We start from the raw sequence: 56,093 nt of genomic DNA on the forward strand, positions 1-56,093 counted from the left end.
CCTACTTCCAAGCGAAGATCGACGAGCTCGACGGACGGCTGCGACGGATCGCCGAGGATGCCGGCGCCGAATTCTTCGACACGCGCGCACTGTCGGTGGGCCATGACATCTGCGCCGCGCCGGAGGATCGCTACATCGAGGGCTTCGCCCCGGTTCGGCCCGCCGCGCCCCTACATCCCAATGGCGCGGGCACCCAGGCCGTCGGCTCCGCGCTCGCCGACTACGTCTTTGCGGTGCCTGCCAGGCGCTGAGCGATCAGCGGTCGGGCGACCAGTAGTCCAACATCTCCGCGAACGTGTCGAAGGCCGGCCGGGACACCCCGTAGGTGGCCTCGAAGTGGATGCTCAGCGGGAAGCCGAGGGCTCCCACACCGTCGATGACGCGCTTGTAGAGATCGAGCATCTGCTTGCGCTTGTCCGCGGGGTCTGCGGCCGCCAACTCCTTGACGAAGGCTTGCTCGGCCGCGACGGCGGCGTTGCCGGGATCTTGGATCAGCCAGTCGATCAGCCCGACGTTGGACTCCATCTTCGGCACGAACCCGAACGACAGCAGGATCTCGGGGCGGTGCTCGGTGGTCCCGGCGAAGTCGGTGAGGAAGCCGACGATCGCGTCCGAATACAGCAGCTGCGTCATCCCGTAGGTGGCGCCCTGGTCGCATTTGAAGTTGAACCGACCGTGTTCCCCGTCGCGGGTCGGAATGAGGATGGCTCCGCGGTTCGGCACGACTGCGTCGTACATCGACAGGGCGTCCGTCGGGGCGACGCCCGCGCCCTCGCCGTCGGCCATCGTGCGCGGTACGCCCACGAAGGCGATGCCGTCGAAACCGGCATCCCGCAGGTCGCCGAGACGTCGAGCCAGCGCGGGCTGGTCGAGGAACGAGGTCACCTGGGTGCAGAGTCCGTTCATCGCCGGCAGTTCCGGCTTGATGATCGACCAGTACTCGAGCACGTCGAGCTTCGGCTTCATCTCGATGGGACGGTCGTCGTCCTCCTCGATCATCCCGGGGATCATCACGTGCCGGATGCGGCCCTCGATGCCGGCGTCGGAGGCGAGCTGCAGCACCTTGTGGGCCTCGTCGACGGCGTACGCCGCGCCGCGGTCGACGTTGGGCGGGACGAGTTCCAGCGCGATGGTGTTGAGGGCCAAGAGACTGCTCCAATTTCACGTCATCGGGCGACACACGGCGTGCGTGGCGCTCCGTTGCGCATGACCCATGTTTGCGGGCCGCCGGGACGACACCCTACCGATCGGTGCCGGAGTGGGCGCTGCGGCGCCAAGTGCACTGTAGCGAACCTCGACTATGGACCGCTCCTGATGACAAGTTAGTAATGTTAGCCTAACCAAATGTGGTCATCTCGAATCTCCTCCCGGCCGCCTCGCGCGTGGGCCCTCCTGTCCGCGATCGTCCTCGGGTTCACGCTGCTGACCGGGTGCGGCAGTTCCAGTACGCCGGCGGCCGAGACGACCGCCGCGGCCGACACCGTCACCATCACCCACCGGTTCGGTGAGACGAAGATCCCCGCCAACCCGCAGCGGGTGGTCACGGCCGGGTGGATCGACCAGGACTTCGTCCTGTCGCTGGGTGTCATCCCCGTCGGCAGCCGTGGCGGGTACTTCGACAACTACGACGACTTTCCGTGGGTGCAGCGGGAGACCGCCGGCAAGGGCGTGCCGTCGATCGACGGGGACACCATCAACTTCGAGGGCATCGCGGCGGCCAAGCCCGACGTCATCTTCGCCATCAACGAGACCATCGACCAGAAGACCTATGACCGGCTCTCGCAGATCGCTCCCACCGTCGTGCAGTCCGCGGACTACCCCGACGAGGAGACGCCATGGAACGTCCAGCTCGTGACCACGGGCAAGGCGCTCGGCCGCGAGGACCGGGCTCAGCAGTTGGTGGATCGGGTCGACGCGAAGTTCGCCGAGGCGACGGCAGCGCATCCCGAGTTCGCCGGCAAGACGCTCATCTCCGACTTCACCTCGGAGGCCAACGCGCACTACGTGATCGGCAAGGGCGATCCGCGCAATGCGATCTTCGACCGGCTCGGGTTCGACACGAAGGACACGGTCGGCGACGTCTCCGAGGAGAAGCTGGATATCCTCGATGGTGACGTGCTCTTCGTCAACGGCCTGACCAAGGAGCAGATGGCGGCGGTGCCCTCCTTCCAGCGCCTGGCCGTCGTCCGCGACGACCGCACGCTCTACGCCGGCTCGGACTCCACGCTCAGCGGTGCGATCGCCTTCGGCGGACCCGACGCGATGCTCTACGCCCTCGACGTGCTCGTCCCCCAACTGAGCAATGCGCTGACCGGCAAGCCCGTCGCCGACCTGTCCGACGCCTGAACCCACCCTCCTCGCCGAGCAGTCGCAAAGGGCCCTTAAACTCCGCGATTCAGGGCCCTTTGCGTCTGCTCGCGAGGAACCGGCGCGACGCCCGCGGGATCACCAGCGGCGTCCCCGTCTCGGGGTCGTCGATGACCTGGCACGCCAGTCCGTAGACGGCCTCGACGAGGTCCGCGGTGATGACGTCGGACGGGTTGCCCTGCGCCACGACCGAACCCGCCTTCATGGCGATGATCTCGTCGGCGAAACGGCACGCGTGGTTGAGGTCGTGCAACACCGCCACGATGGTGCGGCCCTGCTCGGCGTTCAGTTCGGCGAACAGTTCGAGTAGTTCGATCTGATGGGCGATGTCCAGGAACGTGGTCGGCTCGTCGAGCAGGATCAGCGGCGTCTGCTGGGCGAGCACCATCGCGATCCACACGCGTTGGCGCTGGCCACCGGAGAGTTCGTCGACCGGTCGTCCGGAGATCGAGGTCACGCCCGTCGCGGCCATTGCGTCGGCGACCGACCGCTGATCGTCGCGGGAGTACTGGCGCAGCATGGTCTGATGCGGGAAGCGTCCGCGGGTGACCAGGTCGGCGACCGTGATGCCCTCGGGTGCGATCGACGTCTGCGGAAGCAGACCCAGCCGCCGGGCCACGTCTTTGGTGCGCAGGCGGGTGATGTCGCTGCCGTCGAGGATCACCTGTCCCCCCGAGGGACTCAGCAATCGCGCCAGACCCCGCAGAAGCGTGGACTTGCCGCAGGCGTTGGGGCCGACGATGGCGGTGACCGCACCGGGGTGGATCTCGACGGTGAGACCCTCGACGATCGGGGTGGCCCCGTAGCCGAGCGACAGGTCTCGAGCGCCGAGGCTCGCGTATTCGGACATCATCCCCTTCCGTCACCGACGCCGCGCCTGGACGACGAGCAGATAGACGAGGTAGAGCCCACCCAGCGTCACGGTCACCGCACCGACCGGCAGCTCGGCGGGTGCGAAGACCTTGACGGCGATCAGATCGCTTGCCAGCAGCAGGAACGCCCCCATCACCGCCGCCGACGTCAACCCGACGCCGGGGGCACCCGTCAACCGCCGCGCCAGTTGCGGTGCGGCCAGCGCCACGAAGGAGATCGGGCCCGCTGCCGCCGCCGCGACCGCGATCAGCAGCACTCCGATGCCGAAGTAGGCCAGTCGAATTCGCTCCGGCCGCAGGCCGACGGCGCCTGCGGCATCATCCCCCATCTGCAGGATGGGGAGCGCGGGCCCGACGACCAGCAGCATCGCGACGGCGATGACCAGGCCGCCCACGACGGGAAGGACCTGCGCCCACTCCAGTCCGCTGAGCGACCCCTGCTGCCAGATGGATGCCGTAATCGCCTGACGCAGGCGGCTCTTCAGGATGATCCACTGGCAGAGTGAACTCAGTACCGCGCTGACGGCGATCCCGACGATGATGAGGCGGAAGCCCGCGAGCCCATTGCGGTAGGACAGCACGTAGACGACCACGGCTGTGGCGAGGCCCCCGAGCACTGCGCTCACCGCAATCGTGTAGTAGCCGCCGCCGAGCAGTGCGATCGCGATCAGGGCCCCCGCGTAGGCGCCGAAGTCGAAGCCGATGACGTCCGGGCTTCCCAGCGGGTTGCGCGTCAGCGCCTGGAAGATCGCGCCGGAGATGCCGAGAGCGGCACCGATCAACAGCGCCAACAGGATTCGCGGCATCCGCCACTCGAGGACCAGGACACTCGCGAAGGAGTGGTCGCGACCCAGCAGGATCGACAGCACCTGGCCGGGCGCGACGTCGTACTGGCCGACACCCAGCGCAAGGACGGCCAGCCCCAGCGCCGCCGAGCCGAGGATCGACAGCACCGCGAGGCTGCGCCATGGCACCCGCAGCGACACCGTGGGCTCGCGGCGGAGGACCAATTGCCGGTGCCCGAAGTCAACCGTGTCGAGCGGGCTCACAGCGCGGCCGCGCCTCTGCGTCGGACCAGCCAGATCAGGACCGGGGCGCCGACGAGGGCCGTGACGATTCCGGCGGGGAGTTCCCCCGGGCGCGTGACGACGCGGCCGAGGACGTCGGCCGCCAGCAGCAGCGCCGGGGCGACGAAGACGCAGTACGCGCAGATCCACCGCCAGTCCGGGCCGGTGAACCACCGCACGGCGTGCGGGACCATCAGCCCTACGAAACCGATCGGTCCCGCCCCGGCGGTGGCCGCGCCGGCGAGCAGCGTGACAGCGAGGAGACCGATCACCCGGGTGCGAACGACGTTGCCGCCCATGGCGACCGCGAGATCATCGCCCAGCGCGACCGCGTTCAGCCCTCGGCTGACGTACAGGCACAGCGCCACACCGATCACGACGAAAGGCGCGATCACGCCGACGACCGCCAGGGAGTGGCCGTCGAGCGCACCGGCGTCCCAGTACCGCATCGAGTCGAAGGCGCGGGGATTGCGCAGCCGGATGCCGAAGGAGATACCCTCCATCACCGCACCTGCCGCGACACCGGCGAGCAACATGCGGACCGGGGTGGTGGCGGCTCGGCCCGTCATCCCGATCAGGTACACGAACACCATGGCCGCGAAGGCCCCGACGAACGCGAACCAGACGTAGGACCACATCGAGCGCAGTCCGAGGAAGGCGATCGCCGCGACGACGAAGAGCCCCGCACCCGAGTTGATACCGAGGATCTGGGCGTCGGCCAACGGGTTTCGCGTCACCCCTTGGATCAGCGCCCCGCTCAACCCGAGCGCGATGCCCACGACGATCCCGAGCAGCGTGCGGGGGATCCGCAGATCGTGCACGATCCACTGGTCCCCGATATCGCGGTAGTCGGTGACCGCCTGCCACACCGTCGACAGCCCGACGTTCTCGGTGCCGACCGCGAGGCTTAGCACGCAGGTTCCCGCGAGCACGGTCGCCGCCAGGCAGAGGCCGACGATGCGATGCCGGCTGGTGCTCGCGGAGATCGTCGCGGTGTCCAACGGTTAGAGCCCGACCCTCTCGAGCGCTTCGTCGTACTCCTCGGCGGCGACCTTGGCGCCCTTGCCCTCGGCCAGTGCCCGTTCGTAGACCGCCAGCATCTCCTCGCCGACCGCCTCGTACCTGCGGTCCCACGTCTCCGAATCGAACCGCCAGTACCCGACGACGTCGTATTGGTCGGCGTGCCAGCCGTGTTCGCGACGCAGCTGCTTGCGGACGCCGCGGGTCGCACCGGCCTCTCCGGCGAACCAGCAGTAACCGCGACCGTCGGGATGCGCGTGGCCGCGGACCAGCTCGCCGAGTTTGCTTGGGGCGTAGCCATTTCCGGTGCCCACCGTGACCACCATCGGGACGTCGGGCCTGGCGGGCAGGTAAGCGACATCCGAGTCATCGGCGACCTCGAGGATCACCGAGGCCTCGGCGCCGGCGGGAAGTTCGTCGAGGATCCGCGCCAGGGCGGGCAGGCCGGAGAGGTCGGCGACCAGCAGCTGCCAGCGGGTCGAGGGTGCGGGGCGGTACCAACTGCGGGCGTGATCAAGCCTCACCCGATCGCCGACTCGCGCCCGCCGGGCCCAGTCACTGGCGAGGCCGTGCTGATGTATCACGAAGTCACACGTGATCTGGTGCTCGCCGGGACCGCGGCGTCGCACGCTGTAGTTGCGGCCCTCGGTGCCGTCCGAGAAGTAGACGCCGAGGGCCTCGTCGCCCGCGCCGGGGAGGCGCAGTTCGGTGATCCGGGGGACGTCGAAGACGACGCGTCGCATTCGCGGCCCGACGTCCGAGACCTCGGCCACGAAGCCGTCCGCCGTCGTCATGCAGTGAAGGCTAACCTAAGCTTGCGGCGGGGAGACGGGCACCTGCGAGCGGACGATGGCGCGATAGCGTCTCCGAGAGTCCACGTTGTTCAGACCCATGACAGGAAATCCCGATGCCCAGCCTGGCCGATGCCCTCGGTGAAGAGCCTCCGGCCACGGTGAGCGCCCTGCCCGACGACGTGCTGGCCCGCCTCGCCGAACACATCGAGGATGCGCGCCGCCGCCAGGCCGCGACGATGGACTCCGCAGCGACGGCCGCACTCAAGGGCGTGCCGCTGCCGTTTCGCGGCATGGTCCGCAAGGCGCTGCTCGGATGACGGACACGCTGAGCCGGATTGCCGTACTCCTCGGAGTCGACACCAGCGATCTGGATGCTCTGGTGTCGGTGCCGGACGACGACCTGAAGACACTGCACGCACAGATCGCCAACCGGCTCGCGGCCGACAAGCGACACCGGTTCGCGCGCGTGGCGGGGTTGGCTCAGACGATTCCCGGGCCGATTGCCGGAAAGCTCGCCGAGAAGTTCCTGTCGCCGGCCGGCGCCGCCCTCGTCGCCGAAGTCCTCGAGCCAGCCAAGGCACGCGACCTCGTCGATCGGATCTCGGTCGGCTATCTGGCAAGTCTGGCGATCGCCCTCGACCCGATCCGCGCCCAGCACGTCGTGCGGGCGGTCCCGGCCGCGCGCGTGGGCGAGGTCGCTCAGGAGTTGTTCCACCGCAAGGAGTACGTGGCGATGGCGGGGTTCGTCGGCGCCGTGGAGGTGGACGGCCTGTTCGCGTCACTCGGCGTGGCGTCCCCACATGACCTCCTCGCCGTGGTGCCGCTGCTGACGTGGAATGCCGATCTCGACCGCGTCATCGCCGAACTACCCGAAGCGCAGATCGACCAGATCGTCAACGACCTCGACGTCGGCGAACTCGCCGACCTGGCGCTGGCAGTAGAACCGCACCGGTTCGGACCGATCGTGCAGGCGGTACCGGTCGACACCGTGGCAGACATCGCGGGCGTACTGCTGGAGCGCGACGAGCACACCGCCATGTTGAGATTCGCCGGGGTGATCACCCCCGAGATGGTCTCCGCCGCTCTGAAGCAGGCGTCCGAGCCGCAGCTCCGCCGCCTGATCGCCGAGGTCGGGGCAGGCCAAATGTGGGCGGAACTCGATCGGCTGGTCGACGGTCTCGATCCCGAGAGCCGGGACCGGCTGGTCATCGCCTTCCGGAATGTGCCCGCAGAATCGCTGTACCCCCTACGGGTGGCTCGCCGTGACGGCCTCCTCGGCCGCACCGCCGCCGAGCTCCTCGACGCCGCACTCGATCCGAGGCCTTGACCGGCGCCGTGACCTGCGATTGCCGAGGGACGGTTCTGGGTACGACTCGTTGATGGTCAAAGCATTCGGATACAGAAGCAACGGTGGCCCCGACGTCCAAGAATTCCTCGACCTGGACATGCCCACGCCGATGCCGGGCGAACTGTTGGTGGAGGTGCGCGCCGCGGGCGTGAATCCCGTCGACTGGAAGATCCGCTCGGGCATGCTCGGCGCGGCCAGCGAAAGCGACCTACCCGCCGTGCTCGGCAGCGAGGTCTCCGGTGTGGTGCGAGGTGTCGGCAAGGACGTCGACGGCTTCTCCGAGAACGACGAAGTATTCGGTTCCGTCGCCACTGGTTCCGGTGGGTACGCCGAATACACCCTCGTCACCGCGAATGCCGCTGCGCACAAGCCCGTTCACGTGTCCTTCACCGACGCCGCCACGCTGCCGGTGGCTGCGGCCACCGCATACGACGGCGTGACCCAATTGGGCCTCGAAGAAGGTCAGACACTTCTGATCAACGGCATCGGAGGCGGTGTCGGCGTCGCCGCCGCCCAGATCGCCAGAGACTTCGGCATCAACGTCATCGGCACCGCTAGCGAGGACAAGCGGGCGCTGGTCGAGTCGCTCGGTGCCACGTTGATCGCCTCCGGGGACGATGTCGACGACCGCGTCAGGCAGATCCTGCCCGATGGCGTCGACGCGATCCTCGACCTCGCGGGTGGCCAGGCCCTGCAGGCCGTGGCCGGCCTCATCGACGACCGGACCAAGCTGATCAGCGCCGGTGATTCCGCGGTCGCCGACCTGGGTGGCCACATGGTCGAGCGCGACCGGACCCACCGGGTCCTCGAGATCGTCGCCGCGCTGGTGGCCGACGGCAAGCTCGATCCCCACGTCGAGGACGTCCGTCCGCTTGACGAGGCTGCCGACGCGGTGGCAGCCGTCGAAATCGGCCATGCGAGAGGCAAAGTCGTCATTCAGGTCAGTTGAGTTCGATCGGGATTTCGGGTCGTAGTCCCTGAAAACTCTTCTGTCACTTCAGTTTCACTGGTCACATCGGCGGGGCGTTCTGTCGGTGGGTCGAACTAGTGTTCGAGTCATGATTTCGGATCGGGTCACCACCGCGGTCGCCGCCTACCGCGCGGCGGCCGCGGAGCTGGCCGAGCTGGACTGCGACGCGTTCACCCACACCGAACTCCTGGAGCTGCTCGGCGAGGTGGAGACCGTCCCGTGGGCGATGCCCACCCTCGAACACCGGGTCATCGCCCGCCTGCAACGCGAAGCCGCCCCGACCGCGCTGGGCGCGAAGTCCTTGAAGGACGTCCTCACCCAACGGTTGCGAATCTCGGGCCGCGACGCCGCCCGCCGCCTCGCCGAGGCCACCGAACTGGGCCCCCGCACCGCGTTCACCGGAGAACCGTTGGCGCCCATGTTCGAGCCGACCGCCGTCGCGCAGTCCGAGGGACGGATCGGGCCCGAACACGTCACCGTGATCAGCGACTTCTTCACCACACTGCCCCACTGGGTGGACCCCACCACCCGCGAACAGTGCGAGACCGACCTGCTGGGGGTGGCGACCAAGTTCGGACCCGACGACCTCCGGCGAGCCAGCGCACGGCTGGCGATCCTGATCGATCAGGACGGCCCCGAACCCGATGACCGCGACCGCGCCCGCAAACGTCAGGTGCACCTCGGTCCGCAGCAGCCCGACGGGATGAGCCGCATCACCGGCTGGCTCACTCCCGAGGCGCGCGCCACCTGGGAACCGATCCTCGCCAAACAGGGCGCCCCGGGCATGTGCAACCCCGATGACTGCACACCGTGCACCTCGGGCACCCCCAGTCAGGCCCAGATCGACGCCGACACCCGCACCCTCGGCCAGCGCCAGCACGACGCGTTCGTCGCGCTGGGACGCACCGCGTTGTCCTCGGGAGAACTCGGCCAGCACAACGGGTTACCGGTCACGGTGATCGTGTCCACCACGGTGCAAGACCTCGAGAAGGCGACCGGCAGCGGCGTGACCGCCGGTGGGTCGCTGCTGCCGATGGCGGATCTGATCCGGATGGCGTCGCACGCGATGCACTACCTGGTGGTGTTCGACCAGCACACCGCCGAGGTGCTGCACTGCGGGCGGTCCAAGCGGATCGCCCCCACAGCGCATCGCATCGTGCTGCACGCCCGCGACCGCGGCTGCACCAAACCCGGCTGCACCGTCCCCGGCTACGGCACCCAGGTCCACCACGTCAACGGCTGGGCCAAGAACCACGGACAAACCAACATCGACGAAGAAGTCCTCGCCTGCGGCGCGGACAACCGCCTCGCCGAACACGGCTGGACCGTCACCATCGGACCCAACGGCGTCGAATGGATCCCACCCCCCGAACTCGACACCGGCCAACCCCGCATCAACTACCACCACCACCCGCAGCGGTTGCTCGCACCCGACGACGACGGTGACGAAGGCGACGGGCACGCGGCGTAGCTGCGCGTCCGCGCGGGGCTACCCGCGCGGCAAGCCCAGGATCCGCTCGGCGATCACGTTCAACTGGATCTCCACCGTGCCCCCGCCGATGAGGAATGCCGGCACGAACATCTCGTTGGAGACCACGTCGGCGGGTGCGTGCCGGAGACTGGCCCCCGGACCGATGAGGTCCAGGGAGATGGCTGCGGTCGTGCGACCGAGTTCCGCCGACGCGGCCTTCACCACCGACGTTCCCGGGCTGAGGCGGTCGCCGTGGAGCTGACGTACCGATTCCCGATAGTTCAGCGCCGCAACGCCGGTCGTCTCGGCGACGATCTCCCCGAGCGCCTCGATGGCGTCGGCGCGATCTCCCCAGTACGAACCCTCGTCGATGATCCTGCGCACGCGGTCGTCGTCACCGAGTGTCATCATCGAGCTGATCGTCGTCCGCTCGCTCCCCAGCGTGGTCATGGTCAGCGCCCAGCCCTCGCCGCGCTGCCCGAGTAGTAGGTCATCGGGCACGAAGACCTCGTCGAGGAAGACCTCGTTGAAGTGCGCGTCACCGCTGGGCTGCCGCAGTGGTCGCACGGTCACGCCGGGCGCGTGCATGTCGACCAGGAAGTAGCTCAGCCCGCGGTGCTTCTTCGCGGCGTCCGGCTCGGTGCGCGCCAGACAGATCGCCCAGTGCGCGTGGTGCGCATCCGACGTCCACACCTTCTGCCCGTTCAGTGTCCAACCGCCATCGACCTTCTCGGCCTTGGTGTTCAGGCTCGCCAGGTCCGATCCCGCCTGCGGCTCGCTGAACAGCTGGCACCAGATGATGTCACCGCGCAGCGTGGGGCCGGCGAACCGTTCCTTCTGCGCCTCCGTACCGTGCGCGAGGATCGTTGGCACCGCCCAGTCGCCGACCAACACCTTCGCCGGGGCGAGGTCCCGCTTGGCGTACTCCTCGGCGATGATCACCTGCTGTGCGGCCGTCGCGCCGAGCCCCCACGGTGTGGGCCAGTGCGCCGCGACCAGCCCTGCCGCAGCGAGGAATTCGCGGCGGCGCCCCTTGGTGTAGACCTTCGTCGGATCGTCGGTACTCGGTTCGTCGGGCGGTAACGCGAGCGCCTCGTCGAGTACACCGCCCACCCATCCGCGGAACTCGGGGTCGTCGGTCTCACTGGTCGAGATCGTGAAGTCCCGCTTCGTGCCGAGCGCCACCTCGCCGAGCCGGCGGACGGCCGACCGCACCGAACCAGCCTGTGCCGCAACGCTGATCGCCCGTCGCCAGTACAGGTGGAGGTCGTGCTCCCAGGTGACGGCGATACCGCCGTGAATGGTGATCGCCTCCATCACCGCGTCGACCGCGCGGCCGAGGCCGATGACGATCGCCGTCTCCGCCGCGACCCGTTGCTGATCGGCATCCTGATCGAGGCTGCGGATGGCGTCGGCCGCGACGGCGGACGCCAACTCCTCGGCGATGAACAACCGCGCGGCCTTGTGCTTGACGGCCTGGAACATCCCGATGGGCTGCCCGAACTGTTCGCGCACCTTGGCGTAGTCGACCGACGCCGTGCGGCACCACCGCATCACGCCGGCCGCATCGGCCGCGAGCAGCCCCACCGTCATGGTCCTGGCCGCGGTCGCGTCCACACCGACGATCTCGTCGCCGGCCACCACCAGGACGTCGTCGAGTCGCAGTCCACCCACGTCGCGAGTCAGATCGGTACCCTCCAGCATTTCCCGGGTGACACCTGGCGCGGCGGGATCGAGGTGCAGCCAGACCTCACCGTCCGGGGAACCCGCGCCGACGACCAGATGTGCGGCCGACATCAGGCCGAGCACCGGCAGGCTCGCACCCGAGAGCGCCCAGCCATCACCGCGACGTATCGCCGAGATGCCGTGCGACGGTGGGACGACGGCGCCCGTCGCCCCCTCGGCGAAGGCCCGGAGCAGGACATCCCGCGCGGCTCCTTCCCCGCCGAGCGCCACCACCGAACTGGCCAGCACCGTCGGCAGCAGCGGCCCGGGAAGCATTGCGGCGCCGGCAGCTTCGATGACGACGGCCAGTTCCTCGAAGCCACCGCCCTGGCCGCCGAACTCCTCGGGAATGTGGACGGCGTGCAGCGCTTGGCGAACCAGTTCGGCCCAGAACGGCTGCTCGACTCCCGCCGCGAGGTGGTCGAGCGCGTCACGCGTCGTCGCGGTCGGGGTGTGCCGTGCCGCGAAGCCGGTCACGGACTCGGCGAGCGCCTGGTGGTCTTCGGTCAGAGCGATGGCCATCGCGCTAGCAAATCACAAGGAGAAATGATCCTCGATGATGCCCAGCCACACCTGCGCGGAGTCGATCGCGACCTTCTCGCTGATGAACGCATGCTGGGTGCCGGTGTACACGTCGCGGAACGCCCGCTCGAGCCGGCTGCCCTCGCGGATCGAGGTCGTGCCCGCAGCGAGATGGGCCCACTGTGCGCACTCGCGGGCCACGTCGGTGGCGTAGACCGCGGCCACCCGCATGTCGACCCGCAGCGTCGGGGTGAGGCCGTCCCCCGCCGCGACCTCGGCCTCGGCGGTGCCGAACGCCTCGAGCACCAGCAATCGCGCAGCCCGCCAGGCCGCGACGTGATGCGCCAGGTCCTTCTGGAAGGTGGGCCGGGTGGCCAGTGACTCCATGTCACTCATCCGGTACTTGGTGGCCGCCAGTTCCTGGACGTCGTCGAGCATGCTCTTCGCGACGCCCAGCGCCCATGCCGCGTGGCCTGCCGCGGTCACCGGCATCATGCCCATCCGCCCGGCCGGCGATCCGCCGCGCAACGGCTCGGTGGTGAACAACCGAAACGTGCGGTACGCCGGCACGAACACGTCGGCGACGTTGTAATCATAGGACCCGGTTCCCTTGAGTCCCTGCACGTTCCAGCCGTCGGTGAAGGTCACCTCTGCACGCGGCAGCAGCGCCACCATGAGTTCGGGGATGCCCTCGCTGATCCAGCGCATCTCACCGTCGTCCATCGGGATGAAGCCCGCGGCCACGTACTGCGCATGCCCGGTGCCGGATCCGAAACTCCACGACCCGGTCAGCCGGTAGCCGCCGTCGGTGACGACGCCTTGGCCGTTCGGGGCGAACTGGCCGCCCATGGTGACGTGGTTGTCGTGGGCGGTGAACACCTCGGCGAAACCCTCGTCGGGCAGATACGACGCCGCGGCGAACGACGATGGCAGATTCGCGATCCCGGTCCAGCCGAATGACCCATCCTGCCAGGCCATTTCGATCCACGTGTTGATCATCTCGGCGAAGGACGGCTCCACCCCACCCGCCTCGCCGGGATTGAACGCCGTCATAAGGCCGGTGGCCCACATCTCGTCGACGATCGCGGGCGACAGGGTCCGCAACCGCTCGGACTCCGTGGCCTCGGCGCGTACCAGGTCGCGCATCCCCGCGGCCGTCGCGATGACGTCATCGTGTTGGAGCGTTGTCAGGGTCATGGCCGAGACGCTACCGCCGTCGGCACCCTCAGTTGACAGCTTTCGGAAACTGTTCACTGACGTCACGGAACGTCCGCGACCATCCCGCGGTGCATGACGCGATCGCCGATCACTCCGTCGTGGTCGGCGCGGTGCAGCACGCACCGGTTGTCCCACATCACGACGTCGCCCGGCGACCACGCGTGTCGATGGACGTTGTCCTCGCTAGTGGAGAACTCGAACAAGAACGACACGGCAACCTTCGCCAGCCGCGGCGAGAGGCCGCTGACCGATGCGCAACGTGCAGGGGTCGACAGGTAGAGCGCCGTCCGTCCCGACCGCGGGTGGGCCTGGAAGACGGGGTGCTCAGCCGACGTCTCGTGTTCCTCGTCGAGGTCTAGTCCGGTGACGACGTGGGTGATCGTGCGGCCGTCCAGCCAGCTGCGGATCTGGGCGGGCAGCCTCTGGTACGCGGAGTACTGGTTGGTGAAGAGCGTCTGACCGCCCTGGGCCGGGACGGTTACCGCGCGTAATGCAGTGTAGGCGGGCGGCTTTCGCACGTAGCTGGTGTCGGTGTGGAAGGTCGACCGCGGTGGCGTGGTGCGCCCGACGTTGCTGATGACGTTGAGCTCGTCGTGACCGGGCACTGGGGTCTCACCGGCCGTGAACACCGTGTCGCCGAAGCTGCGCAGGAAGCGCAGGAACGCGTCGTCGTCCACGTCGTCCTGCCCGGGTAGGACGATCACCCCGTGCTCCGCGAGCACGTCACGCAGTTCGTCCGCGAGCCGCGCGCCGATCGCGTCGACCCTCAGACCGGTGACGGTGGCACCGACCGGGGTCAAGGGGTCGTAGTCAGGCACCGCGCCGCTCCCAGGTCGAGTTCGCGCACCGCGTCGGCGAACAGATCGCCCACGCTGGTGCCCGCTGCCGCGGCCATGACCGCGATGACGCTGCCCGGGGCGAACGAGCAGTACGGGCCCGCTTCGAGGAACCACGGCCTGCCGTCGGGATCGATCCGGAAGTCGAACAGACCGTAGTGCCTGCACCCCAGGGCCACGTGGCACCGGCGCGCCGCCTCCCAGACCGCCTCGGTGATCGGGTCGTCCTCCGGCACGATCCACGCCCAGCTGGGGTCCTTGGCCACCAGGTACAGGTCACCCCCGTCGGTCCGATTCAGCTTGTCGTCGCGTCCGCGAATCGGCTTGGTCACCGGGTCGACGGCATACTCCTCGAGCGGCAGGCAGACCAGCTCGCCGCCTCGAACGACGATGCCGCACCGCACTTCCCGGCCCAGCTCGACGTATGTCTCGACGAGTACCGCGGACCCGTGATCGAGCGCGTGTTCCACCGCGGCGTCGTAGTCCGCCGCATCGCGTATCAGGGTCACCCCCATCGAATTGTCGGCATCGACCGGCTTGACGACGACGGGTGGCGGGAGCTGCGATCGCTCACCGCGACGCACCACCTCACCCGCGGGCACCGCGACACCCGCCGCGGCCACGATCGCCCTGGCCTTGGCCTTGTCGGCCGCGATCGCCATCACGTCGGGCGGGTTTCCCACGTACGCGATCCCGAGGACGTCGAACAGCGCGCGATACGCCGTCATCCCGGGAAGGCAGAACATCTGCGGCACGACCACGTCGACGTTCAGGAGTTCCAGGTGCGCAACGGCTTCGGGCAGTGACATGGTCACCGCCGAGGCCAGAGACGTCGGCCGTAGGTCACCGGGAAAGCGCCAGGTGCCATCGGGGGACACGTAGGCCAGGTGCACGTCGTAGCGCTCGGAGTCCACGAGAGCGTCCAGGCACGCCCCGGCGTACAACCGGGACAGGTCGGCGTGAAACTCGTCCACCGCGGACCCGACGAGATGCAGGACCGAGAGCGCCACGTCAGTCACCCCCCGGCTCGACGAGCTTGCCGATGTTGAAGTCGATCCGCGTCCAGCCCCGACGGGCCCGCAGGTTGGCCCACAGCAGCGCCGGGATCTGCAGATGGTGAACCATCAGATAGGGCAATGGATCCCACCACGTGAAGATCGCGTCCTTACCGCGGAGGATCGTCCTGAGTCGACCCAGGCGGTCGGCCTGGGTCAGCAGACGCCACAGTTCGTGGTAGATCCAGTAGGTCGGACGGGACCCCGGGCGGGGGGTGATGACGGGGTGTCCGTCGTCGAGGTACGCCGAGGCCACCTGCGGGTGGTCGTAGAACATGGTGATCGCCGAGTGGGTGCGTGGGTTGCACTCGATGGCGTAGGCATGGCCGTCGGCCCCCTCGATGAAGTCGAAGGAGGCCTGACCGGTGAGGTCGAACGCGCCGACGAATTCTTCCACCCACGAACGAATCTCCGGCTTGTCGACGTTCTCGTAGTTGATCTGGAACGCCGACGACTCACAACACGCGTAGACCTGCAGCCAACCGTGTCGGACCGTGCCGTGGGTGCAGTACTCCTTGCCCTCGATGAACTCCTGCAGGATCCACGGATCGTCCTCGGAGATCGACAGCGAGCGCGCGAAGGCGGCGTTGCGCTCCGGCGTGTCACGGGTCAACCGGGTGAGGTCCATCCGCCCCACCGGGTTGTACGCGATTCGCTTGAGGATGTAGCTCCGCCCTTCGGGGAAGTCGAATTCCTCGACCTGACGGGCGTCGGTGATTCTGCGGAAGTCGGGTACGCGCAAGCCCAAATCCGCGGCGGCCCGGGAGAACTCGGCCTTGTCGTCGAGCATCGCAATGGCGTCCCCGCCGACGTGGATCACTTCGCAGACACCGTCGAGCAGGCGCCGTGCCGCCGCATCGTGAACGCTCGCGGCGGGGCTCGACACCGGCACGAAGAAGTCCACCCCTTCCTTCTCGACGACGTCGAGGAGCGCGTCGGCATAGTCGGGCGCGGTCGGCTCCGGCACGGAGTAGAACGCGTCGACCGCGCGGGAGAACCGGTGCCCCGTGAAGCGGTACTTGGGCGACTCGACGAGGATCACCCGATGGCCCGCCGAGTGGAACGACCGGGCCAGCTGCAGCGCCTTCGTCATCTTGCCACCGCTGATGAGGACGGTCCGTCGCGCGCCGATCGTCCGGTGGACCAGAGGATTTCGCCTCCGGACCGCCAGTGCGGCGGCCACCAGACCCAGGTCGACGGGCAACGTCAGGGCCAGCCCGGCGAGAGTGGCGACGGTGCGACCGGGGTTGAAGCCTCGGCGCTGGAGCAGGCTCGCGGTGGCCGGGGTGCCGGTTTCGAGCAGCGCTGTCACCGAGGCGTCCGCCGGATCAGCGTCAGCCCGTCGCGCAACGGGATCAGCACCTGCTCGACGCGTGGGTCGTAGGTGAGTGCCGCGTTGAAACCCGAGATCGCTGCACCGTTGCGCGAGATGTCCACGTCCGCATAGGTTTCGCCCTGCATCAGGGTGTTGTCGACGGCGATGACCGCCCGCGGTGCCAGCAGCGTGCTGCCGAGCAGGAACTCCACGTAGTCGAGATAGCCGGGCTTGTCGGCGTCGACGAAGACGAAGTCGAACTCTCGGCCCGCGGCCGCCAGCCGGCGCAGCGTATCGATGGCCGGTCCGACCTCGATCGCAATCTTGCGTCCCGCCGGTGACGTGTCGAAGCTCTCTTGGGCGAATGCTGCCACCGCCGAGTCGATCTCACAGGCGACCAGCGTCCCGTCGTCGGGCAACGCCTCGGCCATCGCCAACGCGGAGTACCCGGTGAACATGCCGATCTCCAGCACCCGGGTGGCCCCGGCGAGATGCACCAGGAACTTCAACACCTGGCCCTCGACGTGGCCGGACAGCATCTCCTGCTCAAGCCGAACCTCGCCCGGCGCCGACTCCCAGTCCGTCTCCCGCGTGCGGTGCGCCAATTCGGCCAACGCCGGCGACTCCGGGGTCGTGCACTGATCGAGGTACGGGTCCAGCCCCGCCGCCAGATCACGGGCTCGCCGGAACCGTTGTGCGAGAACCGGATCGACGCCGGGGACCGCATCGAGCTCGCGGCACAGGTCCGCGAGCTCGGCGGCCAGGATCGTCGATGGCGTCACCGGTCGAGCCTGCGCGGCCCGGCCGGTCGACAGCACCGCGACGTCGGTCACGACTCGACGTCCTGCTCGGGCACCGTGAAGACGTCGACGCCGTCACCGCCGCGGGGATGGTCCAGGCAGATCTTCTTGTGCAACGTCAGGGTGTCGGTCAACTCGCCGGTGGTGACGTCATTCAGGAAGCGGCAGTGCCCGATCGGATTGGGAATCGCCGCCCGCAGCAGACCGTCACGGGTCTTCAGGATCGACGACGTCGCGGAGTCGAGGAGCTCCGGGGTGAGGTACTCACTGTCCAGCGCAAGGCCCAGCGAACTCATCACGCCGTGTACCCGGTCCCGGTCGGCGACCGTGATGTGACCCCGCTTCTCGGCCAGCGTCGTCGACAGCGCCATGTCGATGTTGATGGCGTGCCCGTGGAAGAACGGTACGGACGGTGTGAGCTCCAATGTGGGGCTCCAGGTGTGGCCGAACGCGATCACGCGGTCCAGGTCGATCTCGTGCAGGTTGGGCGCTTCGAGTTCCAGCATCGTGGCAATGGCCTGATGCGTGACCCGCTCGCCGACGGCCCGCAACTCGGGTGTGCCGTCGAGGTGCCCGAACCGCGTCTGGAGCAACTGGGCGCCGTGCTCTTCGAGCAGTTCGAAGATGCCCGCGTTGCCGACCACGGCGATCTTGATGAGCTCCGCCATGCCGTTGCGCACCTGATCCTCGGGCAGGGTCTTGAGGAACGAGAAGTCCAGCAAAACCTTCTGTGACGCGTGGTAGGCCCCCAGCCGGTTCTTGTGCTTGCCGTAATTGACGGCGACCTTGATCGACACACTGGCGTCGATCAGGCCGATCAGCGTGGTGGGGATCCGGATGTAGGGGGTGTTGCGCCGATAGCTGGCACAGGCGAATCCGGCGACGTCGGTGGTCAGGCCTCCGCCGACCACGAGCACCGGTTCGGTCCGTACCAACCCGAAGGCGTCGAACTCACCGACGATCCGTTCGAAGGTATCCAACGACTTGGCCGTCTCCCGGATCTGCACCGGAATGACGGTCAGCGCGATGTCGTGGTAGTCGAAGTACGCACGGATCTGCTCGCCGTAGATTTCGTAGACCGTGTCGTCGACGACCATCAGGGCGCGGCCGTACGGACGGTAACTGTCCGCGAGATCGGTGTTGTCGATGGCGAATACGCCTTCGACGTACACCAGGCTGTACTCGATCTTCTCGTAACCCGTGACGTGGAACGTTCTGTCGCTCACGGTCACTCGGGCCTGAAGGTTGCTCATCGTGGTGCTCCTCGGTAAGGGTGTCGTGGCTCGGGGCTGGCGTCAGGACGTGGCGATGCCGACGACGCGACCGGCGTCGAGCGAGTCGACGGTCTCCGCGGCCGTGGAGAAGTCGCCGCCCGCGGTGTTCGCGTTCGGGAAGGCGATGCAGGTGATGCCTGCGGCCTTCGCGGCCTTGACCCCGCCGACGTTGTCCTCGATCGCCACCACGCTCGTGGTGTCCTCGCCCAGTCGTTCGAGCGCGAACTCGTACGCGGCCGGGTCGGGCTTCGGGCTGGACACCGAGTCGCTGGCCACGATCAGGTCGAACATCTCGGCGCTGATGTGCGGGCGCAGGGCCGAGAGCAGGGCGTCGATGTTGCCCTGCGACGTGGTGGTGACGAAGCCGACCTTGTGCTGGCCGCGCTTGGCCTCCTCGACCGTCTCAACCACCCCCGGCCGTGGCGAGACGTCGGCCGTGCGCAGCAGGTCCTGGAAGAGCTGCGACTTCTTGGCGTGGACGGCCGCGGCGTCGACGTCCTGTCCACGGGAAGCGGCGTACTCCTCGATCCGGTTGGCGCCACCGCTGGAGGTCAGCATCGAGCGGTAGTCCTCACGGGACCACTGCCAGTCGAGGGCGAAGGCCTCGAAGGCGTCGTTGAAGGCTTGACGTTGCAGTTCAGAGGTGTCGGCGAGGGTGCTGATCGAGCCGAAGAGAATTGCTGACATGGGGTTTCCTTCTGCCGGTTCGGTGGGTCGACGCCGCGCCGGGACTTGACACCCGCGTCGAGAAAACTGATTCCCAGTACACTATTGGTCTAAACGTCCAATAATGCAAGAGGCGACCAGTACTGGCTCAGAAGTGCATAAGTTAACTTCGCGTCCAGGTCTGCGAACACCGCGAGCAGACGAGAAGAAGGAAGTGACGACCAATGGCACCCGCCGACGCCAGCAGGGACACGGGCGAGGACGCCCGCGTGTCGCGCACGCGTGCCGACGTCGCGAGGGCCGCTCTCGAGGTGCTCACCACCGAGGGTTCCGACGCCGTGACGCATGCGCGGGTCGCGGAGATCGCCGGCTACTCCAAGACCACCCTCTACACCCACTGGCCCTCGCGGATCGACCTGATCGCGATGGCGATCGAGAGCCTCGGCGAGATGCCCCACCATCAACTCACCGGCGACCTGCGTACGGACCTCATCGAAGAGCTCAAGGTGTTCCGCAAGGGCATCGTCGACATGCGACTTGATCGCGTGTTGTCCGGAATGGCCGAGTGGGCGTCGGTCGAGCAGATGGCGCGGATCAGGCACAAGGTCAACACCGACGGACAGCATCAAATGTGGGAGATGCTCGGTCAGCGCTTCTCCAGCCCGGCGTTGGATGCCGCGGTCTCGATGCTCACCGGTGTCGTCGCCTGCCCGGCGATCATGTTCGGCACCGTGCCCGACGACGCCGTCATCGAGGCGGCCGTCGACGTCGTGCTGGCCAGCCCGCCGCGCTGACGGCCTACTCCGTGGGCGGCTCTTCGGGCGGGGCCTTGCCCAGCCACTCCTTGAGGCGGGCCAGCTGGCTGACGACGAGGCCCACGCCCACCAGTAGTGCCACGGCGATGATGATGGTGGCGGTCAACGGGCACCCCTCTCGGTCTCGTCCAGCCTAGGCATCGAGTGCGGCGATCAGAAGCCCGGCACGTCATCCCCGGCTCGAATGGGTTCGATGCCGTGGATGGCCGCCCTGATGGAACTCTCGACTGAGCTGTCGGAGACGAAGAGCATCTCGTCACCCGCCTCGAGCACCTCATCGGGCGTGGGCAGCAGGACGCGGCCGCTGCGGACCAGGGTGACCATGGCGGCGTTCGGGGGCAGGCCGAGGTCCCCGACGCGTTGACCGACGAGCGGATTGTCTTCTGGCAGAGTTAGTTTCGCCAGATCCGCCTGCCCCTGACGGAGGCCCATCAGCCGCACCAGGTGGCCCACGTCGATGGCCCCCTCAACCCCGGCGACCATCGCCCCCGGGGTCGAGACCGCCACGTCGATCCCCCACGCCTGGGTGAAGAGCCACTCGTTGCGGATCTCGTTGATCCTCGCGACGACTCGAGGCACGCCGAACTCCGACTTGGCCAGCAGGCCGACGACGAGGTTGGCCTTGTCGTCACCGGTCGCCGCGATCAGGACGTCACACGTCTCGGCGCCCGCCTCCTGCAACGTCGTCAACTCGCAGGCGTCGGCGAACAGCCAGTCCGCGTCCGGAACCGCGTCCGGTTCGAACTTGCGGCGTTCGCGTTCGATCAGCAGCACCTTGTGACCGTTGTCGAGGAGTTCCTGCGCGACGGATCTGCCGACGTTGCCTGCGCCGGCGATCCCGATCCGCGTCCGTCGCTCCGCCACTCCGCCATCTTCGTCCATCCGGGGCGGCGGTGTCGCCGCGACCCCATCCGGTTGCCCTCCTGAAATACTGACCGGACACTCCGGTTGGCGCCCCTGGCCGTTGGCCGCCACGACGATGCCCGAAACGGAACACCTTGAGCCTGCACGAGCTGTACCTGGCCTTGCTGATCGGCGGCTTCGTGCTGCTGGCCAGCATCGTCGGCACCCGCGTCGCGACCCGGGTGGGGTTCCCCAGCCTTCTGCTCTTCCTGCTCGTCGGCGTCGCCATCGGGGAGGACGGCCTCGGGCTCCAGTTCGACGACGTCGAGCTCGCCAGGAACGTCGGGACCGCCGCGCTGGCCGTCATCCTCGTCGAGGGCGGTCTGACGACGCGCTTCGCCGACATCCGCAAGGTGCTGGCGCCGGCGGGCGCGTTGGCCACCATCGGTGTGGTCATCAGCTTGCTGGTCACCGCGGCCGGTGCGCATCTGCTGCTCGGGATGGACTGGCAGCTCGCGTTGCTGCTCGGCGCCATCGTGTCGTCCACCGACGCGGCAGCGGTGTTCTCGGTGCTGCGCGTCCTGCCGCTGCCCCGGCGGGTGGCGGGGCTGCTCGAAGCCGAGTCCGGATTCAACGATGCGCCTGCCGTCATCTTCGTGCTCATGTTCAGCGCCGTCCCCTTCGTATTCGAGCCGGAGAGCGCCGTCGCGGACCTGGTGTACGAACTGCTGGCCGGCTCCGCCATCGGGCTGGCGTGCGGATTCCTCGGCGCGCTGATGCTGCGACGCGTCGCCCTGCCCGCATCCGGGCTGTATCCGATCGGAACGTTCGGGCTGGGCATCGTGGCCTTCGCGGCGGCGGGCGCCGTGCACGCCAGCGGCTTCATCGCCGCCTATCTGGCCGCGGTGGTGCTCGCGAACTCCGGGCTGCCGCACCGCTCGGCGACCAGGTCCTTCGCCGAGGGGCTGGGCTGGCTGGCGCAGATCGGCCTGTTCGTCCTGCTCGGGTTGCTGGTGGACCCCAGCGAGCTGGCTGCCGACGTGGTTCCCGCGATCGTCGTCGGGCTGGTCCTGCTCCTGGTCGCCCGACCGCTGTCGGTGGTCGGCTCACTGGCCGGTTTCAGCATTCCGCTGCGCGAGCAGATCTTCCTGTCGTGGGCGGGTCTTCGTGGTGCGGTGCCCATCGTCCTGGCGACCTTTCCGATCGTCGCGGGGGTGCCCGACAGCAACCGCCTGCTCAACGTCGTCTTCCTCCTGGTGGTGGTCTTCACCCTGGTGCAGGGGCCCAGCCTGCGGCCCATCGCACACGCCCTGCACCTGATCCCCCGCGATTCACCGCGAGAGATCCAGGTCGAGTCCGCACCGCTGGACGTGCTCGAGGCGGAGTTGCTGACGCTCACCGTGCGGCCGACGTCGCGCCTGCACGACGTGACGGTTCTGGAGCTCCGGCTCCCCGACCCCAGCGTCATCACGCTGATCATCCGCGACGGCCACACGTTCGTTCCGCTGCCGGACACCCGCATCGAGGCCGGTGACGAACTCCTGATCGTCACCACCTCCAAGACCAGGAACGCGGCCGAACGCAGACTCCGCGCGGTCAGCCGGCGGGGCAAGCTCGCGTACTGGTTCGACGAGTACGGCGAACCCGAATAGCCCGGCCGTCGACCATGCGCTCACTTGCCCGGCGCGACCGCCGCCAGCCGCGGACAGGAATCGTGATCCTGAAGTTCCTCGCCTTCGGCTAGGTCCCCGGCCGCCGGGTCGGCGCGGTCGGTGAGGATCACGAAGCCGGGTCGGCCGTCGGCAGCCACCGTCCCCACCACGACGAGCGTCCGCGCGGCCATGTCGTCACGGGCGCCCGGCACGCCGTCGGCCAGGAGGTCGAAGGGGTCGACGTCGAGATCCTCACCGCCGACCTGCACCGCGTCGTACCGGTGACCGGCGAGCGGCACCGGGAACGGCGCCCAGGCCGGACCGACCGCCGCGGCGTGGCCGGCCAGGGCGTCGTGTACGTCGGGACTCAGACAGTCGACGTGGATGTGGAGCTGATCCTGCGACCGGGCGAACGCCGAGTTGATCGCCAGGCTGACCCAGTCCCGCGGCAGCGTCACGCCGGCGCGTTCGTCGACGAACGAGCGTGCGCGCCACGCGGCCGCGAAGTAGTTCGGCGCGCCGGGTGCCAGGATGGCCGGATCCTCGATGCCCGAGCTCCGTTCGGTCGGGATGAGGAGGTACTGGGTGGCGCCGACGAGGTCCTTGAGCACCGCGCTCCCGGCGTCGAGGTCGACCTCCGCGCAGGGTGCGGGGTTGCCGTGGGCCACCTGGTTCGGCACGCATTGACCGTCGACGATTCGCCAGAGTGCGCTGGCGTCGGCAGCCGCGCGACCGATGCAGGGGCCGCCCAGCGCCACGACCACCGCCAGCCCGAGGGCTGCGACGCCACGCACCTCCGATCTACCCGGACGGCAACGCAGCTCGACGCCTGAGGTTCTCGCTGACTTCCTGCTGCCAGATCCCGTGCGCGTGCGTGGTGTCGACCTCGAGTTCGAAGCGCGCGACCATGTCATCGGTCACGTCGGCGACGTCGACGTAGAACTGTTCGTACCACCGACGATGCTGATAGACCGCACCGTCCTCCTCGGTCAGCAGCGGGTTGTCGATGCGCGTCTTGTGCTTCCACACTTCGACGTCGTCGAGGAAGCCCTCGCCGAAGCTCTTGCTGAGCGTCGCGGCCAGCCGCCCGGCCTTGTCTTCGGGCAGCCCCTCGATCTTCTGCACGGCGACACCCCACTGCAGCACGAACGAATTCTGCGAGACCGGGTAGTGGCAATTGATCAGCGCCACCTCGAGGGTGAAGTCCGGCGCGACGTCGTTGTGCAACCAGTTGATCATGTAGGCAGGTCCGAAATAGGTCGCCTCGGACCGGAGATTCGTTCCCTCCCAAAGGCTTTCGTAGTTCGGCGTGGTGTCCGGTCGCGCCTTGGACTCCATGAACTGACTGGCCGCCTGACCTTCGATGACGTTCTTGAAGTACGTCGGGTACGCGCGGTGGATGTAGAAGAAGTGGGCCATGTCGACGTTGTTGTCGACGATCTCACGGCAGTGCGAACCCTCGATCAGGATCGAGTTCCACGTCCACGGCGACCACCTGCCCTCGTTCATCCCCTCGATCGTCGGCGGAGTCAGCTCCGATGGCGGGGTCGAGCCCTCGGGGTCGTGCCACACCAGCAGTTGGCCGTTCACCTCCTGACACAGCCACTTTCGCGTACGCGCCAATCGCGGGGTGCGTCGGGCGTAGGGCACCTCGACGCAGCGACCGGTCGAGCCCTGCCATCGCCAGTCGTGAAACGGGCAGGCCAGGGTGTCGCCCTTGACCGTCCCCATCGACAGGTCACCGCCCATGTGCCTGCAGTAGCCGTCGAGGACGTGGATCTCGCCGTCGGGATCGGCGAACACCGCCAACCGGGTCCCGAAGGCATTGATTCCGTGCGGCTTTCGGTCACGGAACGATTCGGCCAGACCCAGGCAGTGCCAACCCCTCGCGAACCGGGTCATCGGGATGCCCGCGTCGATCTCGCGAACCTCTTCAGCAGCAGTCATGGCGGCATCCTTCCGGCGGGGCTGACCGATACCGAGTTAAGCACATTCGCTTAATTCGTGCCGGGAAACGCCTAACATGGGCCCGGTGGACCGTGGCTCCCGATCGAAGGACGCGCTACTCGACGCCGCCGAACGGCTCATCGCCGAACGGGGCTTCGAGGTGCCGCTGCGCGACATCGCCCAGGCGGCGGGTCAGCGGAACAACTCGGCGGTCAACTACCACTTCCACAGCAGGCAGGATCTCCTCGACGCCGTGGTGGCGCGCCGACTGCTGCCCATGGAGCGCGAGCGGGAGCGGATGCTCGGTGACCTCGACGCCGGGGAGGCCTTTGACGCCGGTGACGTCCACGCGCTGATGCGCGTCCTCGTCCTCCCGCTGCTACGCCTCGAGAGCACGCACTACGCCCGGTTCCTCCAGGTGGTCGGCCCGCGGCTGCGGACAGAACCGCACGATTCGGCGGAGACGGCCTGGCCACGGGTTCTGGAGGCCCTGTCGCACGCGGTGCCCGTCGCCGATCGCCGGGCTCGTCGGCGCCGCGTCGCCGCAGTCGCCACAGCGATGTTCGCCCTCGCCGCGGAGCACGAGCGGTCCGCCCAGGACGGGGATCCCGAGGAGATCGTGCACATGTTGGCCGCCATGTTGACCGCGACCGCGCCGCGCCTAGTGTGAACCGATGAGTCGAGAACCATTCGTGCCGGCCGACTTCGACGTCCCCCGCGCACTCGTCGGCGACCGCTTCCGGCTCGAACCGCTGGGCCCGGGGCACAACGCCGCCGATCTCGCCGCGTGGATGTCGAGCATCAGCCACATCCAATCCACTCCGGGCTTCGCGAACTACGGCTGGCCGCCGGACGAGGGCTTCACCGCCGAGGCCAACCTCGGCGACCTGGTGCGGCACGCCGACGAATTCGAGCGGCGAGTGGCCTTCGCCTACACCGTCTTGAGGCCCGACACCGATGACGTCATCGGCTGCGTCTACCTCGATCCCGGGCCGCGGCGCGGCAGCGTGGACGTCCGGTCGTGGGTCACGGCCGACGTCGCTGACCTCGATCCCGTTCTGCGTCAAGCGGTTCGGGCGTGGCTGGCCGAGGCGTGGCCATTCGACGAGGTCGTCTACGCCGGCTGAGGGTCACGACGACGGCACGTCGAGGATCACCTTGATGCATTCGGGGGTGCGGGCCGCGACCGCGGCATAGGCGTCGGCCGCCTCGGCCAGCGGGTAGCGGTGGGTGAAGATGCCGTCGGTGCGCAGCTTGCCTCCGGTCACCAGGGGAAGAAGGTCGGTCCACGTCTGCTGGATGGGCGCGGTGGTCATCCGCAGGGTGAGGTTGCGGATCAGCGCCATGAGGATCGGCAGGGGGTACGGGTCGAGGTCGTGCACTCCGAGGACGGACACCGTGCCGTCGGCGCGAACGCAGGCCAGCGCGTCGTTCAGGGTCGCGTCCAGGGCCACCGTGTCGATGACGCTGTCGGCACCCCGTCCCCCCGTGTGCTCGAGCACCGCAGCGACCGTCGGTCCCTCGAGTGCGGTCGCCCCCGAATCGACCGCGAGCGCGCGCCGGCCCGCCACGGGGTCGGCGGCCAGAACGGTGCCCGCGCCCTGCGCGAAGGCCGCCCGGACGGCACACAACCCCACCGCGCCGAGGCCGAGCACGACCACCGTGCCGCCCGGCGGGATGTCGGCCTTCTTCGCGCCGATCCAGCCGGTCGACAGGTTGTCGGTGAGCAACAGCGCGGCTTCGTCGTCCATGCCGTCGGGAATCCGCATGAGCTGAAAGTCGGCGCCAGGCACCGCGACTGCCGTCGCCTGACCCCCACCGAGTCCGCCGGAGCCGAAGATCTGCATCCCCTGCACACACGTGACCGGGTTGCCGGTGGCACAACCCGCACACCGCCCGCAGCCGGTGACCGAGGCGGCCAGGACGCGATCGCCGACCCGCACCCCTGTGACCTCGGGACCGACTTCGAGCACGGTCCCGATGAACTCGTGACCGACCGCGACACCGTCGCCCACCGGCAGATCGCCGTCGTAGAAGTGCAAGTCGGAGCCGCAGATCGCCGCGGACTCGACCCCGACCACGGCCCCGTCGGGTCCTGGCGGAACCGGATCGGGGGCGTCGCGAACCTCGACCGCGCCGGGACCGGTGATGACGACGTTGCGCATCTGGCAGACGCTACCTCCGAACCCCACGAACCCGTGGGCACTCCGTACGCTGGATGAGGTGAGTGAAGCACCGTCGACGACCGTCCTCCACCCCAGCCACTTCGCCCGCGACCTGCCGGAGATGGCCGTCTCCTGGCACGCCGCCGAGGCACCCGACCCGCGCCTGCTGGCACTCAACGAACCGCTCGCCGCGGAACTGGGGCTCGACGCGGCGTGGCTCAGGACTCCCGCCGGGCTACGCCTGCTGGTCGGCGCCGAGGTTCCCGAGGGCGTCACCCCCGTGGCGCAGGCCTACTCCGGGCACCAATTCGGTGGATACACACCACGTCTGGGTGACGGCCGCGCGCTACTCCTCGGCGAACTCGAGGACACCGACGGCCGGTCGCGCGATCTCCACCTCAAGGGTTCCGGGCGCACACCGTTCGCGCGCGGCGGTGACGGCCTCGCCGCCGTGGGCCCGATGCTGCGGGAGTACGTCGTCAGCGAGTCGATGCACGCCCTGGGCATCCCGACCACCAGGGCGCTCGCGGTCGTCGCCACGGGGCAACCCGTGCAGCGCGACACGCCGCTGCCCGGCGCCGTGCTCGCCCGCGTGGCGAGCAGTCACCTTCGGGTGGGGAGCTTCCAGTACGCGGCCGCCGCCGGTGACCTCGGCGTGTTGCGCCGGCTCGCCGACCACGCGATCACCAGGCACTATCCCGATGCCGCCTCGGCGGACAACCCGTACCTGGCGTTGTTCGACGCGGTCGTCTCGGCGCAGGCGTCGTTGGTGGCGCGGTGGATGCTCGTCGGCTTCATCCACGGCGTGATGAACACCGACAACATGACGATCTCGGGCGAGACGATCGACTACGGGCCGTGCGCGTTCCTCGACGCCTACGACCCGGCGACCGTGTACAGCTCGATCGACCACGCCGGGCGCTATGCCTACGCCAATCAGCCGGTCGTCGCGCAGTGGAACCTGGCGCGCTTCGCCGAGACCCTGCTGCCGCTGATCGCCGAGGACCAGCAGCAGGCCGTGGACCAAGCGGTGGAGTCACTCGGTCGCTTCGGCGCCTCGTACGACGCGGCCTGGTCGGCAGGCATGCGCGCGAAGCTGGGGTTGTCCGCCACGGTCGACGACGCGACCGTCGGCTCCCTTGCGGCGGATCTGCTGGCGCAGCTCGAGCAGAGCCACGTCGACTACTCATCGCTCTTCCGACTCCTCGGCCTGGCCGCCCGCGGCGACACCGAGCCGGCCCGCGGATTGTTCGTCGACCTCGCGACCTTCGACGGCTGGCTCGCGCGATGGCGGGCGCTGGACCCCGACGCCGAGGCCATGAACCGGGTGAATCCCGTCTACATCCCGAGGAACCACCTCGTGGAGGAAGCCCTCGCGGCGGCGACGTCGGGTGATCTCGACCCCGTGGCGCGGTTGCTCGACGCGGTGAGCTCCCCGTTCGACGAGCGGGCGGACCTCGAGCGGTACGCCGCGCCGGCGCCCGACGATTTCGGGCCCTACCAAACGTTCTGCGGCACGTAGGAGTTCGACCGAGGCGCGTGGTGCGCGAGGTCGCGAAGATCGTTGCGAAGATCGTTGCGAAGATCGTTGCGAAGATCGTTGCGAAGATCGTCGCGAAGATCGTCGCGAAGATCACTGAATTCGGAAGGTTTGCACCTCCGGAATCGAGGCAACCTAGCGGCATGAACTCGCGCCTGCTCACGCAAGTACTCGGTGCTGCGCTGGTGTCGACGTGGGCGACGGTGATCGCACCAGCCCCCGGCGCCATCGCCGAACCCCTCTCCGACGCCGCCGCTCCGCCGGCCTGCCCCGACGTGGATCTCGTCTTCGCCCGCGGCACGGGTGAGCCCGTTGGCCTCGGCTACATGGGTGAGGCGTTCGAGAACTCGTTGCGCTCCAAGCTCGGAACCAAGTCCCTCGGGGTGTACGCGGTGCAGTACCCCGCGACGATCGACTTCCCGCGGGCCGTGGACGGCATCAACGACGCGGCGGCGCACATCCAGGCCACCGCGGCCAACTGCCCGAAGACCAAGATCGTGCTCAGCGGCTACTCCCAGGGGGCGGCGGTGGCGGGGTTCACCACGGCCGACGTCGTGCCCCCCGGCGCGGCCGACTCCGGTGTGACGGGTCCGATGCCCGCGTCGGTGGCGGACCACGTCGCCGCGGTGGCGCTCTTCGGCAAGCCGGATGCCGCTTTCATGGACTTCATCAATCAGCCGGCGGTGACCATCGGCCCGCTGTACGCGGGCAAGACCCTGGAGTCGTGCGTGCCCGGCGACCCGATCTGCTCCGGCGGTGGCGACTACGGCCTGCACAACCAGTACGTCGCCGACGGCCGGGTGGACCAGGCGGCCGACTTCGTCGTTGGCAGGCTCGGACTGCCTGCGCCCGTGGCACCCGCACCCCCGGCACCCGGCGCGGCCTGACCTCGTCGTCAGCGGCGAAGGATCGCCAGCGCCGACAGCATTTGCCAGCCGATGATCGTGTACACGCTGGTCCGCTCCCACACCGCACCGGGTAGGAGCACCGTCGCCGACGTCGTCGCTCCGATGGCCAACGCCGTGAAACTCAGCAGCCCCAGCGCGGCGAGTGCCACCGACGCGATCCGGTAGGCCCGGTTGGCACTGACGAACCGAGTACCGGCGAGGATGGCCGCGTTGCCGCCGACGATGGCGACCACCGCGCCGGTGACGTGGACCCACGCGATGCCCGGCCCGCCGCTGGGCACCGCGGCGACCACCAGGTTGCCGACGGCGTTGGCGGCGGCGAAGCCCACGAAGAGACCGGTCCGACCATCCCGCGACCCCCGCGCCAGCAGCACCGCGCCCAGGCAGAGCAGCGTGCCCTGCACCACGAACGCCGTGTTCATCAGATGGTGCAGCGGCGAGTCCGGCCGACCGAGATCGCTGATGAAGTCGCGGTCGTACCGATACCCGGGAACGGCAGTGGCAGAAGCGAATTCGAGACTCAGATAGGCAGCACCCGCCACCAGCCAGCAGGCGGCTGCACCCTTGCGGCTCACCGCGGAACCCCCAACGCCACGGTCAGCTCCAGAATGGTCTTCGGATCATTGAGCCGGTCGCCGTACAGCTCCCGCAGCTGAGTCATGCGGTAGCGCACCGTCTGCGCGTGAACGAACAAGTCGGCGGCGACCGCGTCGCGCTGACCCTGGTGCAGTAGCCACGATCTCAGCGTCTCGGCCAGTCGTTCGGCGGTGTTGGGCCGAAGGTCCGCCAAGGGCGCGAGGGCTTGGCGGCGCAGATCGTCGGCGGCCTCGCGGTCGGCGGTCAGCACCAGCTCGACGAGGTGCTCGTCGGTGTCGACGACGTCATCGTCGATGGTCAGCTCGCGCGCCCGTAGCGCGCGTCGGTACGACGACTGCACCAGCGTCCACGGCCGGGCCGGCCCGACCAACGCCCGTCGGCCCTGCAAGGCCGACCGCAACTGGCCGCGGTGCCTGCCGTCGAGGTCGGGCACCAACAGCACCGCCAACGATTCCTTGGCGTCCACCCCGGGCAGATCCTCGCTCAATTGCAGCGTGGACTGGCCGAATCGGGCTGCCAGACCTCGGGTTTGCGCCTCGGCAAGCACGATCGCCGTCAACGTCTCCGGTGGCTGCCAGTCGGCGCGCTCCGCGCTCGCCCACAGTTCCTCCGCCGTCTCGCCGGCGAGGAGTTGCTTGGCCAACCGCTCGAGGTACCGCTGCCGGACGCGTCCGGTGGTCGCCAGTTCATCGGCATGCCCGGCGACGCTGGACGCCGAGAGTTCATCGATGAACGCGAACACCAGCTCGGCGAAGCGGGCGACCGTCTCGGCAGGCAGTCCGGCGTCCACCGCGGTCGAGGACAGCTCGCGCCACGCGACGCGGGCACCGACGCGGTAGGCCGAGAGCAGCGCGTCCATGGTGCGACCCTGGCGGGCCTCGCCGCGGCCCAGTGCATAGGCCCCGTCGAGCGCGGGTGTCAACGTCGCCGTCGGGTCCGAGTCGTGCGAGCGGACGGCCAGCCGCAGGAAGGCGCCGAGCGCCATCTGAACCGCGGTCTCGATGGTCTGGCCCATCCGGCCGGTGAACGCCCGCGTGTAACTGGGCACCTCGGCGGTCACGGCGGCCACCGTCCGCTCGGCCATCCGGGGCAGAACGGCCTGCAGTGACTCGGCGACCTCGTCGCCCAGCTCGAGGCTGGTAAAGCGGAGCTCTGGTTCGGACAAACTATTCCCTACGAACAAATTAGTGACGTTCATTCACACCTAATGGTCAAGACTTTATACCCATAGCTCGGCCACAGTGGAAGCATGACGACGACAGCCCTCCGCCCGACCGCCGCTGGCGCGTTGCGAGCGCGGGTCATCAAGTTCGCCGAGCGGGTGACGACGCCCCTGGTGCCCGCTGACTATCTCGACGTCATCGACCCGCTACGGTCCAGCGCCGACCTTCGTGGCCGCATCATCGCCATTCGCCCCGAGACCCGCGACGCCGTCTCCATCGACATCAAGCCCGGACGCGGCTGGCGCGGCCACCTGCCGGGCCAGTACGTGCGCGTCGGGGTCGACGTCGACGGCGTCCGCCAGTGGCGGTCGTACTCGCTGACCTCCACGACCTCCAGTGAGCACATCTCCATCACCGTCAAGGCGATCCCCGACGGTACGGTCAGCAACCACCTGGTGCGTCGCGCCACCGTCGGGACCGTCGTCCAACTCGACCACGCCGCAGGCGAATTCACGCTCGGCCCGCAGGCTCCGTCGAAGGTCCTCTTCGTCACCGCGGGCAGCGGTGTGACGCCCGTGATGGGCATGCTGCGCAACATGGCCGCCGGGCCCGCCGACGTGGTGGTGGTGCACTCCGCCCCCACCGCCGACGACGTCATCTTCGGCGGCGAACTACGCAGGCTGGCGCGCGAGGGCCGAATCCGCCTGCTGGAGAGGCACACCGACACCGACGGCAGGCTCGACGTGACCGCGCTCGACGGGCTGGTCGACGACATCGCCGACCGGCAGACATGGGCCTGCGGTCCCGCCGGGATGCTCGACGCACTCGAAGCGCGGTGGGCGGCCGAAGGCATTGCCGATCGCCTGAACACCGAACGCTTCCGGGCAACCATCGTCACCGAGGGTGAGGGCGGCGAGGTCACCTTCTCCAGGTCGGGCACCCTCGTCGAGGCGGGCGGTGCTGAGACCCTTCTCGACGCCGGCGAAGCCGCCGGCGTGCTGATGCCGTCGGGTTGCCGGATGGGCATCTGCTTCGGCTGCGTGGTCCCCCTGCGCCAGGGCGCCGTCCGCGACCTCCGCACCGGTGCCGTCACCTCCGCCGCACCCGGCGACAACGTCCAAATCCAAACCTGCGTCTCCGCCGCCGCAGGCACGTGCGACATCGATCTCTGATCTCGAGGAGTTCCACATGACTACCCAACTGACCGACATGACTGCACCCCCCACCAACGCCACCACGGCGCACCTCACCGCCGAGGACGTCGAGAACCTCGGTCGCGAGCTCGACGCCATCCGCGAACAGCTCATCAGCAGCCGTGGCGAACGCGACGCGGCCTACATCCGCAAGGTCATCGACGGCCAACGCAAGCTCGAACTCGGCAGTCGCGCCGTGCTGCTGTTCTCGCTGTTCCCGCCCGCCTGGGTCGTCGGCACCGTCGGATTGTCGATCAGCAAGATCGTCGAGAACATGGAGATCGGCCACAACGTCATGCACGGTCAGTGGGACTGGATGCGCGACAGCAAGATTCACTCCACCACGTGGGAGTGGGACAACGCGTCGCCTGCCGAGATGTGGAAGCACTCGCACAACGAGGTCCACCACACCTACACCAACGTCCGCGGCAAGGACCACGACCTCGGCTACGGCATCATGCGGGTCGACGAGAACCAGAAGTGGGTTCCCTTCTACCTCGCCCAGCCGCTGTGGAACTTCATCAACGCCTGCCTGTTCGAGTACGGCATCGCCGCCTACGACCTGCAGATCGGCAAGTACCTCAAGGGCCGTTCCGACAAGGCCGAGTTCCAGGCCAGGGCCAAGCGGGTGCTCGCCAAGATCCGCAAGCAGGCCACCAGGGACTACCTGCTGCATCCACTGTTGTCGGGTCCGTCGGCGCTGCCCACCTTGACCGCGAATCTCACGGCGAACCTGGTGCGCAACATCTGGACGCACTCGGTGATCATGTGCGGTCACTTCCCCGAGGGCGTGCAGACCTTCGAGAAGACGTCGATCGACGGTGAGACCCGTGGCGAGTGGTACCTGCGTCAGATGTTGGGCTCGGCCAACATCTCGGGAAGTCGCCTGCTGCACTTCATGTCCGGCAACCTGTCGTTCCAGATCGAGCACCACCTGTTCCCCGATCTGCCAAGCAACCGCTACCAGGAGATCGCCCCCAGGATCCAGGAGTTGTTCGAACGCTACGGCCTGACCTACACCACCGGCTCGCTGCCCAGGCAGGTCGCGTCGGCATGGAAGAAGGTGTTCACGCTGTCGCTGCCCAACGACTTCAGCCCGCGCGATCTGCTGCGCCGTCGTGCGGCGAAGTCCGTCGATCGCCTACCCGTCGCCGCCTGACCCCTCCCCCCTCTCGCGATTTCGGCGCGGAAACGATCGCTGAGCGAACGTTTGCGCGCCGAAATCGCAGCGGGTGGCGTGCCAGAATGGCCTCATGATCGACCTTGCCGTGATGATCGCGTCGGACGTCGCGCTGGAGGATTGGGGGCCCAAGCCGTTGGCGACGGCCGGTCAACCCTTCGAGCGCGGTGTCATGCTGCACGACGACCCGACCGCCAAGCTCGGAGTCTGGGAGTGCTCACCGGGCGCCTGGGAGTCCAGCAAGGTCGGCTGCGGTGAACTGATGCACTTCGTCAGCGGGCATGGCTGGATCATCGATGCCGACGGCCGATGGGAGATCCGACCAGGCGCCACGCGATGGTTCCCGGACGGCTGGCACGGCCGCTGGGAGGTCGACGTCACGGTGCGCAAGGTGTTCGCCATCGTTACCACCCCTACCGCCTGACCACACCGATGTCGGCGCGAATAAAGATTGTGAGCACTCGCAATCTTGGGTAGGGTGGCGTCATGCCCTATGACGTGATCGTCCGCAACGGCCTGTGGTTCGACGGCACCGGCGCCCCACCCCTGGTCCGCACGCTCGGCATCAGAGACGGCGTAGTGGCGGCGGTCTCCGCCGAACCCCTCGACGAGGCCGGGTGCCCCGACGTCATCGACGCCGACGGCAGGTGGATCGTGCCCGGCTTCATCGACGTGCACACCCACTACGACGCCGAGGTGCTGCTCGATCCCGGACTGCGCGAGTCGGTTCGCCACGGGGTGACGACGGTCCTGCTGGGCAATTGCTCGCTGTCCGCCGTGTACGCGAACAACGAGGACGCCGCCGACCTGTTCAGCCGCGTCGAGGCCGTGCCGCGGCAGTATGTCCTCGGCGCACTGAACGACAAGAAGACGTGGACGTCCGCCAGCGAGTACGTCGACGCGCTCGACGCGCTGCCCCTCGGCCCGAATGTCAGTTCGCTGCTTGGGCATTCGGATCTGCGTACTTCGGTGCTCGGCCTCGACCGGGCCACCGACGACACCGTCAGGCCGACCTCCGCCGAGCTCGAGGCCATGGTCGTCAAGCTGCGCGAGGCACTCGATGCCGGCCTGCTCGGCATGTCGGGGATGGACTCCGCGATCGACAAACTCGACGGCGATCGATACCGCTCCCGTGGTCTGCCGTCGACCTTCGCCACCTGGCGGGAACGTCGCAAACTCATTGCGGAACTTCGCAACCGGCGCCGGATGCTGCAGAGCGCCCCCGACGTTGCACGGCCGTGGACGGCACTGCTGTTCTTCCTGTCGAGTAGCCGCATGCTGGGCCGTCGCGACGGGGTGCGGATGAGCCTTCTGGTCTCGGCGGACTCCAAGGCGGCGCCCGGCGCGGTCGGTGTCCTCGGCCGCGGCACGCGACTGCTGAACCGAGTGCTCGGCGCCAGCGTCCGGTTCCAGCACCTGCCCGTGCCGTTCGAGTTGTACTCCGACGGCATCGATCTGCCGGTGTTCGAGGAGTTCGGCGCAGGCACCGCCGCCCTGCACCTGCGCGACCAGCTCGAGCGCAACGAGCTCCTCGCCGACGTCGAATACCGCCGCGAGTTCCGGCGCGAGTTCGACCGCCGCAAGCTGGGTCCAACGCTGTGGCACCGCGACCTCCACGACGCCGTGATCGTCGAGTGCCCCGACGAGACGTTGATCGGCAAGAGCTTCGGGACGATCGCCGACGAACGCGGTCTGCATCCGCTCGACGCCTTCCTCGACGTCCTCGTCGAGAACGGCGAACGCAATGTCAGATGGACGACGACCGTCGCCAACCATCGCCGCCGCCAGCTCGACGCGCTCGCCACCGAACCGACTGTCCACATGGGCTTCTCGGACGCCGGCGCCCATCTGCGCAACATGGCCTTCTACAACTACGCACTGCGGCTACTCAAGCGCGCCCACGTCGCCCAGCGAGCCGGCCGGCCCTTCATCACCATCGAACACGCCGTGCACCGGCTCACCGCCGAGGTCGCGGACTGGTTCGGCCTGGACGCGGGGACGCTCCGCAGGGGTGACCGTGCGGACTTCGTCGTCATCGACCCAGCCGGTCTCGACGACGCCGTCGACGGCTACCACGAAGCCGCGGTGCCGTTCTACGGCGGCCTTAGCCGCATGGTCAACCGCAACGACGCCACCGTAGTGGCCACCGCCGTCAACGGTCAGGTGGTCTACCGCAGCGGCGAGTTCCGCGAGGGTTACGGCCAGACCACGAAGTCCGGCAGATTCCTTCGCGCGGCGGGCTCGCGTCCGAATGCCGATGTCTCCGTGACCGTCTGACGTGGCACGGACCCAGCGGGAGCGTCGCGAGGAGACGGTCGCGCGACTACTCGACGCGTGTATCGCGACGATCGTCGACGTCGGTTACGCGCACGCGTCGGCAGCGGTCATCACCCGGCGCGCGGGGCTGTCCGGAGGCGCGCTGTTCCGACACTTCGACACCATGGGCGACTTCATGGCGGCGACGGCGTATGAAGTGATGCGCCGCCAGCTCGACGCCTTCGGCAAGCAGGTCGCCGAGATACCACCGGACCGGCCCGCGCTCGAAGGCGTCCTCCACGCGATGCGGGACATCACCGGGAACGACACCAACGTGGTGATGTACGAGCTCCTGATCGCCGCCCGTACCGACGAAAAGCTCAGGGGCACACTGCAGGACGTGCTCGGAGAGTACAGCACGCGGATCTTCGACACGGCCCGCGCCCTGCCCACCGCCGACGAGTACCCCGAGGAGACGCTGGCCGGTGTCGTGGCCCTGTTGACCAACGCGTTCGACGGCGCAGCCATCGTCCGCACCGTCCTGCCCCAACCGGAGATCGAGACCGGACGCATCCCGCTGCTTCTCGCGCTGCTCTCCCCCGAGCGATCGAGGACCGATGGCTGACCGCATTCACGGCTTCACCAATGACGGCTACACCTTCGGCGTCACCGACGCGGGACCGATCGACGGCGAGACGATCGTTCTCCTGCATGGTTTTCCGCAGACCTCGACGTCCTGGGACCAGGTTTGTGAGCTGCTGCATGCAAGCGGCTACCGGACACTGGTGTTCGACCAGCGGGGCTACGCGCCAACGGCTCGGCCCAAGGGTCGCTTCGCCTACCGGATCAGCGCACTCGTCGGTGACGTGGCCGCACTCATCGAAAGGGTCGGGACGCCCGTGCACCTCGTCGGGCACGACTGGGGTGCCGTCGTCGCATGGGCGACGGCCGCGCGCCATCCCGAACTCCTGCGCACCCTGACCGCCGTGTCGGTGCCGCACACCCGGGCGTTCCTGCGCGCGCTGGTGACCAGCAATCAGGCGTTGAAGTCCTACTACATGGCGATCTTCCAGATCCCCCGGCTGCCCGAGGCCCTGCTTACCCGGTACCCGAAGTTGGCCGATCGTGCGCTCGGCGACAGCGGGATGGACGCCGAGGCGGTGCAACGGGTGCACACCGACATCATCGACACCGGGGCGCTGGGACCGGCCATCAACTGGTACCGGGCGATCCCCTTCAGCGGCCAGGCCTACGCCCGCAGGGTGTCGGTGCCCACCACCTACCTGTGGAGCACCAACGACGTCGCCCTCGGTCGGCGTTGCGCCGTGCTGTGCGAGCAGTACGTCACGGGTCCCTACCGGTTCGAGATCACCGACGGTTCGCACTGGATCCCCGAGGAGAAGCCTCGACTGGTGCACGATCTGATCGTCGATCGCATCAAGGGCTGAGGCCGTTCACAGAATGTTCAGTATGTAAATGCCGTGTTACGTCCATGTTGCGCCTAGAGTGTCGTTATGGACGACAGGTCGGTGTTCTTCGAGGTCGAGGCCCTGCGCGCGGATGAATCCCGTCCGGTCCTGTCGCCGGCATCGCTCGAGGTGCATGTGCGCGTCGTCGACCACCTCGCCCACAGCACCCGCTCCAACTTCATCGCCGACGACGTGCTCGACACGCTCGCTCACGGGCGGGTCACCACGATGGCCGCGATCGAGTTGTCCCTGGCCGGTTGGTGGCTCCGACTGGACGGCGGTTACGTGATCGTGGATCAGGAACTGATCGACGCGCTCTCGCACAGTCCCATCCGCCGACGCCTCGGCGCAGCCTGCCGACGACTGTGGAAGATCCTCAACAGCGAGACCGTCATCCCGCTGTAGCGAGGTCCGGCAGCGGCAGCCCGCAGAGACGCCGCGCCTCGTCGGGCGCCATCCCGAGAAGCGTCAGCACGTGCTCGGTGACCGTGTCCGCCGCATCGGCGTCGTCACGGTCGGGTTCGGTGTGAAGCAGATGGCCGAGGCCCAGCAGCGCGCCGCCGACGACGGCCATGGCGAGATCCAGGTCCTTGACGTGGAAACGACCTGCCGCGATGCCCGCCTCGACGTCGCGCCGGGCCCGGGGGGCCACACCCCGATCGGAGGACAACAGCGCCAGCCCGGTGGACAGGAGGACCCCGCTCTCCTGGGGGCGCTCGCGGAACATCCGACCGGTCAGCCGGAAGCTGCAGGCGAACGCCTCCGCGGGGTCGTCGAGCGATGCCGTGAGGTCGTCGAGGAGCGCGCCGTGCACGTCGAGCACCTCGGTGACGGCGGCTTCGTACAACTCCTCCTTGCTCTGGAAGTGGTTGTAGAACGAGCCCATGCCGACGTCGGCCGCCTGGGTGATCTCGAGGACTGGGACGTTCAGCTTGCCCGCCGCGATGAAGGACTGGGCGGCGGAGATCAGCGCGGCGCGGGTGCGCTGCTTGCGCCTGGCCAGGCGATTGGGCGGCTGCGCGTCATCCTCCGCGGCCACGGTCGTCATGGCACGCCTCCTTCACGGTTCCGCCCGAGCATAGCCTCTCGTCAGACTTGAGGAAATCGTCATTGACCCTTGACTGAGCATGGCGTCGTATGTGACGATTTCGTCAGACAACGAAGGGAGCGACGATGACACGCACCGTCGACGCCCATCACGGGCTGCACAGCGAGCACGGGGCGATCGAGTCGGAGCACCCCGGCCGGTCCCGCAATCCGGTGATCAAGGTGCAGGACATCGCCTGGCTGGAGTTCGAGAAACCCGACCTCGTCCGCGCCGAGGCATTCGCCCACGCCTTCGGATTCGCCACCGCGTTGCGAACCGAGGGCGAACTCCACTTGCGGGGCACCGACCCGGCGGCGCCCTGCCTGCTCGTCCGCAAGGGTGCGCGATCGCGATTCGTCGGGCTGGCGTTCACCGCCCACGACGAGGTCGACGTGCTCAGCCTGGCCGACGCAACGGGGGCGCCCACCCGCGCCCTGCCGGAGAGCATCGGCGGGATCGCGGTCGATCTGGTCGATCCGAGCGGCATCCCGGTACACGTCGTCGCGGGCACCCACCCGACGGCACCGTTACCGCCGCAGACCCCGCACGTCCTGAACTCAGGCCACGAGGTGTTGCGCCCCAACGGAACTCAACGCCCACCCCGGATGCCGGCCAGAGTGCAGCGGCTGGGGCACGTGGTATTGCAGAGCACCCGATACCTCGAGGCGCTGAACTGGTACCTCGACCACCTCGGGCTGATCGTCAGCGACTTCCTGTACTACCCCGGGCAGCGAGACAGGGGCCCCACCATGAGCTTCATCCGCTGCGACCGCGGCGACACCCCCGCCGATCACCATTCGCTGGCGATGGCCCTCGGCCCGCGAAACCGGTACGTGCACTCGGCGTATCAGGTGGCGGACCTCGACGCGCTCGCCGCCGGCGGTGAATACCTCCGCGAGCGCGGGTACCACCGGTCATGGGGCATCGGGCGCCACATCCAGGGCAGCCAGATCTTCGACTACTGGCGCGATCCCGACGGTTTCCTCGTCGAGCACTTCACCGACGGGGACATGTTCGACGCCTTCCTCGAGCCCGGCTGGGCGCCGTTCACCGCGTCCGGGCTGTCGCAGTGGGGCCCGCCGGTGACCAAGGACTTCCTCGGCATCACACCCGGCCGGGATGCGGTCGACGAGCTGCGATCGATGGTGACCGCGGTCCGTGCCCGGGACAACGAAATCACCCTCTCCCGCCTCGGCGGCTTACTGAAGGTAGCCAGCTCGTGACCACCACCATCCTGCACACGGCCGACGACTGGTTCGTCCAGACGGACACCGGCGCCGTACGGATCGACACCACGGCGACCACCACCGGAGAACTCCTGCGCGACCGGCCGGCCATCGAGACGGCGAGCCGGGGATCGGGCGGCGTGGCCGTCGAGTCCCTGGCCCTGGTGTCGCCGGTGACCGCCCCGTGCCGCGTCGTGGCGCAGATGACGAACTTCGTCTCACACGTCGAGGACTCCGGCATGGACCCGGCCACCATCCCATTGACGTTCTTCCGGAAGGCATCCGGCTCGATCAACGGTCCCAGCGATGACATCGTCAAGCCGGCCCACGTCCGGTTCCTCGACTACGAGGTCGAGATCGGCCTCGTCTTCGGTAGGGAGTTGCCCGTCGGCACCACGCTGACCGAGGCAAACCTTGGCGACTACATCGCCGGCCTGGTCGTCACCAACGACGTGTCGGCCCGCGACGTGCAATTGCCGAAAACCCAGTTCTACGAAGCGAAGTCCTACCCCACGTTCACCCCGGTCGGCCCGTTCCTGGTCCTCCTCGAGGCCCACGAGCTGATGCGCTTCGGTGAGCTGCGGCTGCAGCTCAGCGTCAACGGCGAGGTCCGCCAGAACACGGTCGTGGCGGGTGACATGATCTACCGTCCGCTGCGCACCCTGCAGGAACTGACCCGCTTCCAGCGGATGGACGTCGGGGATCTGCTGCTCACCGGAACACCCGCCGGCACCGCGCTGAGCGCACCCCCGAAGCCAATCGAGATCATCGGCCACCTGCTGCCGCCGGCGCTGAAGTGGAAGGCGTTCTTCAAGAGCCAGTCCAAGAACGCCAAGTACCTGCACGACGGTGACGTCGTCGAGGCCGGTGTCGCCACCGACGACAAGGCGATCGATCTGGGCACCCAGCGCGCGGTGGTCCGGTACGCATGACCGCCGACGGCGCCCGTCGGGTATCCGTCGCCATCCTCGGCGCCGGGCCCACCGGCGTCACGGTCGCCACGCTGCTCGCCAAGTACGGCGTGGATTGCCTGGTGCTCGACCGCTGGTCCGGGGTGTACCCGCAGCCGCGCGCGGTGCATCTGGATGACGAGATCTTCCGCGTCCTGGCCCGGTTGGGCATCGGCGAGGAGTTCGCCGCGATCTCCCGCCCCGCCCTCGGACTTCGACTACTCGACTCCACCATGACCACGCTGACGGAGTTCACCCGCGCTACTGGCCTGAGCCGCAACGGTTTTCCCCAGGCCAACATGTTCGATCAGCCGGAACTCGAAGGGCTGTTGCGGAGCAATCTGACGCGGTACCCCCACGCCGAGTTGCGCGGTGACGCCGAGGTGACGGCGGTCGCACAGGACCGCGACGGGCAGGTCCGCGTCACCTACGTCGACCGGACCGACGGGAGCGAGCACGTCGTCGACGCGGCCTACGTGCTCGGGTGCGACGGCGCCAACAGCCTGGCGCGAGCCCGAATCGGTTCCCGCATGGACGATCTCGGCTTCGAACAGCGCTGGCTGGTGGTCGACGTCGCGACGGCGGCGGAGCTGAACCAGTGGGAGGGTGTGCATCAGGTGTGCGATCCGGTCCGTGCGGGGACCTACATGCGCATCGGCGAGACCCGCTACCGCTGGGAGTTCCGCCTCCTCGAGGGTGAGACGGCCGCCAACTTCGACACCATGTCCACGCTGCGACCGCTGATCGAGCCGTGGGTGACCGGCGTCGGCACCGACGACCTCGCCCTGGTCCGCGTCACCGAGTACACCTTCCGGGCGCAGATCGCCGACCGCTGGCGCCGCGACCGCATCTTCCTGCTCGGCGACGCCGCCCACCTCACCCCGCCCTTCATCGGTCAGGGGATGGGCGCCGGTGTGCGGGACGCGGTGAACCTGGCGTGGAAGCTGGCCGGGGTGCTCCGCGGCTGGTTGCCCACCTCGGTGCTAAACACCTACGAGCAGGAACGAAAGCCGCACGCTGCGAGCATGATTCGGCTCGCTCTCGGAGTGGGACGGGCGATGACGGCGGGTGGCGACTTCGGCAACCTGGTCCGCCGGTTCGTCCTGCCGCAGCTGCACCGGCTACCCGGCCTCAGCGCCAAGCTGCTCGACAGCGAGACCCCGCCGCTCTGCCGGACCGCCCTCGTCGACAGGTCGAGGGCCACCCCGTGGGGTCTGGCGGGCCGGCTGTGCCCCAACCCCGCGGTGTCGGTCGACACACGTCTCGACGCGGAGCTCGGCGACGGGTTCGCGATCGTCACCTCGACCGTTCCCAGCCCGGTCGAGCGTGCCCTCATCGCCCGCCGCGGTGCGGTCCTGCACGTCACGGCTCCGGAAGCCGAGCTGGCCCAATGGTTGCGACGCGGACGCGCGACGGCCGCGCTCCTCCGTCCCGACCGGACCGTCATGCTGGCGGGCCGACGCGTCGGCGCGCTGTGCGACGCCCTGCCCGAGTTTCACTCGACGGCACGGACGAACCGATGACCACCAGGCACAACGGTGTTCCGGTCTATGCCCGCGACCTCTACGCTGCCGACGCGATCTTGGACCCCCATCCTCACTACGCCCGGATGCGCGACCTCGGCCCCGTGGTCTGGCTCCCCAGGCAACGCGTCTACGCACTGCCCCGCTACACCGAGTGCAAGGCCGTGTTGCGCGATGACGAGACGTTCATCTCCGGCGAGGGGGTCGCGCTCAACAGGTTGATCAATCGCCTGTCCCGCGGCACGACGCTCAACAGCGACGGCGCCGAACACGACGCGCGGCGCAAGCTGGTCGCGCACCGCATGCTGCCCAGGGCGCTCCGTGCGATCAGCGACGAGGTCGACGCGCAGGCCGCGTCGGTCGTCGACGCCGCGCTAATAAAGGGTGCGGTCGACGGGGTCTCCGACGTGGCGATGGCCTTGCCCATGGCCGTTGTCCCCGACCTCGTCGGCTGGCCCCGCGACCAGCGGGACAACTTGTTGCCCTGGGGCGGCGCCACGTTCGACGTCCTCGGCCCACTCAACAGGCACGCTCTCAAGGCGATGCCCGGCGCACTGCAGATGTTGCGCTTCGCCCGTCAGGTCGTGCGCAAGCGCGCCATGATCGAGGGAAGCCTGGGTCATGACGTCCTGCTGGCCGCCGACGATGGCAAGCTCTCGCACGCCGACTGCTCACCCCTGATGGTCGACTACATCGCCCCGTCTCTGGACACGACCATCAGTGCCATCTCGAACGCGCTGTACCTGTTCGCCACGCATCCCGAACAGTGGCAGCTGCTGCGCGACGACCCGACCCTCATCCCCAACGCGATCAACGAGGTGATTCGTTACGAGTCGCCGCTTCGGGCGTTCGCCCGAAAGGTGCTCCACGACCACGAACTCGGGGGCGCCACCATACCCGCGGGTGCCAGGGTGCTCGTCGTCTACGCGTCGGCCAACCGCGACGAACGCGAGTGGGACGCCCCCGACACCTTCGACATCCGACGAGACGCCACCCGCCACCTCGGCTTCGGGCAGGGGACGCACGCATGCGCAGGCCAGGGCCTGGCCCGCCTCGAGACGAGCGCCATGCTGCGGGCACTCGCCGAACGGGTGCACCACCTCGAGCTGACCGGTCCGCCGACGTGGGCGATCAACAACATCATTAGGCGTCACGAGCGATTGCCCATCACACTGTTCAGCGTCTAGCTGGGCATACGTCGAGGGGGCGGCCACATCATTCATCCGGACGATCGCCGTACGGTGTCGTGGGCGATCGTCGGCGCCGGATGGGCTGCCGCGGTGACCGCGGTCATCGTCCAGCACGTCCTGGTGCCCTTCGATGCGGGCGCCCACATGGGGCTGTTCACCAATGGCGGCGACCTGGACATCTATCGCCACGGCGGGCTTCGGGTGCTGCACGGCGAACCGCTCTACGCCACGGAGGTGCCGCCGGGCGGCTGGTTCACCTACCCGCCGTTCGCGGCGCTCACCTTCGTTCCGCTGGCGCTGCTGACCTTTACGGCGGCGAAGGCGTGGTGGCTGCTGGTGTCCTTCTTGGCGCTCGTCGCGACCATCTGGCGCTGCGCGGTCACGCTCGGCTGGCAACCCGACCGCCGGCTGATGCTGCTGAGTCTGGCGCTGGGCTTCGTGGCGCTCGACCACCAGGCCGTGCGGGGCACCCTGTGGCAGGGCCAGGTCAACGTCGTGTTGATGGCGCTCATCGTCTGGGATCTGACCCGGCCGGACGGCTCCCGCCTGCGCGGCTGGTCGGTGGGGGTGGCGGCCGGCATGAAGCTGACCGCCATCGTGTTCGTCCCGTACCTGTTGCTCACGCGGCAGTGGCGGGCCGCGGCGACCGCCGTCGGGGCGGCCGCCCTGACCGTGGCGCTGAGCTGGGTGCTGATGCCCGCGGACGCAGGCGCCTACTGGGGACACGCCGTCGTCCAGACCGATCGCGTCGGCCCGCTGGCCCACGTCGGCAACTACTCCTTCGGCGGGATCCTGGCCACCCTCGCCGCACCAGGTCCGATGCCCGTCGCGTGGTGGCTGGTCCTCGTCGGCCTCGGGTGCATCCTGGGCTTCGCCGCAGCGCGACGGGCCGAGCACCACGGCCTCCGGTTGCTCGCCATCACGATCGTCGGCCTGCTGTCCTGCACCGTGCCACCGCTGGCGTGGGGGCACCACTGGGTGTGGACCGTGCCGCTGCTGGCGATCACGATCGATCGTGCCGCCAGGACCGCCGGGCGGGCTCGCCGGGGCTGGGTGGCCGCCACGGTGGCCGTCTACCTGCTGGGCTTCATGTGGTTCACCGCGTGGGTGTACCGGGTGCCCGGCGCGGTCCCCGGGATGGCGAAGGCCGCCAGGTTGCTCGTCGTCGGCTGCCACCCCGCGCTGTTCGTCGCCGTGGGCTGCGCGACCCTCGCGGTCACGCACCGATCGCGAGAAGGTAGAAAGCTGTCATGACTGTGATGGACATGTTCCGCCTCGACGGCAAGGTCGCGATCGTCACCGGCGCCTCCTCCGGTCTCGGCGTGGCGTTCGCCGAGGCGTGCGCACTCGCTGGGGCCGACGTGGTCCTCGCGGCACGGCGCATCGAAAAGCTCAGCGACACGGCGGAATTGGTGTCCGCGGCAGGCCAGCGCGCATTGACCGTGCGCACCGACGTCACCGATCCCGACCAGTGCCAGGCGATGGTCGATGCGGCCATGGCCGAATTCGGTCGCGTCGACGTGCTGGTGAACAACGCGGGCGTCGGAACGGCCGTGCCCGCGACCCGCGAGACACCAGAGGAGTTCCGTGCCGTCGTCGACATCAACCTGCACGGGTCGTACTGGACCGCGCAGGCCTGCGCCCGGGTCATGACGCCCGGCAGTTCGATCGTCAACATCTCGAGCATCCTCGGGTTGACGACCGCCGGACTCCCGCAGGCCGCCTACAGCGCGAGCAAGGCCGCGATCGTAGGTCTGACGCGAGACTTGGCTCAGCAGTGGGGATCTCGAAAGGGCATCCGGGTCAATGCGATCGCGCCGGGATTCTTCGAGTCCGAGATGACCGACCAGTACAAGCCGGGCTATCTCGAGTCGCTGAGCACGCGGTTCGTGCTACCGCGCATGGGCGATCCTGCTGAACTCGCGGCCACGCTGGTGTGGCTGGCCTCCCCCGCCGCCGGGTACGTCACCGGCCAGACGATCGCGGTCGACGGCGGCGTGACGATCACCTAGCCTCGCGAGCGCCGCGCCACTGTGCGGTTTCATCCGCGACTCGCCGCAGATTGAGTATCGATCCGCACACTCGGAGGCGTCAGGCCTCCAGCTGGTCGCGGATGCAGTCCAGGTTGGTCTGCATGTTCTGCTGCCAATCGGCCAGCCGCCGCGCGACGATCCTGCCCTCCAGCTCCGGCCTGGCGATGATCGCGGCGGTGAGCCCCGACGGGCTCAGACCCATCCGGGCCCACTGCCGGATGAGCACGCCGTCGCTGGTCGGTTCGACCTCGAACGCCCACGTCGCGATGGGGCCCTGCCCGCCGACGACGTTCCACACCCAGCGCTTCCCCTCGTCGACCTCCACGATCTCGCACTCGGTCTGCCAGGAGCCCATCGCCGGGTTCTCGTTGTAACCGCGGAAACGAGCGCCCACCGTCACGCGGTCGGCACCCCCGAGCCACTCGACGTCCTGCAACTCCGTCGAGCAGCGGGCAGGCAACCGGATGTCGGTGACCGCACGCCATGCCGACATCACGTCGGACCTGACCCGCTGCGTGACTTCGATCGTCGGCTGGTCGCGGTAGCGCATGCTGGGCAGCCTGCCATAGTGCAGGGGACGCATCGGCGAGAACCAAACCCGGGAGTGCCAGTGAAGGTCGGAGCCCTCGTCGAACCGCGCGCGCCCGGCGCCTCGGAGTTCGCGGTCGCCGCCGAACGGCTCGGTGTGGCCTCGCTATGGGTGCCCGAGGTGTGGGGGTACGACGCGTTGACGGGGCTGGCCGTCCTCACCGCCAAGACCACGACGATCGGCCTGGGAACCTTTGTCGTCCAACTCGGTTCGCGCAGCCCGGCGCTCTTGGCGACGTCGGCTCTGAGCCTGCAAAAACTGTCGGGTGGCAGGTTCCGACGACCCGTGCAAACCACCCGCGAGACCATCGAGATCATTCGCACGGTCAGCCGCGGAGAGCGCCTCGAGCACGTCGGCGAGGTCTATCCGCTGCCCCTGCCGGGGCTGGAGCGACTCATCGCCATCGTCTCGGACCAGTGACGGCCGACCGGCCAGGGCGCTCGTCGACCGGGCCCGCCCTGCTCGTCGTGGGTGCGGCGACCTCGCAGGAGGTCGGGGCCGCGTTCGCCGTCGGACTGTTCGCCGCGCTCGGCGCAGGAGGCGCGACGTTCGCCCGAATCGCCGTCGCCGGCGCGGTGCTCTGGGTGGTGGTCCGCCCGAACGTCCGTCATCTCACCCGCAGGGCCTGGGGTGCGGCCGCTGCCCTGGGGATCTCGCTGGCCACCATGAACCTCTGCTTCTACGAGGCGATCTCACGGATTCCGTTGGGGATCGCGGTGACCGTCGAAGTCCTCGGCCCGCTGGTGCTCTCCGTGGCGCTGAGCCGACGCCGGAGCGCGTGGGCATGGGCACTGCTTGCCTTCACCGGGATCGCCGTACTCGGCGTGACGCCCGGCCAGACCGGTGCCGTCGATTGGGTCGGCGTGGGCTTCGCCGCAGCGGCGGCCGTCAGTTGGGCGGGGTACATCGTCGCGACTTCGCATGCTGCGCAGCTCTTTCCAAGACTGGACGCACTGGCGATCGCCACCGCGATCGGTGCCGTCCTGGTGGCTCCCATCGCGGTCGTCACCTTCGGCGCGACGGCCGCGGTGCACTGGCACGTGGCCGCGCTGGCGATCGTCGTCGGGCTCATGAGTTCGGTACTTCCCTACTCGCTCGAACTGTGGTCACTGCGCAGGCTCGACCCGGGCACGTTCGCCATCCTCACGTGCTCGTCACCGGTGATTGCGGTGCTCGCCGGCTGGGTAATCCTCGGTCAGCGGCTCAGGCCGATCGATTGTCTTGCCATCGTGCTCGTCACAGTCGCCAGCGCGGGAGCGGTACGCACGGCCCGTTTACCCCCCTAGGGGTGTAGCCGTACACCCCTAGGGTGGAGTCAACTAGTACCAGCGTCGCGCAACCGCCCGACCTCCCGCCACCAAGCGCCCAGTGGGCGCGGATCGAAAGGCACTCACATGCTCGGACTCATCGTCAGCATCGTCGTCGTTGGACTCATCGCCGGCGCCATCGCCCGGCTGCTCATCCCCGGCAAGCAGAACATCTCCGTCGTGATGACCATCGTGCTGGGCATCGTCGGTTCATTCGTCGGTGGATTCCTCGGCTACCTGATCTTCGGTAAGGACGCCGCCAACGGCTTCCTGCAGCCGGCGGGCATCATCGGATCCATCATCGGCGCCGTGATCGTGCTGCTGGTCTGGAGCCGCGTCGGCAACCGCAGCACCACGCGCACCCGCTAACCGCTCGTCACGACGATCGGCCCCGTCCAAGGACGGGGCCGATCTTCGTTTTTCACCGGGTGACTAGGCCGCCTGACGTTCCCGCAACGCCGTGCGCAATCCGCGGCGCTTGCCCGTCGTTGGATCCACGCCGAAGGTATCGCGCATCCCGCCGCGAATCCGGAACTTCAACTCCGAGTTCGTCTCCGGGGCGTCGTCGGGGGTTCCCTTCAGGAACCTGTTTGGCAGCGCCAACTTCATGATGGTCCAGAACGACTGCCCGTACTGCTTCAGGATCGGACCCGTCGTGTACGGCAGGTCGTACTTGTCGCAGAGCGCCCGTACCCGCACCCCGATCTCGGCATACCGGTTACTCGGCAGGTCGGGGAACATGTGGTGCTCGATCTGGTAGCAGAGGTTGCCGCTCATGAACGCCATCACGCGCCCCGCGTTGAAGTTGGCCGACCCGAGCATCTGTCGCAGATACCACTCGGCCTGCGACTCCTTCTCGTACTCCTCCTGCGTGAACTTCTCTGCGCCGTCGGGGAAGTGGCCGCAGAAGATCACCATGTAGGACCAGTAGTTGCGGATCAGGTTCGCCACCGCATTGGCCCCGAGCGTGTGCTTCCACGCCGGTCCGGTGAGCGCGGGGAACACGACATAGTCCTTGCCGACCTGCTTGCCGACCTTCCGGCCGATGATCTTGAGGTCCTTGCGCACCTCGGCCATCGACTTCTCGCCCCTGCGCCACTTCGTGGTCTCCACACCGTGCAGCGCGACGCCCCACTCGAACAACGTGCCGAGCAGGATGTTGTAGATCGGGTTGCCGATCATCCACTTCTCCCACCGCTGATCGCGGGTGAGACGCATGATGCCGTAACCGATGTCGTCGTCCAGGCCAACGATGTTCGTGTACTTGTGATGGATGAAGTTGTGCGACTTCTTCCAGTGCGTCGTCGGAGAGGTGGTGTCCCACTCCCATTCGGTGGAGTGGATCTCCGGATCGTTCATCCAGTCCCACTGACCGTGGGTGATGTTGTGACCGAGCTCCATGTTCTCGATGATCTTGGCGGTGGCCAGCATTGCCGTGCCCGCCGTCCAGGCGACCTTGTTCCGACTCCCGAAGAGCGCGATCCGCCCGCCCGCAGCCAGGCCGCGCTGCAACTGGATCGTGCGCCGGATGTAACGGGCGTCGCGCTCACCGCGTGACTCCTCGATATCCGTTCTGATGGCGTCCAACTCGCGCCCCAACTCCTCGACGTCCTCCGGGGTGAGGTGGGCGTATTCCTTGATGTCACTGATGGCCATGTGGTCGTCTCCTTAGATGTTGATGGTGCAGTCGCCGGATGCCGCCGAGATGCATGTCTGAATGCGATCGCCCGCGCCGTGTTCGTCACCCGACCGGAAGTCCCTGACGTGGCCCTCTTGGAGGGGCAGCACGCAGGTTTGACAGATGCCCATCCGGCATCCGAACGGCATCTGGATGCCGACCTTCTCACCGGCCTCCAGTAGGGACGTCGCCCCGTCGACCTCGACCGTCTTGTCCGAGATCGCGAAGGTGACGGTGCCACCCTCGCCGCCCTTGTCGGTGCGGGCGATGACGAAGCGCTCCATGTGCAGCTGACCCTCGGGCACCCCCTCGTCGGTCCACACCTTCTCGAGGGTGTCGAGCATGGCGGGCGGACCGCATGCCCAGGTGGGTCGGTCCCTCCAGTCCGGGACCAGTCGGTCGAGCTCGGTGGCGAAGTCGAGGTGGCCGCTGTCCTCGGTGAGTTGCAGCCGCAGCTCGTACGCCGACGGCCCCTGGTGAAGGTCCTGCAGTTCGTCGTGAAAGATCACGTCCCGCGCCGACGGCGCCGAGTGGATGTGCACGACGTCGGAGGTGTGGCCGCGTTGAGCCATTGCCCGCAGCATCGCCATGACGGGCGTGACACCGCTGCCCGCCGTCACCAACAGAATCTTTGCCGGGGGCGGATCGGGCAGGGCGAAGTCGCCCTTCGGCGTCGCCAAGCGAACGATCGTTCCAGGCTTCACACCGTTCACCAAGTGGGTCGACAGGAAACCCTCCGGCGTGGCCTTGACGGTGATCGAGATCCGCTTCTCGTCTCGCTGCGGGACCGACGTCAGCGAATAAGACCTCCAGTGCCAGCGACCGTCGATCCGGAGCCCGATGCCCACGTACTGACCGGGCTGGTAGTCACCCTTGAACCCCCACCCCGGCTTGATGGTCACCGTGGCGGAGTCCTCGGTCTCCCGCTGCACGTCGATGATCTCGCCGCGGAGTTCGCGGGCCGACCACAGCGGGTTGATCAGCTTGAGGTAATCGTCCGGCAGCAGTGGCGTCGTGGCGCGGGCGGCGAGCCCGCGCAGCACGTTGACCTTTGGCGACGTCGCAACTTCGACGTCCTTGGCCGGAGCCTGGCTCCAGCGGGTGAGATCTCGCAGGCGGAGGGCCATCACGCACCCCGCGATGGATCGCTGTCAGGAACCTCTTCGGGTGAACACATGTACACCCAATACCCAAGGGTGGCGCAACCCACACATCATTCTTGCGCGTGTCGCTCGGCGCGCCTTAGCTCAAGGGTTCCGTGGGCACGCTCGTCGGCGGCGTGACCAGTTCGACGCCCACGTCGTCCTTGGTCGACCTCATGAAGTCGTCGATGATCTCCGCCACCTCGGTGGGCGCCTCGACGTGCGCGAAGTGCCCGACCCCCGGCAGTATCTCCAGTCGACCGCCGGGCCGAGCGGCCATGGCGGCGTGGCCGTGATCAACCGGGATGATCTGGTCGTCCTCGCCCCAAATGGCCAGCGTCGGCAGTTCGGCGCGGATGTGTAATTTGCCCAAGGCGCTGACGGCCTGACCTCGGTAATCCACCACGGACCTCAGCGTGCGCAGGAACGCGTCCCGCGTGGGACGGTCCGAGAACGACGAGTAGGCCCGCCAGATCTCGCTCGCGCGCGGATTACGCATGCCCGAGGAAGTGAACCACGAGCCGATCTTGTTGCCCACCTTGAGAACTGGTGACGGGGCGATGATCGGCAGCACGAACTCGGCGCCGGGCGCGGACAGCAGCCGCAGGATGAAGCCGACGTCCGAGCCAAGGCCGCCGCTGCTGATCAGGATGAGGCGTTCGCAGTAGTCGGGGTGTTGATACAGGAACTGCATGGCCACCCCGCCACCGAGGGAGTGGCCGACGATCGTCGCCTGAGCGATCCCCAACTCGTCGAGGAGGTCGCGTAGCGAGACTGCGAATGCGCCCAGTGAGTAGTCGCCGCGTGGCTTGGTCGACTGGCCGTGGCCCAGCAGATCGGGGGCCACGACGCGGTAGCCCTTGGCGAGCCGCGGAATCAGCTCCCGCCAGGCATCGGAACTACCCGCCATGCCGTGAATGAGCAGCAGGACCTCGCCTTGCCCCTCGTCGCGGTAGGCGACCTGGTCACCGTGCAATTCGAGGAACTTGAGTTCATTCATCGTCGATCTCTCCAGTTCGGTTCGATCTGAGCGGGCGTCCTGAGCGGGCGTTCTGAGCGGGCGTCGCATTACTCGCCGGTAACTTGGAGCCTGCCTGATCGGGGCCGGACCGTCAACGCAGCCGGGATATCACGCGGCCGGGCGCGACAGCGGACGCGGTGCCCGGTCCTGGGTGCCTGACGACTGGAGCGGCCTGCCCACCGCGACCATCTCGCGGTACTTCGCGACGTACTTCTCCATCATGACCTCCTGCGAGCAGTGCGTCTCGGCGCGGAACCGGGCGTCGGCCCGCGACAACGAGGCGGCCTCGCCGATCGCCCGACTCAGATCGCCGATGTCGTCGGCACGGGCCAGCCGTCCGCACGATTCGTCGAGGATCTCCGGTATCCCGCCGCGCGCGAACGCGGCGACGGGCGTTCCGCACGCCAGCGCCTCGGCGACGACCAGCCCGTACGGCTCCTCCCACCGCGGTGTGACGAGGGCGACGGCGGCCCCGCCCACCAGTTTGGCCAGCTCGTCTCGTCGGAGGTGACCCTCGTAGTGCACGTCCGGACCCAGCAGCGGCTGGATCTCCTGCTCGTAGTACCCGGGATCACCGATCGGGCCGGCGAAGCGCACCCGGAAGCCGGCGCCGCGGGCCGCGAAGATCGCCGCGGGCAGGCCCTTCTCGGGCACGATCCGGCCCGACCACACCGCGTAATCCCCGCCGTCGCCGGGCTGCCATGCCGCCAGGTCTATTCCGTTGGCGATGACGGGCACGACGCCGTTGACCGGCTCCCACTGCGCGGCCGTGAAGGCACTGACCGCAACGAACCTGCTTGCCACCCCGCCGGGGAGCGCGACGGCGGATTCCATCCACGGCAGGGGCGGGGTGTGCAGCGTGGTCAACATCGGGATGGGGATGGTCCTCGCCAGGGCCAGGGGTATGTAATGCAGGCTGTGGTTGTGCACGACGTCGAACGAATCCCGCAGTCGCCCAGCGAGTTCCAGCATCACCGAGACGTAGGCGTGGGCCTCGTGCACCGTCCAGGCCGGCGCCAGCGGATTGTCCCGGGACTCCGGGGTCATCTCGAAGGTGTGCACGGGAAGGACGTCGTAGGGCAGATCGGTCGCCGAATCCTCGGCCGCGAACAGCGTGACCCGGTGTCCGAGTGCGGTTAGCGCGTGGGCGAGCTGGGACACGTGCGCCTCGAGCCCGCCGGCGAAGGGTTGGCGCACGGCGAAGCGAGAGGACGCGAGCAGCGCGATGCGGAGGTGTCGATTGCTCATGCGGCGGCCACCGTGGCCACGGCCCGCTCGTACAGCTGCGTCGTGCGGTCCCCCACCCACTGCCTCTCCCGCGCCCGCTGGTGCCGCTTCGTCAGATCCTCGACACCGGGCCGCGACGTCTCCAGCCCGAGGCTGACCGCGGCCCGCAACTCGTTCGGGTCGAAAGTCGCTGTGCCGTAATCGAATACCGGACCCGGGTGTTGCTCGGCGAAGAAGCCGCACAGCGGGCTCACCACCGTCGTTCCCGCGTCGTAGCACGCCTCTGCCCAGCCGGAGTGCGTGCCGAACCGGTACGGCAGGACCGCGACGTCGAGCTCGGTCAGATAGGCGGCGAAATCTGCGTCGGTGAAGCGCGGGTGCACGCGGACGTCGACACCCGCGCGGCGGTACTCCTCCAACCGCGCCACCGAATCGGCGGCGATCGACCCGGCGCCGTCGTCGAGATCGAACCTCACGACGCACGCGGGGAGGTCACCTTCGATCAGGGCGTCGAGGATCGGCCACGGTTGCACGCTGGCGCGCAGGGCCTTGCCGTGCACGCCGACGACCGGCACGGCCCTCGACGCGCGAGGCGCCCCGACGAGCTCGAGCGGCAGGACGTGCGGGTGGGGAAGCACGATCGCCTCGCGACCCCACCGGCCGAGGATCTCCGACGCTGCGCCGGGAGTCAGCGTGATGACCACCGCGGCGGCCGGCACCAGGACGTCCAACTGCGACAGGTGCCGGACCGGGTCGGCGAAGTGGGGGTTGTGCAGATCGTGGACCGTGAGCACCAACGGCACCCGGTGGCGATCCAGGAGTTCGAGCACCTGCCGCAGCTGCTCGACGGTGTAATCCTCGAAGCCGAAGTGCACGTGCAGTACGTCGAACGTGCCCACGTGGCGGAACAGGTAGTCGAGTTGCAACAGTCGCGGCGGCCACCACTGCCCGGGCATGGTCGCGTCCTGGGGAACGGGATCGGGCAGGAGCCGCACCCGAGCGGTATCCACGACCGAGCCGACATAGGGATGGCCTGCCGGCACCGAGGCGACAGTCAGCAACAATCCTCCGATCCACGACGTCGAGCGCTGCCGATGGTCGGGCGCCATGACCTCTTTACCCAGTCTTCGGCCGTTCATTCCAGCCGCTAGCGTGATGTCATGCACGTGCCGTCGGCGAGGACCCGTCACTTCGGCGCGTTCTACGGAATCGACGACCTCGACGCGTCCCGGCCGCTGTGGGTGGTGGTCGGGAACTGCCAGGCCGAGGCGCTCCGCCTCGTCCTGGACGGCGTCGCCGACCGTCCCTATGCGACGGTGCGGATGCCGGCCGTCCACGAGCTCGAGCCGTCGGACCTCCCCGCGCTACGACGGGTGCTCGGCCGGGCCGCCGTCCTGCTGTCCCAACCCATCCGCGACGGCTACCGCGAACTGCCGCTGGGCACCGCGGAGCTCGCCGCGGAACTGCCCGGCTCGGCGCGCGTCGTCCGCTGGCCGGTGATCCGCTATGCCGGCCTGCATCCGTTCCAGGCCATCGTGCGCAATCCCGCCGACCGCAGCGTCACGCCGCCCGTCGTGCCCTACCACGACCTTCGCACCGTGGTCGCGGCCCGCGACGGACGATCCGAGGCAGACCCGTGGGACGTCTCGGTCGCACCGGAGGCCTTCGTCGCCGTGGCCGAGGCCAGCCGAGCCGAGCTGGCGCGCCGCGAGGAGCAGCAATGCGACGTCGGCATCTCGGACGTCCTCATCCCCTCCGGCGCGGACGCCGCACACACGATCAACCATCCCGGCAACCGAGTGCTGACGGAATTGGGACGCCGCGTGCTGCGCACGATGGACGTCGATCTCCCCATCGGCGAACGCGCCGGAACGTTGCTCGGCTCGGTCATCGCCCCGCTCGAACGCCGTGTCCTGACTGCGCTGAACCTCACCGCGCCCGATCGGCGAACGTGGCGCTCGGGTACCGACGAGCTGGAACCCGACGTCGTGCACCGCGCGCAGTTGCAGTGGTACCGGGACAACCCGGACTTCGTCCCCCTGGCCCTCGCGCGCCACGCCGGGACACTGGACCTGCTGGGCCTCGGTCCGCCGGCCGCCGCGTGACGGGTCCCACGCACCTCGTCGTCGGACCACGTCGGCACGGCGTCGTGACGTATGCGTTGAACGTCGCCGACGTCCTTGGCCAGCCGGTGGTGCGGATCGAGGACTGGTCGCACCTCGACTCGAACCTCGACGAGCTGCGGCGGCACACCGGTGGCGTCCACCTCAACTTCACCGACCGCCTCTTCGGCGTGAATCCCGGTGATGCGGCCGACCGGGTGGCGGACCTCGCGTCGGTCGGTGCGCGCCTCACGGTGACACTGCACGACGTGCCGCAGGCTGTCGACGGCGGCAACTACCGACAGCGCATCGAGGCCTACGGTGCGGTGTGCGACGCCGTGCACGGCGTCGCGACCAACAGCGACCACGAACGGTCCCTCCTCGGCGAGAACGGCATCACCGACCCCGCCGACGTCGTGGTGATCCCGTTACCGCTCGATCTCGGCGCCACCCCGCCGCGGCGTCCGGCCCCCGAGCGATGCAGCGTCGCGGTGCTGGGGTTCGTGTACCCCGGCAAGGGTCACGCCGAGGTCATCTCCGCGATGGCGGGCCTGGCCCCGGACGCGGAGTTCCTCGCCATCGGGGAGTGCTCACCCGGGCACGAGGACCTCGCCGGTCAGCTCGCCGCCGCCGCCGCCCACGCCGGACTGGCGTTCGCGATGACCGGGTACCTGCCCGACCGCCAGCTGTCCGCCGCCCTGCACCGGGTCGCCGTCCCCGTCGCCGCGCACCGGCACGTATCGGCGAGCGGCTCGATGAACACGTGGATCGCCGCCCACCGCAGACCACTGGTGCCGGAGAACCGCTACTCCGTCGAGCACGCCGGGCGCCATCCCGGCACCGTCCGGCTCTATCCGGACACCCACCGCGGGCTGGTGCAGGCGATCGACGCGGCGCTCACCGACCCCGGTTCGACATGGCTGGGTGCCGACGCGGCGAGTGGATCGACCATGGCCGAGGTGGCCCGGCGCTACGCCGAAGCGTTCGCCCGGTGGCATGGCTGAGTCACCGATCGCCCTGCCGGACGGGCGATTCCTGGTTCCGGCGAACCGGTGGGATCTGCTGAACGGCATGCCGGGGCAGCAGCCGCGGGTCGCCGTGGTCATCCCGTTCTACGAGCAGCCCGCCCAGATCGCCGTGCTGTTGGCGGCGCTGGAGCTGCAGACCTACCCGCGCGAGCTGATCGAGATCGTGATCGCCGACGACGGGTCCGCCGTCCCACCCGTACCCGACACCGAGTTGAACGTGTCGGTGATCCGACAGGCGCGCAACGGTTTTCGGGCCGCCGCCGCGCGCAATCTCGGAGCGCACGCCACCACGGCGCCGATCTTGTGCTTCCTCGACGCCGACACCTACCCCGAACCCGACTACCTCCGCAGCCTCACCCGACTGCCGTCACTGCTCCCCGACGCGCTGGTCGTCGGAAGGCGCCGTCACGCCGCCATCGAGGACTGGACGCCGGATGACCTGCGGGCCTGGTGGTCGGGCGGAACGGCGCCCCAGGTACTGGCCGAACCCGGCTGGCTGGTCGACGCCTACACGCGGTCGCGACATCTGCTCGACGTCGACCATCGGTCCTACCGGTACGTCATCAGCTCGGTGATGGCTTGCACCCGTGAGCTATTCGACGACATCGGCGGTTTCGACGAATCGTTCCAGCGTTACGGCGGCGAGGACTGGGAGTTGGCCCACCGCGCCGTCACCGGAGGTGCCGTGCTGCAGCAGGTACCCGAGGCGGTCGCCTGGCACGCCGGGCCGGACTGGGCCGCCCGCGACGTCACCTCCCGCATCGCGGCCAAGAATGTCGAGTCCCTCGCGGTCGCCCGGCTGGTGACCGATCCGTACGCTCGCCGGCCGGGGTTGCGCTACGCGATTCCCGAGGTCGCCGTCGAGATCGACACCGCCACCCACACCGTGGGCTCACTGGTCGAAACGCTGGCGTGCTTCCTGCATCTCGACGTCGGCGTGTG

58 protein-coding genes (2 of these 58 running past the window's edge) are annotated in these 56,093 nt (G+C 68.5%); 31 read left to right on the forward strand and 27 right to left on the reverse strand.

Annotated elements, in window-relative coordinates:
* On the forward strand, positions 1 to 251 hold the end of the coding sequence (locus tag QUE68_RS27365; RefSeq protein WP_284229910.1) for an SGNH/GDSL hydrolase family protein. Its footprint begins 703 nt before the window's first position; the window shows 251 of its 954 coding nt (coding positions 704–954); the start codon falls outside the window, past its left edge; its stop codon occupies positions 249 to 251.
* Positions 252 to 255: 4 nt separating this feature from the next.
* Here QUE68_RS27365 and QUE68_RS27370 read toward each other — a convergent pair whose 3' ends face one another.
* Complete coding sequence (locus QUE68_RS27370; protein WP_284229914.1) at positions 256 to 1,146, reverse strand: mycobacterial-type methylenetetrahydrofolate reductase; 891 nt, start codon at positions 1,144 to 1,146, stop codon at positions 256 to 258.
* A gap of 198 nt (positions 1,147 to 1,344) precedes the next feature.
* Here QUE68_RS27370 and QUE68_RS27375 point away from each other — a divergent pair, with 198 nt between their 5' ends.
* Positions 1,345 to 2,346 (forward strand): ABC transporter substrate-binding protein, encoded by a 1,002-nt coding sequence (locus QUE68_RS27375; RefSeq protein WP_284229916.1) that lies wholly within the window; start codon positions 1,345 to 1,347, stop codon positions 2,344 to 2,346.
* A gap of 49 nt (positions 2,347 to 2,395) precedes the next feature.
* On the opposite strand, the gene QUE68_RS27380 is transcribed toward QUE68_RS27375, so the two are convergent.
* From QUE68_RS27380 to QUE68_RS27395, 4 genes are read right to left on the reverse strand one after another with little or no spacing between them, the layout of a single operon-like run.
* On the reverse strand, positions 2,396 to 3,217 hold the full coding sequence (locus QUE68_RS27380; protein ID WP_284229918.1) for an ABC transporter ATP-binding protein: 822 nt from the start codon (positions 3,215 to 3,217) through the stop codon (positions 2,396 to 2,398).
* Positions 3,218 to 3,229: 12 nt separating this feature from the next.
* Complete coding sequence (locus QUE68_RS27385; RefSeq protein ID WP_284229920.1) at positions 3,230 to 4,288, reverse strand: FecCD family ABC transporter permease; 1,059 nt, start codon at positions 4,286 to 4,288, stop codon at positions 3,230 to 3,232.
* Positions 4,285 to 5,307, reverse strand: coding sequence for an iron chelate uptake ABC transporter family permease subunit (locus QUE68_RS27390; RefSeq protein ID WP_284229921.1), 1,023 nt, complete (start codon positions 5,305 to 5,307; stop codon positions 4,285 to 4,287). Before QUE68_RS27390 ends, QUE68_RS27385 begins: the two co-directional genes overlap by 4 nt.
* A gap of 3 nt (positions 5,308 to 5,310) precedes the next feature.
* Positions 5,311 to 6,120: a siderophore-interacting protein gene (locus QUE68_RS27395; RefSeq protein ID WP_284229924.1), complete on the reverse strand. Its 810-nt coding sequence runs from the start codon at positions 6,118 to 6,120 to the stop codon at positions 5,311 to 5,313.
* 113 nt (positions 6,121 to 6,233) lie between these two features.
* On the opposite strand from QUE68_RS27395, the gene QUE68_RS27400 reads away from it, so the two are divergent.
* From QUE68_RS27400 to QUE68_RS27415, 4 genes are all read left to right on the forward strand, one after another.
* Positions 6,234 to 6,437: a hypothetical protein gene (locus QUE68_RS27400; protein WP_284229926.1), complete on the forward strand. Its 204-nt coding sequence runs from the start codon at positions 6,234 to 6,236 to the stop codon at positions 6,435 to 6,437.
* On the forward strand, positions 6,434 to 7,447 hold the full coding sequence (locus QUE68_RS27405; RefSeq protein ID WP_284229928.1) for a hypothetical protein: 1,014 nt from the start codon (positions 6,434 to 6,436) through the stop codon (positions 7,445 to 7,447). Before QUE68_RS27400 ends, QUE68_RS27405 begins: the two co-directional genes overlap by 4 nt.
* A gap of 52 nt (positions 7,448 to 7,499) precedes the next feature.
* Positions 7,500 to 8,417 (forward strand): NADP-dependent oxidoreductase, encoded by a 918-nt coding sequence (locus tag QUE68_RS27410; protein ID WP_286274748.1) that lies wholly within the window; start codon positions 7,500 to 7,502, stop codon positions 8,415 to 8,417.
* A gap of 109 nt (positions 8,418 to 8,526) precedes the next feature.
* Positions 8,527 to 9,909, forward strand: coding sequence for an HNH endonuclease signature motif containing protein (locus QUE68_RS27415; protein WP_286274749.1), 1,383 nt, complete (start codon positions 8,527 to 8,529; stop codon positions 9,907 to 9,909).
* 18 nt (positions 9,910 to 9,927) lie between these two features.
* Here the strand turns inward: QUE68_RS27415 and QUE68_RS27420 are convergent, their stop codons facing one another.
* The 8 genes from QUE68_RS27420 to QUE68_RS27455 form a co-directional block, all read right to left on the reverse strand.
* Complete coding sequence (locus tag QUE68_RS27420) at positions 9,928 to 12,156, reverse strand: acyl-CoA dehydrogenase (protein WP_286274750.1); 2,229 nt, start codon at positions 12,154 to 12,156, stop codon at positions 9,928 to 9,930.
* Positions 12,157 to 12,168: 12 nt separating this feature from the next.
* Positions 12,169 to 13,353, reverse strand: coding sequence for an acyl-CoA dehydrogenase family protein (locus QUE68_RS27425; RefSeq protein WP_284229936.1), 1,185 nt, complete (start codon positions 13,351 to 13,353; stop codon positions 12,169 to 12,171).
* A gap of 62 nt (positions 13,354 to 13,415) precedes the next feature.
* Positions 13,416 to 14,192: a TauD/TfdA dioxygenase family protein gene (locus tag QUE68_RS27430; RefSeq protein ID WP_284229938.1), complete on the reverse strand. Its 777-nt coding sequence runs from the start codon at positions 14,190 to 14,192 to the stop codon at positions 13,416 to 13,418.
* A complete protein-coding gene (locus QUE68_RS27435) occupies positions 14,171 to 15,220 on the reverse strand; it encodes a D-alanine--D-alanine ligase family protein (RefSeq protein ID WP_455012624.1) in 1,050 nt (349 codons plus the stop codon). The genes QUE68_RS27430 and QUE68_RS27435 overlap by 22 nt, the downstream gene beginning before the upstream one ends.
* Position 15,221: 1 nt before the next feature.
* Entirely contained in the window at positions 15,222 to 16,577 is a 1,356-nt protein-coding gene (locus QUE68_RS27440) for an ATP-grasp domain-containing protein (RefSeq protein ID WP_286274751.1), read from the reverse strand.
* Entirely contained in the window at positions 16,574 to 17,413 is an 840-nt protein-coding gene (locus QUE68_RS27445; RefSeq protein WP_286274752.1) for an O-methyltransferase, read from the reverse strand. The genes QUE68_RS27440 and QUE68_RS27445 overlap by 4 nt, the downstream gene beginning before the upstream one ends.
* A complete protein-coding gene (locus tag QUE68_RS27450) occupies positions 17,410 to 18,633 on the reverse strand; it encodes a sedoheptulose 7-phosphate cyclase (RefSeq protein ID WP_286274753.1) in 1,224 nt (407 codons plus the stop codon). The genes QUE68_RS27445 and QUE68_RS27450 overlap by 4 nt, the downstream gene beginning before the upstream one ends.
* 42 nt (positions 18,634 to 18,675) lie before the next feature.
* Positions 18,676 to 19,341, reverse strand: coding sequence for an HAD family hydrolase (locus tag QUE68_RS27455; protein ID WP_286274754.1), 666 nt, complete (start codon positions 19,339 to 19,341; stop codon positions 18,676 to 18,678).
* Positions 19,342 to 19,544: 203 nt separating this feature from the next.
* Between QUE68_RS27455 and QUE68_RS27460 the strand changes: the two genes are divergently transcribed.
* Positions 19,545 to 20,114 (forward strand): TetR/AcrR family transcriptional regulator, encoded by a 570-nt coding sequence (locus QUE68_RS27460; protein WP_286274755.1) that lies wholly within the window; start codon positions 19,545 to 19,547, stop codon positions 20,112 to 20,114.
* Positions 20,115 to 20,118: 4 nt separating this feature from the next.
* Here the strand turns inward: QUE68_RS27460 and QUE68_RS27465 are convergent, their stop codons facing one another.
* On the reverse strand, positions 20,119 to 20,241 hold the full coding sequence (locus QUE68_RS27465) for a hypothetical protein (protein ID WP_286274756.1): 123 nt from the start codon (positions 20,239 to 20,241) through the stop codon (positions 20,119 to 20,121).
* Positions 20,242 to 20,288: 47 nt separating this feature from the next.
* Entirely contained in the window at positions 20,289 to 20,999 is a 711-nt protein-coding gene (locus tag QUE68_RS27470; RefSeq protein ID WP_284229956.1) for a potassium channel family protein, read from the reverse strand.
* Positions 21,000 to 21,133: 134 nt separating this feature from the next.
* On the opposite strand from QUE68_RS27470, the gene QUE68_RS27475 reads away from it, so the two are divergent.
* Positions 21,134 to 22,630: a potassium/proton antiporter gene (locus QUE68_RS27475; protein ID WP_286274757.1), complete on the forward strand. Its 1,497-nt coding sequence runs from the start codon at positions 21,134 to 21,136 to the stop codon at positions 22,628 to 22,630.
* 20 nt (positions 22,631 to 22,650) lie between these two features.
* Here the strand turns inward: QUE68_RS27475 and QUE68_RS27480 are convergent, their stop codons facing one another.
* On the reverse strand, positions 22,651 to 23,424 hold the full coding sequence (locus QUE68_RS27480; protein WP_286274758.1) for a CDP-diacylglycerol diphosphatase: 774 nt from the start codon (positions 23,422 to 23,424) through the stop codon (positions 22,651 to 22,653).
* A 7-nt stretch (positions 23,425 to 23,431) separates the two neighbouring features.
* Positions 23,432 to 24,577 carry a Rieske 2Fe-2S domain-containing protein gene (locus tag QUE68_RS27485; protein ID WP_286274759.1) on the reverse strand — a complete coding sequence of 382 codons (1,146 nt, stop codon included), beginning with the start codon at positions 24,575 to 24,577 and terminating at the stop codon, positions 23,432 to 23,434.
* 85 nt (positions 24,578 to 24,662) lie between these two features.
* On the opposite strand from QUE68_RS27485, the gene QUE68_RS27490 reads away from it, so the two are divergent.
* Entirely contained in the window at positions 24,663 to 25,247 is a 585-nt protein-coding gene (locus tag QUE68_RS27490) for a TetR/AcrR family transcriptional regulator (protein ID WP_286274760.1), read from the forward strand.
* 4 nt (positions 25,248 to 25,251) lie between these two features.
* Positions 25,252 to 25,704: a GNAT family N-acetyltransferase gene (locus QUE68_RS27495; RefSeq protein WP_286274761.1), complete on the forward strand. Its 453-nt coding sequence runs from the start codon at positions 25,252 to 25,254 to the stop codon at positions 25,702 to 25,704.
* A gap of 3 nt (positions 25,705 to 25,707) precedes the next feature.
* Here the strand turns inward: QUE68_RS27495 and QUE68_RS27500 are convergent, their stop codons facing one another.
* The gene (locus tag QUE68_RS27500) at positions 25,708 to 26,742 is read right to left on the reverse strand and encodes an alcohol dehydrogenase catalytic domain-containing protein (RefSeq protein WP_284229967.1); all 1,035 of its coding nucleotides are present in this window, start codon (positions 26,740 to 26,742) and stop codon (positions 25,708 to 25,710) included.
* A gap of 58 nt (positions 26,743 to 26,800) precedes the next feature.
* Between QUE68_RS27500 and QUE68_RS27505 the strand changes: the two genes are divergently transcribed.
* Together QUE68_RS27505 and QUE68_RS27510 are read left to right on the forward strand one after the other, a co-directional pair.
* The gene (locus tag QUE68_RS27505) at positions 26,801 to 28,264 is read left to right on the forward strand and encodes a protein adenylyltransferase SelO (protein WP_286274762.1); all 1,464 of its coding nucleotides are present in this window, start codon (positions 26,801 to 26,803) and stop codon (positions 28,262 to 28,264) included.
* Positions 28,265 to 28,425: 161 nt separating this feature from the next.
* On the forward strand, positions 28,426 to 29,169 hold the full coding sequence (locus QUE68_RS27510; protein WP_286274763.1) for a cutinase family protein: 744 nt from the start codon (positions 28,426 to 28,428) through the stop codon (positions 29,167 to 29,169).
* 8 nt (positions 29,170 to 29,177) lie between these two features.
* Here the strand turns inward: QUE68_RS27510 and QUE68_RS27515 are convergent, their stop codons facing one another.
* Both QUE68_RS27515 and QUE68_RS27520 read right to left on the reverse strand, forming a co-directional pair.
* Complete coding sequence (locus tag QUE68_RS27515) at positions 29,178 to 29,765, reverse strand: DUF998 domain-containing protein (protein ID WP_286274764.1); 588 nt, start codon at positions 29,763 to 29,765, stop codon at positions 29,178 to 29,180.
* Positions 29,762 to 30,952, reverse strand: coding sequence for a PucR family transcriptional regulator (locus QUE68_RS27520; protein WP_286274765.1), 1,191 nt, complete (start codon positions 30,950 to 30,952; stop codon positions 29,762 to 29,764). Before QUE68_RS27520 ends, QUE68_RS27515 begins: the two co-directional genes overlap by 4 nt.
* A gap of 84 nt (positions 30,953 to 31,036) precedes the next feature.
* Between QUE68_RS27520 and QUE68_RS27525 the strand changes: the two genes are divergently transcribed.
* The 7 genes from QUE68_RS27525 (at position 31,037) to QUE68_RS27555 (ending at position 37,453) form a co-directional block, all read left to right on the forward strand.
* A complete protein-coding gene (locus QUE68_RS27525) occupies positions 31,037 to 32,122 on the forward strand; it encodes a ferredoxin reductase (protein WP_286274766.1) in 1,086 nt (361 codons plus the stop codon).
* A gap of 16 nt (positions 32,123 to 32,138) precedes the next feature.
* The gene (locus QUE68_RS27530; RefSeq protein ID WP_286274767.1) at positions 32,139 to 33,302 is read left to right on the forward strand and encodes a fatty acid desaturase family protein; all 1,164 of its coding nucleotides are present in this window, start codon (positions 32,139 to 32,141) and stop codon (positions 33,300 to 33,302) included.
* A gap of 94 nt (positions 33,303 to 33,396) precedes the next feature.
* The gene (locus tag QUE68_RS27535) at positions 33,397 to 33,747 is read left to right on the forward strand and encodes a cupin domain-containing protein (RefSeq protein ID WP_284229981.1); all 351 of its coding nucleotides are present in this window, start codon (positions 33,397 to 33,399) and stop codon (positions 33,745 to 33,747) included.
* Between the two features lie 62 nt (positions 33,748 to 33,809).
* On the forward strand, positions 33,810 to 35,600 hold the full coding sequence (locus QUE68_RS27540; RefSeq protein WP_286274768.1) for an N-acyl-D-amino-acid deacylase family protein: 1,791 nt from the start codon (positions 33,810 to 33,812) through the stop codon (positions 35,598 to 35,600).
* Position 35,601: 1 nt separating this feature from the next.
* Positions 35,602 to 36,204 (forward strand): TetR/AcrR family transcriptional regulator, encoded by a 603-nt coding sequence (locus QUE68_RS27545; RefSeq protein WP_284234295.1) that lies wholly within the window; start codon positions 35,602 to 35,604, stop codon positions 36,202 to 36,204.
* On the forward strand, positions 36,197 to 37,027 hold the full coding sequence (locus QUE68_RS27550; protein ID WP_286274769.1) for an alpha/beta fold hydrolase: 831 nt from the start codon (positions 36,197 to 36,199) through the stop codon (positions 37,025 to 37,027). The genes QUE68_RS27545 and QUE68_RS27550 overlap by 8 nt, the downstream gene beginning before the upstream one ends.
* Before the next feature lie 66 nt (positions 37,028 to 37,093).
* Positions 37,094 to 37,453 (forward strand): hypothetical protein, encoded by a 360-nt coding sequence (locus QUE68_RS27555; RefSeq protein ID WP_284229989.1) that lies wholly within the window; start codon positions 37,094 to 37,096, stop codon positions 37,451 to 37,453.
* On the opposite strand, the gene QUE68_RS27560 is transcribed toward QUE68_RS27555, so the two are convergent.
* Complete coding sequence (locus QUE68_RS27560; protein ID WP_455012631.1) at positions 37,440 to 38,096, reverse strand: TetR/AcrR family transcriptional regulator; 657 nt, start codon at positions 38,094 to 38,096, stop codon at positions 37,440 to 37,442. The genes QUE68_RS27555 and QUE68_RS27560 overlap by 14 nt on opposite strands.
* Before the next feature lie 125 nt (positions 38,097 to 38,221).
* On the opposite strand from QUE68_RS27560, the gene QUE68_RS27565 reads away from it, so the two are divergent.
* From QUE68_RS27565 to QUE68_RS27590, 6 genes are read left to right on the forward strand one after another with little or no spacing between them, the layout of a single operon-like run.
* Positions 38,222 to 39,358: a VOC family protein gene (locus QUE68_RS27565; protein ID WP_286274770.1), complete on the forward strand. Its 1,137-nt coding sequence runs from the start codon at positions 38,222 to 38,224 to the stop codon at positions 39,356 to 39,358.
* Positions 39,355 to 40,293: a fumarylacetoacetate hydrolase family protein gene (locus QUE68_RS27570; RefSeq protein WP_286274771.1), complete on the forward strand. Its 939-nt coding sequence runs from the start codon at positions 39,355 to 39,357 to the stop codon at positions 40,291 to 40,293. Before QUE68_RS27565 ends, QUE68_RS27570 begins: the two co-directional genes overlap by 4 nt.
* Positions 40,290 to 41,834 carry a bifunctional 3-(3-hydroxy-phenyl)propionate/3-hydroxycinnamic acid hydroxylase MhpA gene (mhpA, locus tag QUE68_RS27575; RefSeq protein WP_286274772.1) on the forward strand — a complete coding sequence of 515 codons (1,545 nt, stop codon included), beginning with the start codon at positions 40,290 to 40,292 and terminating at the stop codon, positions 41,832 to 41,834. Before QUE68_RS27570 ends, mhpA begins: the two co-directional genes overlap by 4 nt.
* Entirely contained in the window at positions 41,831 to 43,021 is a 1,191-nt protein-coding gene (locus QUE68_RS27580; RefSeq protein ID WP_286274773.1) for a cytochrome P450, read from the forward strand. Before mhpA ends, QUE68_RS27580 begins: the two co-directional genes overlap by 4 nt.
* Before the next feature lie 54 nt (positions 43,022 to 43,075).
* Positions 43,076 to 44,278, forward strand: a complete 1,203-nt coding sequence (locus tag QUE68_RS27585; protein ID WP_286274774.1) for a glycosyltransferase 87 family protein — start codon at positions 43,076 to 43,078, stop codon at positions 44,276 to 44,278.
* Positions 44,275 to 45,036, forward strand: a complete 762-nt coding sequence (locus QUE68_RS27590) for an SDR family NAD(P)-dependent oxidoreductase (protein WP_284229999.1) — start codon at positions 44,275 to 44,277, stop codon at positions 45,034 to 45,036. The genes QUE68_RS27585 and QUE68_RS27590 overlap by 4 nt, the downstream gene beginning before the upstream one ends.
* Before the next feature lie 79 nt (positions 45,037 to 45,115).
* On the opposite strand, the gene QUE68_RS27595 is transcribed toward QUE68_RS27590, so the two are convergent.
* Positions 45,116 to 45,640 (reverse strand): SRPBCC family protein, encoded by a 525-nt coding sequence (locus QUE68_RS27595; protein WP_286274775.1) that lies wholly within the window; start codon positions 45,638 to 45,640, stop codon positions 45,116 to 45,118.
* Positions 45,641 to 45,667: 27 nt separating this feature from the next.
* Here QUE68_RS27595 and QUE68_RS27600 point away from each other — a divergent pair, with 27 nt between their 5' ends.
* The 3 genes from QUE68_RS27600 (at position 45,668) to QUE68_RS27610 (ending at position 47,322) form a co-directional block, all read left to right on the forward strand.
* Complete coding sequence (locus QUE68_RS27600; protein WP_284230002.1) at positions 45,668 to 46,066, forward strand: LLM class flavin-dependent oxidoreductase; 399 nt, start codon at positions 45,668 to 45,670, stop codon at positions 46,064 to 46,066.
* Entirely contained in the window at positions 46,063 to 46,932 is an 870-nt protein-coding gene (locus QUE68_RS27605; protein ID WP_286274776.1) for an EamA family transporter, read from the forward strand. The genes QUE68_RS27600 and QUE68_RS27605 overlap by 4 nt, the downstream gene beginning before the upstream one ends.
* A 108-nt stretch (positions 46,933 to 47,040) precedes the next feature.
* The gene (locus tag QUE68_RS27610; RefSeq protein WP_284230005.1) at positions 47,041 to 47,322 is read left to right on the forward strand and encodes a GlsB/YeaQ/YmgE family stress response membrane protein; all 282 of its coding nucleotides are present in this window, start codon (positions 47,041 to 47,043) and stop codon (positions 47,320 to 47,322) included.
* 63 nt (positions 47,323 to 47,385) lie between these two features.
* Here QUE68_RS27610 and QUE68_RS27615 read toward each other — a convergent pair whose 3' ends face one another.
* The 5 genes from QUE68_RS27615 to QUE68_RS27635 form a co-directional block, all read right to left on the reverse strand.
* On the reverse strand, positions 47,386 to 48,609 hold the full coding sequence (locus QUE68_RS27615) for a fatty acid desaturase family protein (protein WP_284230006.1): 1,224 nt from the start codon (positions 48,607 to 48,609) through the stop codon (positions 47,386 to 47,388).
* A gap of 12 nt (positions 48,610 to 48,621) precedes the next feature.
* Positions 48,622 to 49,758 (reverse strand): ferredoxin reductase, encoded by a 1,137-nt coding sequence (locus QUE68_RS27620; protein WP_284234302.1) that lies wholly within the window; start codon positions 49,756 to 49,758, stop codon positions 48,622 to 48,624.
* Between the two features lie 115 nt (positions 49,759 to 49,873).
* Positions 49,874 to 50,773, reverse strand: a complete 900-nt coding sequence (locus QUE68_RS27625) for an alpha/beta fold hydrolase (protein WP_284230009.1) — start codon at positions 50,771 to 50,773, stop codon at positions 49,874 to 49,876.
* Positions 50,774 to 50,902: 129 nt separating this feature from the next.
* Positions 50,903 to 52,042, reverse strand: coding sequence for a glycosyltransferase (locus tag QUE68_RS27630; RefSeq protein ID WP_286274778.1), 1,140 nt, complete (start codon positions 52,040 to 52,042; stop codon positions 50,903 to 50,905).
* Complete coding sequence (locus QUE68_RS27635; protein ID WP_286274779.1) at positions 52,039 to 53,130, reverse strand: glycosyltransferase family protein; 1,092 nt, start codon at positions 53,128 to 53,130, stop codon at positions 52,039 to 52,041. Before QUE68_RS27635 ends, QUE68_RS27630 begins: the two co-directional genes overlap by 4 nt.
* A 51-nt stretch (positions 53,131 to 53,181) precedes the next feature.
* Between QUE68_RS27635 and QUE68_RS27640 the strand changes: the two genes are divergently transcribed.
* The 3 genes in view from QUE68_RS27640 to QUE68_RS27650 are tightly spaced (each overlapping or abutting the next) and all read left to right on the forward strand, a layout consistent with a single transcriptional unit that may run on beyond the window.
* Positions 53,182 to 54,126, forward strand: a complete 945-nt coding sequence (locus tag QUE68_RS27640) for a WcbI family polysaccharide biosynthesis putative acetyltransferase (protein ID WP_286274780.1) — start codon at positions 53,182 to 53,184, stop codon at positions 54,124 to 54,126.
* Positions 54,123 to 55,127: a glycosyltransferase family protein gene (locus tag QUE68_RS27645; RefSeq protein ID WP_286274781.1), complete on the forward strand. Its 1,005-nt coding sequence runs from the start codon at positions 54,123 to 54,125 to the stop codon at positions 55,125 to 55,127. The genes QUE68_RS27640 and QUE68_RS27645 overlap by 4 nt, the downstream gene beginning before the upstream one ends.
* A protein-coding gene (locus QUE68_RS27650) for a glycosyltransferase family 2 protein (protein WP_286274782.1) crosses the window boundary here: on the forward strand, positions 55,120 to 56,093 show its 5' portion. The gene runs 376 nt beyond the window's last position; the window shows 974 of its 1,350 coding nt (coding positions 1–974); the start codon lies at positions 55,120 to 55,122; its stop codon lies beyond the right edge, outside the window. The genes QUE68_RS27645 and QUE68_RS27650 overlap by 8 nt, the downstream gene beginning before the upstream one ends.

Origin of the sequence: Mycolicibacterium sp. TUM20985 (genome assembly GCF_030295745.1) — a bacterium.
Lineage (GTDB): Bacteria > Actinomycetota > Actinomycetes > Mycobacteriales > Mycobacteriaceae > Mycobacterium.

Excerpts from the sequence above, each read along its gene's own strand:
- QUE68_RS27460 (WP_286274755.1), top strand. The coding sequence starts at position 19,545 with ATGGCACCCGCCGACGCCAGCAGGGACACGGGCGAGGACGCCCGCGTG.
- QUE68_RS27530 (WP_286274767.1), top strand. The coding sequence starts at position 32,139 with ATGACTACCCAACTGACCGACATGACTGCACCCCCCACCAACGCCACC.
- QUE68_RS27540 (WP_286274768.1), top strand. The coding sequence starts at position 33,810 with ATGCCCTATGACGTGATCGTCCGCAACGGCCTGTGGTTCGACGGCACC.
- QUE68_RS27550 (WP_286274769.1), top strand. The coding sequence starts at position 36,197 with ATGGCTGACCGCATTCACGGCTTCACCAATGACGGCTACACCTTCGGC.
- QUE68_RS27560 (WP_455012631.1), bottom strand. The coding sequence starts at position 38,096 with ATGACGACCGTGGCCGCGGAGGATGACGCGCAGCCGCCCAATCGCCTG.
- QUE68_RS27525 (WP_286274766.1), top strand. The coding sequence starts at position 31,037 with ATGACGACGACAGCCCTCCGCCCGACCGCCGCTGGCGCGTTGCGAGCG.
- QUE68_RS27485 (WP_286274759.1), bottom strand. The coding sequence starts at position 24,577 with ATGACTGCTGCTGAAGAGGTTCGCGAGATCGACGCGGGCATCCCGATG.
- QUE68_RS27500 (WP_284229967.1), bottom strand. The coding sequence starts at position 26,742 with ATGCGCAACGTCGTCATCACCGGTCCCGGCGCGGTCGAGGTTCGCGAC.
- QUE68_RS27535 (WP_284229981.1), top strand. The coding sequence starts at position 33,397 with ATGATCGACCTTGCCGTGATGATCGCGTCGGACGTCGCGCTGGAGGAT.
- QUE68_RS27640 (WP_286274780.1), top strand. The coding sequence starts at position 53,182 with ATGCACGTGCCGTCGGCGAGGACCCGTCACTTCGGCGCGTTCTACGGA.
- QUE68_RS27625 (WP_284230009.1), bottom strand. The coding sequence starts at position 50,773 with ATGAATGAACTCAAGTTCCTCGAATTGCACGGTGACCAGGTCGCCTAC.
- QUE68_RS27415 (WP_286274749.1), top strand. The coding sequence starts at position 8,527 with ATGATTTCGGATCGGGTCACCACCGCGGTCGCCGCCTACCGCGCGGCG.
- QUE68_RS27495 (WP_286274761.1), top strand. The coding sequence starts at position 25,252 with ATGAGTCGAGAACCATTCGTGCCGGCCGACTTCGACGTCCCCCGCGCA.
- QUE68_RS27630 (WP_286274778.1), bottom strand. The coding sequence starts at position 52,042 with ATGAGCAATCGACACCTCCGCATCGCGCTGCTCGCGTCCTCTCGCTTC.
- QUE68_RS27565 (WP_286274770.1), top strand. The coding sequence starts at position 38,222 with ATGACACGCACCGTCGACGCCCATCACGGGCTGCACAGCGAGCACGGG.
- QUE68_RS27635 (WP_286274779.1), bottom strand. The coding sequence starts at position 53,130 with ATGGCGCCCGACCATCGGCAGCGCTCGACGTCGTGGATCGGAGGATTG.
- QUE68_RS27375 (WP_284229916.1), top strand. The coding sequence starts at position 1,345 with ATGTGGTCATCTCGAATCTCCTCCCGGCCGCCTCGCGCGTGGGCCCTC.
- QUE68_RS27510 (WP_286274763.1), top strand. The coding sequence starts at position 28,426 with ATGAACTCGCGCCTGCTCACGCAAGTACTCGGTGCTGCGCTGGTGTCG.
- QUE68_RS27395 (WP_284229924.1), bottom strand. The coding sequence starts at position 6,120 with ATGACGACGGCGGACGGCTTCGTGGCCGAGGTCTCGGACGTCGGGCCG.
- QUE68_RS27380 (WP_284229918.1), bottom strand. The coding sequence starts at position 3,217 with ATGTCCGAATACGCGAGCCTCGGCGCTCGAGACCTGTCGCTCGGCTAC.
- QUE68_RS27615 (WP_284230006.1), bottom strand. The coding sequence starts at position 48,609 with ATGGCCATCAGTGACATCAAGGAATACGCCCACCTCACCCCGGAGGAC.
- QUE68_RS27610 (WP_284230005.1), top strand. The coding sequence starts at position 47,041 with ATGCTCGGACTCATCGTCAGCATCGTCGTCGTTGGACTCATCGCCGGC.
- QUE68_RS27405 (WP_284229928.1), top strand. The coding sequence starts at position 6,434 with ATGACGGACACGCTGAGCCGGATTGCCGTACTCCTCGGAGTCGACACC.
- QUE68_RS27420 (WP_286274750.1), bottom strand. The coding sequence starts at position 12,156 with ATGGCCATCGCTCTGACCGAAGACCACCAGGCGCTCGCCGAGTCCGTG.
- QUE68_RS27410 (WP_286274748.1), top strand. The coding sequence starts at position 7,500 with ATGGTCAAAGCATTCGGATACAGAAGCAACGGTGGCCCCGACGTCCAA.
- mhpA (WP_286274772.1), top strand. The coding sequence starts at position 40,290 with ATGACCGCCGACGGCGCCCGTCGGGTATCCGTCGCCATCCTCGGCGCC.
- QUE68_RS27620 (WP_284234302.1), bottom strand. The coding sequence starts at position 49,758 with ATGGCCCTCCGCCTGCGAGATCTCACCCGCTGGAGCCAGGCTCCGGCC.
- QUE68_RS27590 (WP_284229999.1), top strand. The coding sequence starts at position 44,275 with ATGACTGTGATGGACATGTTCCGCCTCGACGGCAAGGTCGCGATCGTC.
- QUE68_RS27595 (WP_286274775.1), bottom strand. The coding sequence starts at position 45,640 with ATGCGTCCCCTGCACTATGGCAGGCTGCCCAGCATGCGCTACCGCGAC.
- QUE68_RS27580 (WP_286274773.1), top strand. The coding sequence starts at position 41,831 with ATGACCACCAGGCACAACGGTGTTCCGGTCTATGCCCGCGACCTCTAC.
- QUE68_RS27455 (WP_286274754.1), bottom strand. The coding sequence starts at position 19,341 with ATGTCAGCAATTCTCTTCGGCTCGATCAGCACCCTCGCCGACACCTCT.
- QUE68_RS27425 (WP_284229936.1), bottom strand. The coding sequence starts at position 13,353 with ATGACCCTGACAACGCTCCAACACGATGACGTCATCGCGACGGCCGCG.
- QUE68_RS27450 (WP_286274753.1), bottom strand. The coding sequence starts at position 18,633 with ATGAGCAACCTTCAGGCCCGAGTGACCGTGAGCGACAGAACGTTCCAC.
- QUE68_RS27400 (WP_284229926.1), top strand. The coding sequence starts at position 6,234 with ATGCCCAGCCTGGCCGATGCCCTCGGTGAAGAGCCTCCGGCCACGGTG.
- QUE68_RS27555 (WP_284229989.1), top strand. The coding sequence starts at position 37,094 with ATGGACGACAGGTCGGTGTTCTTCGAGGTCGAGGCCCTGCGCGCGGAT.